This window comes from Terrabacter sp. FW104-15G4B (genome assembly GCF_058790095.1).
In genome coordinates, this window is the sequence record NZ_JBYTCI010000002.1 from 56,256 (window position 1) to 113,218 (window position 56,963).

Consider the following 56,963-nt stretch of genomic DNA (forward strand, 5'->3'; position numbering starts at 1 on the left):
GATCTTCGCGACGTAGACGACCTCAGAGCCCTCGAGCACACCGAGGTGGACCGTCTCGTGCGTGCGCTCCCGCAGGTCCTCCATGAAGGGCGTCGCGACCTCGAGCAGGCCCCGCTCGAGTGAGGCCCGCATGCCGAGCTCGAAGACGAGGCCCGTCAGGCGGTAGCCGTGGGTCGTGCGCTCGAGGAGCCGTGCTGCCGCCAGGTCGTTCACGACCCGATGCAGCGTCCCCTTGGCGAGGCCGGTGCGCCGACCCAGCTCGGCGAGCGACAGCCCGTAGTCGTCGGCGGAGAAAGCGAAGAGCACCGCGACGACCTTGCCGAGCACGGTGTCAGTGCCGATCGCCGGCGGCGACTGCCTCGGGGGCTCGGGACTGCCCATGGGCCAACGGAACCCGACGGCGGGCTGGTCGTCAACTCCAGCCGAGCCCAGGTCACGCCTGCTGGCGCGTGCGGGCGGCCGTTCGTAAGGCGGCGTCCCGAGTCCCCTCCCGCAACCCGCCGTTGCAGCGCCGCTCAAGCTCCCTGAGCGCGCCTGGGTTACCGTCGTTTGGATGCTGCGAGCTCTCAAAGTCCGGGGTCTGCCCGTTGGAGCCGACGATGAGTGGAGACGGTTCCGGAAGGAAGATGCTTGGACCACCCAGAGGCGCAAGCCAGCGTGCACGAAAGGGCGATGACCGCGAGACCGGTCAACATGCTCGGGTAGCTGAACCAATGCCCTAGAGCAGCGAGCGCAGCCGGAACGAGAAAGCCGACGTATGCCAGTGCGTAGTAGGCGCCTGTGAGCCGCGCAACGTCGTCCGGTGGTGCAATTCGCTGGACTTCGAGTAATCCCGAGACGACGGCTATGCCGTAGGCCGCGCCTAGGAGGATTGCGACGGGAATAGCGATGTAGGGCGAGCCGACGAACGAGGTGACGGCAGCCAGAGCGACTCCTGCGGTCATCAGCCCCATGGACACCACGACGGCTCGTGCGCTCGACAGGTCGTCCAGACGACGGGCCACTGGCTGGACCGCGACCCCGGTGCCGAGTGTGGCCACCGTCAGCACGGCTGTGTAGACGAGCGCGTTGTCGCCCAGCGCACCGCTGACCTGTTGGGGCACGATCGCGTAGGCGATTCCCGCCGAGCCGAAGATCCACGGCGCCATGGGAACGACGACGCGGAGAAAGCGCCCATGTCTTGCGGTCGGGGTTGTGACCCGAAGCATTCGAGACTCTCTGCGCTGCCCCGGTCGCCGTGTCTCCACTCCCTTCGCACCCACAAGCAGCCAGAGGGCCGGTAGACATAGGGCCGCGTGTGTCAGATACGGCCAGAGCAGTGGTGGTTCGAGGACCTCGGCGAGAAGAGCGGCGGAGGCCGGACCGACTGCGAAGCCTCCGGTCAGTGCCATTGTCGAGCGGCGAGCGCCACCCCCGGCTGGAAAGAGCTCAGAGATCCAAGAAGTGCCGACTGACATTGCGACACCGACAGCCACACCGCTGAAGCTGCGACCGAGGAAGATCCCGGAGAATCCCAGCTCTTCTCCGAGCGCCAGCAAGAAAGCTCCCAAGAGCGACGCACCGAGACCGAGGAGCAGCATCGGACGTCGTCCCATCGACTCGGACAGTGCTGCCGCGAGCAGAAGTCCAGGGATCAGGCCGACGACGTACGCGCCGAGCAACACGTCCACGGCGAGCTGCGAGTATCCCAACTCATGTCGATAAACCAGAAGCAGCGGGGTGAACTGGTTCCCTCCCCACGCCATCACGAACATCGCGACAGCAATCCTCATCCATGCCCCACTGGCCCATGCGGGCTCGTCGCGGCGAGCAGCGGGCGCTGCAAAATCCGGGGTTGTCGCCTGCTTCCGCACTCCGATCGGAGGATCGATGGGCACGGCGCCGCTCATGAGGACCCCTCGAGGTCGCGGTGATCCGTGGCGCTGACGGACCAGAGCAACCACGCCGCAAGGAGGGCCGGGCTCTGCGGACAGCGCAACGGCCTGGAGGGATCGGTCACGGCGCAACCGCCGCTGTCAGAGCCCGGGAGGCTCCGACCGTTTCCCAGAGGTCCCGCGTCCCGAGCAAGGAGGGAGTCGCGAGGGCGACACCGCTCAGCAGGTACGCACGCGTCTTCTCCCGGTCGCCAGCCACCTCCCGGAACCTCGCGAGTCGCTCCTCCGTCGGCTCGAAGACCAACCGCTTGCTGTCGCTGGAGATCGGTGTTGTGTAGTCCCAGAAGACGCGTCTGCGCTCTTGCGAGTATCGGTCGAGCAGCTGCTCGTCCGCGGCCTCGAGGAGGACGGCCGTGAGGGCCTCAGTCAGGGTGAAGGCGTCGAACATCCCGCCCACGAGCCCGAACCCGCGCGTCGGGTTGGTCACGTGCGCCGCGTCGCCGGCCAGGAGGACCCTGCCGACGCGATAGGACTCGGCCGAGCGCTGGTGCATCCGGTAATGGCGCCATAGACGCATCTCGTGGCCGAACCCCTCCTGCGGGATCACCGCCCGGAAGTGGCGCGCCATCCGCGTCTCGATCCCCTCTTCCGGCAGGCTGAGCGACTCCGAGTAGGTGTGGCGCCACAGGCCGTCCGGGGTGATCTGGTGGATAACCGCACCGTGCTGCGCGTCGATCAGATACCCCGAAACGAAGTGGTCGGCGTACGCCCCCCGACAGTTCGTCGCCACGAAGCGTTCCCCCCAGGTCATGCCCTCGAAGCTGAGGCCGAGTTCGCGTCGCACGATGCTGCGGGCGCCGTCAGCACCGATGAGCCACGGGACCCGCAGGGCCTGCGATCCCTCGCTGGACTCCACGGACACCGTGACGCCTGTGCGGTCCTGCTCCAGGCCTGCGACGGTGTGGCCCCAGAGGATTCGGACGTTTGGCAACCTGTCGAGGTGCCTCTTGACGACGCCACCCAGTGCGTCCTGTCCTAGGACCAGGCTGTAGGGGTGGCGAACGTCGCCTTCGAGGATCCCGATGTCCATCGAGATGCGCTCTCCGGTCCTGAAGACCTGGGCACTCCAGTCGTCTTTGAGATATCCGAGCTCCATCGCATCCGCGAGGACCCCAAGCCGCTCGAGCCCCGCAAGTACGGCCCAGTGATAGGTCATGCCGCGAGGCTCATCAAGGATGTCGTCCGCTGCGTCGAGCACGGTCACGCCAATTCCACTCTGGGCCAGACCGAGTGCAGCAATGAGCCCTACCGGCCCCGCCCCGACGATGATGACGTCGCAGTCGCTCATGTTGCTTCTACCTCTCGCACAATGCAACCTCAGTGGCCGCGGAGCCATCCTCTGGGTTGCCGTGCCCGCGCTCCACCATTCATTCCGCTCCTCGGAACCTTTGGTCGCAGGGCGGTCCGTGGGCATCAGTTGGCCTCTTCAGCCTCCCCGGCCCCGGAATTCGCTGCAGCCCAGAAGGATCGCGCCGGGTAATCCGCGCGGCATCGACACGAGGTGATCGAGCCCGCGTGACCCAGCACCTCAGCTCATCAGGTCAGCTCGGGAAGTCGTCGTCCCGCCACTCCAGCTCCGGCCGGTTGCCCCCTTCGGCCAGTTCATCCTCGCGGCTTCGCAGCTCGACCCGGCGGATCTTGCCGGAGATCGTTTTGGGCAGCTCAGCGAACTCGATCCGCCGCAACCGTTGCCAAGGCGCGAGCCGCGCACGGGCGTGCGCGAGAACGTCTTTGGCGACCTCAGGGGTCGGCTCGTACCCCGGTGCGAGCGCGATGTACGCCTTGGGCACCGCAAGGCGCACCGCGTCCGGTGCCGGCACGACGGCCGCCTCGGCTACTGCGGGATGCTCGATGAGCGCCGACTCGAGCTCGAAGGGCGAGATCTTGTAGTCGCTCGCCTTGAAGACGTCATCGGTGCGGCCGACATAGGTGATGTAGCCGTCTCGGTCGACGGACGCGACATCACCAGTCCGGTACCAACGATTCTGGTCGTTTGGTCCGTCGACGAGGCCTCCGTCGACGGTGAGGTAGCCAGACATGAGGGACAGCGGGTGGGCACGACGGTCGAGGCAGAGTTCACCTTCCCCGGGACCCGTGACGACCTCATCGGTCAGGGGGTCGACGATCGCCACCGGGACGCCGGGTAGCGGCCGGCCCATGGACCCGGGCTTGAGCGGTGAGCCTGGGGTGTTGCCGACCGATGCGGTGGTTTCGGTCTGGCCGTATCCATCGCGGATCGTGAGGCCCCATGCCCGCTCGATCTGGGCGATCACCTCCGGGTTCAGGGGTTCCCCGGCGCCGACGACTTCACGCAACGCCCCGGGACGAACAGACAGATCGCCGTTGATCAGCATCCGCCACACAGTCGGTGGCGCGCACATCGAGGTCACCTGGTGTGTCCGCAGAACCGTGAGCAGGGAGGTGGCGTCGAAGCGCACGTAGTTCAGCACCACGATCGTCGCCTCGGCGATCCAAGGCGCAAAGATCGAGGCCCACGCGTGCTTAGCCCATCCCGGGCTGGAGATGTTGAGGTGCACGTCGCCCGGCCGCAGGCCCAGCCAGTACGTCGTCGACAGATGTCCCACCGGGTAGGAGACCTGGCTGTGCTGGACGAGCTTGGGGCGAGAGGTCGTGCCTGAGGTGAAGTAGTAGAGCAGCGGATCCTGTGGTGCGGTGCCGGGATGCGGCAGCGGACCCGTCTCTGCTCTCGCAGCGTCCGCGAAGTCGTGCCAAGCACCGTCGCCGCTCCCGCCGACGGCGATCCTCACCATTGAGTCCTCGACCTGGTGGAACGCGCCGGTGTCGGCCCGATTGGTGATCACAGCGACCGCGCTCCCCCGCTGGATCCGGTCGGCCAACTCCTCCGGGCCGACTGCTGTCGCGGTCGGCATGATGACCGCTCCGAGCTTCATCACCCCCAGCACCGCCTCCCACATCTCGATCTGGTTGCCGAGCATGACGAGCACCGCCTGTCCACGCCTGATCCCGAGACCGGACAGCCACGCCGCGACACGGTCGGAGCGGCGTGCCATCTCGTCGAAGGTGACCGTCTCGGTGCTGCCGTCCTCTGCGACAACCCTGAGTGCGGGCTTGTGGTTTCCCCGGGCGATCGCGTCGAACCAGTCGACGCCCCAGCAGAAGCGGTCCCCGACGTCGGGATAGCTGAACTCCCTGGCCGCCCGCCCGTAGTCCTCTCGTAGGTCGAGCAGCAGGTCGCGGGCCGCACGGTAGGCCCTCGTAGCGGGAGATTCTGCGCCGCCGGACGGGTTCACGAGCGGTCCTCTCGGTTGATGAATGCACGGCCGTTGGATCGTGCGATGCCGTCGATCTGGGTCTCGGTCAATCCGTGGTCCAGGCCACCCGCCAGGAAGCGGGCCAAGCCCGTCAGCTGTCCGGGAATGAAGGGCGCGTCCGTCCCGACCATCACGTGGTCCGGGCCGAAGCGGTGGGTGAGCAGGGGCAGGTGCGCCGGATCAAGCACCAAGGTGTCCACCCACAGATGTCTGAGCAGATCGTCGAAGGCGGCGCTCCGCCCCTCCTCGCCCCAGATGGACAGGGCGAGCCCGATGCGCGGCGCCGCCCAGGCGAGCGTGCCGCAACCGTGCGCGAAGCCGATGCGGAGGTCGGGGTGATCGTCCAGAACCCCTCCGGTCAGGAGGGCCGTTGCGGCGAGCGCGGTGTCGGTGAGCATGCCCAGGCCGAAGTCGTAAGGCTGCCCGGTACGGCGTACGGAGCCCGCGCCACCGTCCATCGGGTGCACGAAGATCCTCGCGTCGAGGTCCGCAGCCGCGGCGAAGAAGGGGGCCAGAGCAGGGTCGTCGAGCTCACGGTGCTCGACCCGAGTACCGATCTCGACCCCCGCCAGACCGAGCTCGCCCACCGCCCGCTGGAGCTCGCTGATGGCGGCGTCGACGTTCTGCAGCGGGACACCGCCCAGACCGGCGAGCCGACCGTCCGACGCCTCTACCGCGGCAGCGATGCCGTCGTTGACCTCTCGGGCAAAGGCCGCGGCCGGTCCGGGGTCCGCCCAGGTCGTGAGCATGACCGGGACCGGTGAGATGAGCTGTTGCTCGATGGCGAAGTCATCCATGGATGCCAGGCGCTGGGGAACGTCCCACAGCGGACCCTCGACAGCTCGGAAGAGCCGGTCCCCCTGGTGGATCGCGCTCCGGCCGGGCGTTTCCGGGTCCAGACGCAGGACCGGCCACCGCGGATCGGCTCCGACCGGCGGCTCAGTGATGCCGGGCGGGAAGAAGTGGGCGTGGGTATCGACGACACCCCCCGCCCATCTGTCCAGAGTCATCGTGTGGCTCCTGTCCATCGGGAGTTGCGGTGGGCGGAACTCCCCTTCGTCGGGGTCCTGGAGCGCACTAGAGTCGAAACGTCGCACCATGGCTTCACGGGACGAGGAGGTCCGACATCGACGCTCCGCACAACCGCGCTCCGGGGGCCGATTCGCCTTCCATCCTCGCGAAGGCGTTCGACATTCTCCGTGCCTTTGACACGACGAGCCGAGTCATGACCCTGACCGAGCTTGCCCGCGCTGCCGACCTGCCCAAGTCGACAGTCCACCGTCTGCTGATCCGGCTGGTCGAGCTCGACGTCGTCGAGCACATCGGCGAGGGCTACCGCGTGAGCGTGAGCCTGATCCGGCTCGCCTCCCTCTCGCCGGCCAACCTCATGCGCGACGTCGCCATGCCACATATGGCCCGCCTCCACAACTGGTCTGGGCACACGGTGTCGTTGGGGGTGCTGCGCGACTTCGACACGGTGATCCTCGAGCAGGTGGGATCGGCTACCTGGCACTTCGACCCCCATCGCGTCGGCGCTCGCATCCCTGCCCACAGCTCGGCGCTGGGCAAGGCCCTGCTCGCGTGGGACCCGCGCGAGGCACTTGAGTCGCTGCTCCCCAACCCGCTGCAAGCGGTCACCGTCGCGACGATCACGGACCGAGACGTGCTCATGGCCGAGCTGCGCGAGATCCGGTCGACGAACCTGGCGCGCCAGGTCGACGAGAGCCGCGAGGGGATCTCGGGGATCGGCTCCGCGATCATCATCAAGGGCGAGGCCGTCGGGGCTTTGGCGATCGTTCACCCGTCGTCGGTGAACCTGCCGGGCGAGGCCGCACACGCGCTGCGTGCCACGGCCGCACGCCTCGCCACGGAGATCACCGACCGACTCACTGCCCTCGGGCAGCAGAAGCGTTGGATGCCGGGGCGAGAGGTCACTGGACCTCTCGCCCTCGACGAGAGTGATCAGCACAAGATCACCTGAAGAAGGCAAAAGCCTTGTTGGAGTTGAAGATCTCGGTCTCGACGAGCTCGCTCCACTCCAGTTCGAGCCCAAGCTCTCGCGCCGCCCCCAGCAGGCAGTGCCAGTTGAGGATCTCGTGCTGTCCTGAGTGGACGACCTCTTGGCTGGTCCGGCTGACCCACGGCTCGTGGTCGTCCGCCACCATCGCCGCGTACAGGGCTCGGTCGCTTTCTGTGTCGGGGCGCAAGTGCCAGCCCTCGTCGTACAGGAATGCGTGCGACCAGCTCGACGACGCGACGAGCGCCACCCGCAGGTCGCTTTCGCGTGCCATGCGCCCCACGGCGCGGCCGAGCTCGTAGCAGCGGGCCGGCGTCGGGCCGGGGGGGTCGAGGTCCTCCCCCGCTTGGATCTCCGCGAACCGCGCGATGCCGCCGCGCCGGGCGATGACGTGCTCGCCGTAGCAGTTCACCGCGATCGGGACGATCGGGTACGGGAACTCTTTGCCGACGTTGTCGTAGTCGAGGAAGATCTGCGTGTTGGCGAAGGCGTGCGGGAAGTTGGTCCCGGGCCGCGGCATGTACGAGTACGCGATGTCTACACCGGAATTGAGCACTGCGGTCGCGACCTCCTTCCCGACGTCGGGCGCCCCCTTCATGGTGAAGACCTGGTCGTTCGGCAGCCCCCACGCGTTCGGCAGGCCGAGCTTCGTGATGACGCCGAACGGGTCGACCTCGGTGTCGTCGTAGGCGAGGACGCAGAAGCTCGGAATCACCTCCTCGCGGAAGTTCTCGTACTGGTCATCGCCCCACACGAGGACGACGTCGGGTTTGAAGGCGTCGAGCTCGGCGCGCACCCGTTCCAGGTGGGTTCGCAGCGCCTTCCGATGTGCGGCTGCGGCGGCGGTGCCTCCGTCGTCCGACCATTCCTTTTGAGCCAGCCGCGACCAGTTCGCCGGGTCCTTCTCCGCCTCGGGGATGTCGGGGTCCTTGAGCGTCGAGTGCAACAGCGCGGCCATCGTCTCGTCCGGCCCCAGCAGCAGCGGGTAGTGGGTCATGCCCAGTCCGATGACGTCACCCATGATCGTTCCTCCTATCGGTTCGGACGGTCAGGACGCAGGGACGGGTGAGTCCGCCGCGAGCTCGCGCCGCGGGGCGGTCCAGTAGTCCGGCAGTGCGTCGTACTCCTCGGCGGGCAGCACCTCCCCGGTGATGCACTCGTTCCACTGCCGCCAGAAGGTGCGCATCTGGTACTCGTCGGACTGCACGGGGACGGACTCGTGCATGCCCCGTGAGATGTCCGACCACTGCAGCTCCTTGACCGAGCCGTAGGCAGTCTGGGCGCTCTCGAGCATCTCCACGTCGTCGGGGGAGGCGAGCCCGCCCGGCCCCCAGAAGGTGAGGAAGTTGTCGAGGCGCTGCCGCTTGAGCTCCGCACCCTCCTCCGGAGGGGCCAGCTCCCAAGCGGTGACCTCCATGTAGTCGTGCGAGACCGGGTCGATCTTGCGGATGACCACGCCCATGACGAGGTCGATGATCACGAGGTTGGGGAAGATCACCATGTTGCGGATGCCGTTGAGTCGCTCCACCCAGCCTGCACCGTACTTCTCGCGCAGCCGCTCGTAGCGAGCCTCCTTCTCGGCGCGGGCCTCGTCGGACAGGGCTCGGCCGAAGATGTCGCCACTGCCGGACGCGCCCACCGTCACCGCGTGGCCGTTCCCCAGGTTGATCGAGCGCGAGTCCTTGAGCGATTTGCCGGCATCGATCGGGCCGCGGGCCGCGACGATCATCTCGAAGTAACGCTGGTGGGTGGACATGGCGTGGTAGCCGTCGTAGCTGTTCTCCACGAGCAGCTTCCAGTTGGCCTTCACCGAGTAGTGGTGGGTGCCCTCGAGCACTTCCATCCCCTCCTCCGACATGTCCGACACGAGGTCGAGGTACTCGGCTGCGCCCGCCAGATGTGTCCTCAGGTCGACCACATCGGGGTTGAAGGAGACGAAGACGAATCCCCGGTAGGTCTCGACCCTCGGCGGGGTCGCGAGGCCAGGCCGCTCGAAGTCCGGACCGTAGGCCGAGTCACCCGGCACGGAGACCAGGTCACCACGCGTGCTGAAGCTCCAGCCGTGGTAGGCACAGGTCATGAAGCGGGCGTTGCCAGAGCCCTCGCGGCACAGCATCGCGCCGCGGTGCGGGCAGGAGTTGACCCACACGCGGACCTGTCCCGTCTTGTCCTTGACGAAGATCAGCGGACGACCGGCGACCGAGCGGGTCTTGAAGTCGTTCGGCTTCTTCAGCTCGGACTCGTGGCCGAGGTAGAGCCAGGTCTTGTCGAAGATCTCCTCCTTCTCGCGGGCAAAGATCTCTGCGTCGGTCATCACACGTCGGTTGACCCGGAAGCGTGGCATCTGACGGTCATCGTCGATGTACTCGGACATGGGGGCGCACCTTCTTCTTCTGACAGGGGAAAGGGATTCAGCTGGAGAACGACTGCGCGGCCTGCTGGCGGTCCAACCAGGCCTCGGCGGACGGGGTGGAGCGGGGGACGACGTGCAGGTTGAGCCACTCCGCGGTTCGCTGCCACGAGTCGAAGACCGCGGCGTGCGCCAAAGCATCGGTGGAGTCACGGAGGCAGTGCTCGACCCCCCGATACCCGACGAGGTCGGCGTGCTCGGCGGCCGCCGTCCTGACCTTCTCGCGGCAGGAAGCGATCTCATCGTTCAGCTCGTCCTTGAGGCCGCGACCGACGAGGCCGAGCCATGGGCTGAGCAGTCGGAAGGCCGTAGCGGTCCCCAGGATCTCTCGGGCAGCACGAGGGACGCTGACGACGGCACCGAAGGTCGACTGTGTGCCCACGAGCATTGCTGCGCGAGAACCCTGCCCATAACCGATGACCGCGGTTTGCTCCTGCGTCCATCCACGGGCAGCCAGGAGGCGGACCAGGTGGTGGACGACCGCGAGGTTGGCGTTGTCGTCGACATCAGTCGCCGGCAGTGCGAGTACCGACTCGTAACCGTGCTGCGCAAGCCGGTTCATGATGTCGACGGCCCCCATCTCGTCCATGCCCTCGGGGCCGGCGAGAACCACCGCGGCCCCTCGCGGGACACCCCCGAGGCGCAGCTCGAGGAGGCGGACCTCGGCGTCCGCGACGGTAGCCGTCGACACCTGGGGATCAATGCGTACGTCCATGGTCACCTACAACTCCTCTGTTGTGGACCGTTGGGATGAGCGGGAGTCAATCCGGGCCCGGCCACGAAGGGAATGCGCCGTCCCGGCCGTCGGAACCTCTCCGGGAAGGACCTCCGGAAGGAGCCTTTCTCCGATCGCCTCAGCGGCCCTCGAAACCATCTGGCCCAGGCGAGAGATCTGTCTGGGACCGCTTCGCCCGATGGTCAGGGTCGGAATCACGATGGACACTGCGGCCACTGGGCGCCCTTGGGACACAATGGGGGCCGCGATGCATACGAAGCCATGGCAGGCCTCCTCGGACTCGACCACGAAGCCCGCCTCCCGTGCTCGATGGAGCTGAACGAGCAGCTGCGCGTGCGCCGTGACGGAGAAGGGGGTGGCTCGGGGAAGGGGATGCGCCAGCAATGACTGGAGGGCCTCCGGGGGTCCGGCGGAGAGCAGCGCCTTGCCCAAGCCGGTGCAGGCTGCCGGAAAGCGGCCTCCCACCCGGGTCGGGAGCCGGACACCCTCGGCCCGCATGACCTTGTCGACGTACTGGATCGACCGACCACGCAGCACAGCCAGGTGGACAGCGACTGCCTCAGACTCTTCGAAGAGCCGGGCGAGTGAGGGATACGCGACATCCCTGAGGTCTGCGTTGCGGGACCGCCGCGCGGTGTCGGCGATGTCGAGGAAGGCATCACCCAGGCGGTACAGGTTTCCTGCCCGGTCGACGAACCCCTGGTTGTCCAGCTCCTTCAGGAGGCGGTGGGTCGTGCTCTTCGGCTGTCCGACCGCGAGCGCGATCTCGGTCAGGCCCACCGCCGCTTGGCCGCTCTGGAGCATCGCCGTCAGCACGGCGAGCACCTTGGACACTGAGGACGGCTGTTCCCGCACGAGAGCCTGTGTCATCGGCTGCGCGGTCATCAAACCTCCATGTCGGTCCCGGTCACGTCGGCGGCGGCGTGACAGGCCCACTCTCGGAGGGGCTCGGGCCCCGCGATAGAGGAGGTTCCGGCCGTCGGAACCACCTCAGGCGGACAGCTCGCCGCCGGGGGTCACGACGAGGGGAGACAGCGGAGCCCCGCCGTGCACTGCCTCCGTGAGGAGGTCGGCGGACGCGTTCAGGCCACCGGCCAAGTGTGCGGGCGCGGCCAGGCGCAAGCGCCCCAAGTGCGCAAGCCGTGCCAGCAGCGGCAGCGACTCGGGGTGCACGCGTGGGGGCCCGGACAGCGTGCGGCCGTCCCAGCGGTTGCTCTCAGGGCTCACGGTGAAGGGGCCGGCGAGAGCCCCCCTCCCTTCCGGGCCGAGAACTGCGACGGCCTGCCGCCCCGCGTCGGCATCGGGTGCGGTGTGGAGGACGACGTCGAGCCCGTGTCCACGGGTGATGTCCAACAGGCGTTCCGGGAACATGGCGTCCGCGGGGTCGAGAGTGGCGTCGGCCCCCTGATCCAGCGCCGTCTCCCTCGCGGCCGCACTGGGATCGACGACGACGAGCGGTACGGCCCCCAGGAGTCTGGCGATCGGCACTGCCACCCCGCCGAGGGACCCGGCACCCCAGATCCCCACAGAGGCACCGATCGTCACACCGGCGTGTACGAGCATCGAATGGGCACGTGCGGCCAATGGCAGCACCGCCCCGACCGCGATCGGCAGCTCCTGCGGGATCGGCACCAGGCCCTCGACGGGAGCGACGACGTAGTCGGACAGACCCCCGTCCTGCTCGGTGCCCGGGACGAACCAGGCCCGCCCGACTCGGACCTCCGGCTGCAGCGCCACGCGCCGGCCGAGTGGCCATCCGTCGGCACCCGCGCCCGGCGCGGCCACCGTGCCTGCGACGTGGCGACCAAGGACCCGCAGGCCGTGCGCATCGCCGCGTAACGGCCGCGGGCCAACCGCCGGTTCGCCGTCCCGGCGGTCCAACGCAACTGCGCCGACCCGGACGAGCACCTGACCCGCTGCCGGGCGCACACGGCGTACCTCGTGGAGGTGCACCCCGTCGGCGTCGTGGCGCACGGCGCGCATGGTCGGAATTCTCACGACTCCTCCAGGGGGCTCGGGCCGGGACTGGGGCCGGCTGGCCGCGACCCTACGCAGCCGACCGGCCGGGCGCGCCGTGTGGTTCCAGTGACTGAAACGCGCTCTGGTTGGGGCGGATGGGCGACCCCAGACTCGACGACGGACAGCACCTGGGACATCCGGTCCCGTGCCCCTCACCGCCGAGGAATGACACAGATGGAGCGCATCTTCGCCTGCCGGACCGACGAGCTCGAGCCCGGGAGCACCATGACCGTCGACGGGGAGACCCCCGTCGCCCTTTACCGCACCGAGGACGGTGAGTGGTTCGCGAGCGACGACTCCTGCTCCCACGAGCAGTTCTCGCTCGGCAGCGAGAGCGACCTGGAGGACGACGAGGTCGTGTGCCCGCTCCACATGGCTCGCTTCGACCTGCGCACGGGCAAGGCCCTGTGCTTCCCCGCGACCATCGCGCTGCGTATGCACGAGGTCGTCGTCGAGGACGCCGACGTCTACATCGTCCTCGCCGATGGCTTGGCCGACAGGCCCGCGGTCGAGGCCTCGGCCGGCGCCACAGCCGACTGCGCGGTGGCCTGACCATGTCCCGCGTCGTCATCGTCGGTGCCTCCGTGGCTGGGATCCGCACCGCGCAGGCCCTGCGCATGCGAGGGTTCACGGGCACGATCACGCTCATCGGCGAGGAGGTGCACCACCCCTACGACAAGCCCCCGCTGTCCAAGGAGTCCCTCGCCGCGGGGGCGGGCGAAACACCCCCACCGCTGCTCACTGCCGAGGAGTTGGGCGCGCTCGAGGTCGACCTGCGCCTCGGCGTGCGGGCCACGGGCCTGAACCCGGATGCGCACCTGGTCCGCACCGACGCCGGGGATCACGCGTACGACCACCTGGTCATCGCGACCGGCGTCACCCCGCGCATCCTCCCCGGCTCTGACCTCGAGGGGGTGCGGACCGTGCGCACGGCCGATGACGCCAGCTACCTGCGCAGGCACTTGGCCACGACGCCCCGGGTCGTGGTCGTCGGGGCCGGTTTCGTCGGCGCCGAGTTTGCCGCCGCCGCCCGCGCGCATGGGTGCGAGGTGACGATCATCGAGGCACAGCAGACACCGCTGGCGCACTTGCTCGGCCAGCGGGTCGGCGGGCGGCTGGCCGAGCTGCACGCCCGCAACGGCGTCACCGTGCGTACGTCCGCGCGCTTCGACCACTTCGTCGGGGACACCGCGGTCGAGGGAGTGGCCCTCGCCGATGGGGAGGTGCTGCCCGCCGACCTCGTCGTCGTCGGGATCGGCGCCAGCCCCGCCACGGACTGGCTCGACGGGTCCGGGCTCCCGACCGACAACGGAGTCGAGTGTGGCGCCGACCTGCGCGTCGTCGGCCACCCCGAGATCTTCGCCGCCGGTGACGTCGCCCGATGGCCGCACGTCCACTACGGCGAGGCGGTCCGCATCGAGCACTGGACCAATGCCAACGAGCACGGCGCGGCGGTCGCCGCCGCGATCACCGATGGTGACGCTCCGCGGGCGACCGCACCCTACGTCTGGTCAGACCAGTACGGCCACCGCATCCAGATCGTCGGACTGCCCTCTCGCGGCGAGCTGGTCCACCTCGCTGGCGAGGGACCGCAGGACCTCGTCGCCGTCTACGCGGACGCCGCGGGCAGGGTCGTCGGCGGCGTCATCGTCGATGACTCCCGTGCCTTCATGAGGTTGCGCAAGGCGGTCACCAAGCAGGTCCCGGTCGAGAGCCTCGAGCAACCCTTGGCATCCACCGCGGCCCCCGCCTGAGGTCACGACGAAGGGGCCCGCCACCGGTGTTCCGGTGGCGGGCCCCTTCGTAATCCCAGCGGGCTCACTCCCCCTGCGGCCGCCAGGGCCAGTACTTGGCGGTGGCGCCGCCGTCGACGGTGATGTTGGTCCCGGTGACCATCGCCGAGTCGTCGCTCGCGAGGAAGACGACGGCACCGACGTAGTCGTCCGGCGTGGGCAGTCGCGACATCGGGAATTGGGCGGCGAAGTCCATCGTGAACTCCCCCTCCATGCGCCCAATCCGACCGACCCGCTCGACGAGCTGCGGGTCCTGTGGCTGGGTGGCTGTCGGCGTGAAACCGTTGACCCGGATGCCGTGCCGGGCCAGCTCCATAGCGGCCGAGCGGGTGAAGTTGATCATCCCGCTCTTGGCGGTGGAGTACCCGATGTTGCCGGGTTGCCCCTGCCACGCAGCCGTGGAGAGCACATTGATGATGCTGCCGCCGTGGCCGCCGTCGATCATCGCCCGCGCTGCGGCCCGGGTGAAGAGGAAGGACCCACCCAGGATGATGTCCATCTGCCGTCGGTAGGCCTCGATCGGCATGTCGAGCAGGCCTCGCTGGTCGAACTTCACGGCGTTGTTGACGAGCACGTCGACCCTCCCCCACCGCTCGAGCGCGAGCTGCACGACGTCGTCCGAGTGCCAGGGGTCGGTGACGTCACCGACTACCGCGACGGCCTCGCCACCGCCAGCCGTGATCCGCTCGACCGCGCGGTGCGCGGTGGCCTCGGAGATGTCGGCGCACACGACGCGGGCGCCCTCCCGGGCCAGCCCGGCGGCCAAGGCACCTCCGATGTTCGGGCTGGCACCCGTGACGATGGCGACGCGGTTCTCGAGCCTGCTCACAGGATGATGCTGACCTTGCCGTGCGGGCGTAGCGCGTCCAGGTCGAGGACCGCCTTCCGGGTGAGGTAGCGCAGGCCGTGGTCGCCGCCTCGCTCGAGCACGTGGACGTAGCGCCCGAAGTAGGTGTCGACGGCCCCGTTGCGAGCGCGAAAGACCGCGAAGTTGGCGCGGACCTCAACCACTCCCGCCTCGGCCTCCGACGCCTTGACGTTCGTGACGAGGTGACGGGTGCGTGAGTGCGGGTACTCGGCGTGTGCCGCACGGGTGAGCAACGAGTTGACCCGCTGCTCGAGCAGGAAGCGGTCGTCCTGGACCAGGAAGAGGTCCTTCGTCGGGTCGCCGTCCGGCTTGTCCGTCGAGGGCACGAGGTAGCGGCCGGCGTCCGCGAAGAGGGCGAGCCACTCGTGCAGGCGCCACTCGTCGAGGAGGTCAGCCTCCAGGTAGAGAAAGTGCTCTACCTCGCGCACGAGGTCGGAGTCGAGGCGGGCTTGCGTAGCAAGGGTCATGACAGGTCTCCCACTCAGTTGTTCTGGATGAAGTCGCGGACCACGCGGTTGAACTCGGATGCATGCTCGATCTGGGCCCAGTGCCCGCACTGGTTGAGCAGCAGCAGCCGCGAGTTGGCCACTGCGCTCACCAGACGCAGGCTCTGCTCGTAGCTGACGACCCGGTCGTCCCTGCCGTGGATGGCCAGGGTAGGCGCGCTGATCTCGGTCAGGCGCGGACCGTAGGTGAAGTACTCCGTGCTCAGCGGGTTGCCGCCAGGCGCGTTGTTCCAGCTGGCGAGATGCTCGGGGTGCGAGAGCGCTGCGTCGAGGCGCAGCGCGGCGAGGTCGCCGGAGGTGACGGCCGGATCGAAGGCCATGACCCGCGTGACTTCCCTCATGTTCTCGATCGTGGGGTCCTGGTAGGTGCGGAAGAGCACCTTGAGCCCTTCGCTCAGGCCGTTCGCCCCCCAGGTGTTCTGACCCGGCACGGGTGCCCCCATCGAGACGAGGTGGCTCACGCGCTCGGGGTGGAGGATGGCGGTCGAGATCGACGTGATCCCGCCCATCGAGTTGCCGACGAGAGCCGCGCTGTCGATGTCGAGGGCATCCATAAACGCGATGAGGGCGGCGACGTGGTCGTAGCCGGTCTCCGGGGTCTGGGTGTCGCTCTCGCCCCATCCGGGCATGTCCACGGCGTAGACGTGGAAGTCGTCGGCGAGGGCGGCGATGTTGGTCCGGAAGTTGCTCCAACCTGTCGAGCCAGGACCGCTGCCGTGAAGGAGGATCACCGGGTGTCCGGAGCCTGCCTCGTTGTAGTGGATCCTGTGGAGTGAGGTCTGGACGAACCGACCCGACGACTCGTCGGTTATCTCGGCGCTGATCGGCTCGGCGGTGAGTGATGCGCTCATAGGTGCCTCCTGGGCGTGCTGTGACCGGATGTGGTGGCGACGGTAACCACGCGAGCACGCCGTGTGCAGAGCCGGTTCCGGCTCCCGGAACACCCCGCCGGCGAGGGAGCACCGAACCCGACCGGGCACGAAAGGGGGTGTCCCGGGCAACGCCGGGACACCCCTTCTGCGGAGCTGGTGCAGGACCGGTCATCCGGTCAGGCAGGCCTCCGGGAGAACGTCGCTTCGGAAACGACCTCGTCGTGATGCGCCTCGTACAGCGACCTGCTCCTCGTCTCGCGCATGAAGGCCACCGAGCAGAAGGCGACCGTCGCGAGCACCGCGAGCATGACCGACAGCCCCATGCTGCCGAACCCACTGAGCAGCGGTGCAGCGATGATCGGCGGGATCGCGCCTGCCACGACACTGCCGATGTTGAAGGACACCCCGGTCCCGGTGCTGCGATACGAGGTGCGGAACGTCTCTGGCAGGAAGACGGTGGTCGCAGCGTTGGACAGACCGACGACGAAAAGGGTGACGGTCAGCGCGCCGCCGATGATGACCGGTTGCCTCGTGTCCACCAGAGGGAAGAGGACGAAAGCCCACACCACGGCGGCGCCGTTGCCCACGAAGAGGATCCAGCGGCGACCGACCTTGTCCGACAAGCGCGCCCCGATGATCTGCCCGAGAATGCAGCCGGCAATCGCGACGAACTGAATGAGCAACATCGTGTTCTTCGGGATCCCCAGCAACTTAGTGCCGTAGTTCGTGAGGTACACAGCTCCCATGTAGAAGAAGGAGAGCCACATCAGCACAGACCCGGAGGCGAGGAAGACCTCCCGCCTCTGGTTGGCGAAGAGCTCGCGCACGGGTGATTTTGCCGTCTTGGCTTGTGCGGCCTGGGTCATGGCTGCTTTGAAGACTGGCGTGTCAGTGACACCCAGACGCACCCACATACCTACGGCGACGAGTACCGCGCTGAGGATGAACGGCACGCGCCAGCCCCATGACGCGAACGACGCCTCAGACATCGTCAGGCCGGTGACGAGGAAGGTGAGCGTCGCCAGGAGCAGCCCGAAGGTGGTGCCGAGAGTCTGTGCGAGCGAGTAGACACCGCGTTTGCCCTCCGGTGCGTGCTCGACCACGAAGAGGGCCGCGCTACTCCACTCGCCACCGACCGCAAAGCCCTGCAGAAAGCGCAGGACGATGAGGAGGATCGGGGCTGCCAGCCCGATGCTGCTGCCTGACGGCAGGAGACCAATGAGCACGGTCGAGGCGCCCATCAGGATCATCGTCGTGATGAGGGTGGCCTTGCGACCTATCCGGTCGCCCATCTGACCGAAAACCAGACCGCCGACTGGGCGGGCCAAGAAAGCGACTCCGAAGGTCGCGAAAGAGGCGGCGGTGGCGGCGGCACCACCCAGCGCCGGAAAGAAGACCTTCGGGAAGACAAGTGCCGCGGCTGTCCCGTAGATGAAGAAGTCGTAGTACTCGATCGTCGTGCCCATGAAGCCGGCCGCGACAACGCGTTTCAGCCCCTTGGGTTCGGTGGTGGACGCAGACATGGAGAGAACCTCTCGCCGGCCACGGGGCCTCGATGCCCCGGTGGTGATGTAGCGCGAAGGTATGGAGCCGCGCGCCGGTCACCAAGGAAAAGTTCCGACCCGTGGAACGCAGGCGCTGCCCCTATCGCGAGGATCGAGCCTGTCCCATCCGGGTCGAGCGAATGCCTGGAAACCCAGCGCGACAACTGGTGCCGGTCAGCGTGGTCCTCGTACCGGATCAGCGGTTGAGCGCGATCTCGCCGGGAAGGCGCCTGCGGATCTACCAGTCGATGAACTCCGTGACCGCGGTCTCAAGGCCATCGATGCAGCCCCGTGGGCCGCACGCGCGGATGAGCTCGGCCTCGAAGCGCGAGTTGAACCCCACCGCAAGGGCATCGTCGTAAGAGCTCCCGGACGGGCCGAGCGAGGCGACTCCGCGCCGGCGTGTGTCAGGCGTCTAGGTGTGGCGCCGCCAGGTGCTGGACTCCCTTGTCGGAGTGGAGGACCGGCCAGTGGCGTCCCGTCTGCCACGAGTCCGTCTATCAGAGGCCCTGACCAAACTTGCGAGGAAGGTCAGTGTGTAGGCTTTTCACGGCTGCCAGCCCGTGACCCGTCGGAGGATGACGTCGGCGACAAACGCGGCGTGCACCAACCGAGAATCTCTGGCATCGGTGATGCATCGACGCCGGGTTGGTCGGGGGCGCCGTCGCGGAGTCGCGGGCTACGACCAGATCCGGGCACGGGTCGACTCCACTGCGCGGGATCCTCGTCCGGACGCCATTGGCGCGGCTGACTTCGAGCAGCCCCGACTAGCGCATCAACGGCTGCGGGGCGCGCCGGGTCAACGCATGGCTCTGACGGTGCAGCGCGGCAGGCACCTATCATCGGCGGTGGCTCCGGGTCAGTTGCAGCGGCCCAAATGCGGAGAAGCCATCCCGGAACAACGACGGAGCGGTCGTCCGTCGCGATTGCATACCCCTGCCCCCGGCATCGGCGCAGGTCAGGCCTGCAACCGCAACGGACCGACCCTGCGCGCACCCCTGATTTCCCCACGATTTCCCCACAGCGCTGAGATCCCGCCACGTTTGCGCAGGTCAGAGGCCTTCTCCTTCCACCTTCGGAATCCGCGCTGCCGCATACCCCGCCCCCGTACATGCAAGAGGCCCTGGCCGGCGTCTCCGCTGGTCAGGGCCTCTCGGGGCACTGGGTGGCAGGTGAAGGATTCGAACCTTCGTAGCTCTCGCGACGGATTTTTACAGTCCGGACAACGGGATCCGCTGACCAGCGCAAACTCAGCGCAATGCGAAACTTCCCCACGGATTCCCCACAGACACTCGACACAAATCGCTCACACTGAGCGTCAGTCGCCCGCCGGCGTCAGGGTCACGCAGGGAGCGTGGGCACTGAGCCGACGCTTACGCGCCATCGCGCGGGCGGCTGCGCCTGGAGCGATCGCTGCCGGTCCCGACTCTATGCAGCCCCAATGCTTTGACCATTTGTCGCTGTAACCCGAGGCCATCGATGTCGAGCTCCATCACATCGCCCACCGAAGGAAGACGGCGGTTTCGGTCCACCCCTACTCCCGGAGGCGTGGGTCATCTGACAGCGAAGGTAGAGGTTCGGGGGTGACTGCTGCTCTGCGCTCCGACTGCGGACGCGTGCGATGTGACACCGAGGCGCGAAGCCAGCCGGAATCTGTAGTCCCTTGGGTCGGCACCGCGAGAATGCCAAGCCCGCTTGCGCGGTGACACGCCGTCACCTTCGCCGCGCGTAGGTTGCGTCGGTTGTTACGACGCCGTGCTCGCAAGCTGTCTCACTGCGGCCCGAACGGCGAGGATGCGGGCAGCGTGTGTCTGGACTCCGGTGGCGGCGACGACCGACGCGTGTTGCCGGGTGTAGCCGATGCAGTCGAGGAAGATGTGATCGACGTTGGCGCGGGCCAAGGTCTGGCCGGCTCTCGCATGGGCAGCCGGGAGCGCGGTGTACGGGTCGACGGACGCTGTGCTGACGGGTCGACCGAGCCGCGTAGACCATCGTGCCTGGATGTCTGCAAGCTGCGCCGGCAACGGACACACGACGCCTAATGACCCCTGCCCCAGGATTCGTGTCATTTCCGCGTGCGCGAGATTCTCGGCATGGAGTACTGGCACGGTGGCTGCACCATGCTCCACGCGCCCGGTGCAGAGCACCAGCACCACACCGCAGCCGTCGGAGGCGCAGTCCTGGATGGCGCGGTCGAGGTGCCCGGCGATGGAGGCGGCGCCCAGGCGCGCACTCGTGCCATCGCGCAGTCTAGACACCAGCTCGCGCTCCTCGCCCTGGGGCGCAAGCCCAGCGATCTCCTCCGGTGAGAGTGGGTCGAGAGCGCCGTGCTCGACCCACTCCACGCCGGCCAACACATCAGCCACGTCGGGGATCAGGTCGCTGCGCGGGGCCTGCCCGATCGTCACTAGGCCGAGGCGACCCCCGGTGACTGCCACTGCGTCGCTCATGCCACCGCCTCGTCGCTGTCGCCGACGGGCGCGACGTCGTTCGAGGCTGCGAGGCCCTGTTCGACGATCCTGCGTCGCGCCGCCCGATCGACTCGGGTTCCGGGGTCAGCGACGGGGATGGCTGCCAACAGCGCACGCGTGTACGGATGTTGGGGCGAGCGGAAGATCTGGTCGACGGTTCCCTGCTCGACGACGCGCCCTTGGCTCATCACGACGATCTCGTCGGCCATCATCTTGACGACCGACAGGTCGTGGGAGATGAAGACGTAGGTGAGCCCTAGGTCGGTCTGTAGTTGCTTCATGAGGTCGAGCACCTGCGCCTGCACGGAGACGTCCAGCGCGGACACCGGTTCGTCGCAGACAACCAGTCTCGGGTTGAGTATGAGAGCTCGGGCGATGCCGATTCGCTGGCGCTGGCCCCCCGAGAACTCGTGGGGGAATCGGTCGATGTGCTCCTCCCCGAGCCCGACCGTCTCGAGCACCTCCACGATCCTCGCCCGGATGCCGTTTTCGTCGAGGTCGGTGTGCAGGCGGAGCGGTTCGGCGAGTGTGCGGTGGATCGTCCACCGTGGGTCCAAGGAGGCGTAGGTGTCTTGGAAGACGATCTGCATCTGTGCTCGTAAGGCCCGCAACCGCTCGTCGTCCACGGCCAGCAGGTCCGTTCCGTCGAAGGTGACGGCTCCGGAGGTCGGCTCGTGCAGCCGGAGCAAGGACCGCCCGGTAGTGGACTTCCCAGATCCAGACTCCCCCACGATGGCGAGCGTCTTACCACGGCGGACCTGGAAGGACACGCCATCGACCGCCTTGACGGTCGCGGCAGGCTTGCCCAGTCGCCGCCGTCCGATGAACACCTTCGTCAGGTTCTTCACATCGAGCAGCACTGGCGCCTCAAGGGTTCCGGCGCTGGCCGTGGCGACAGACGCAGTTTCACGCGGGGCCGGGCCGGCATGTGCGAGGGCCTCCACCGCTTCGACCACCTGTTCGTTGGCCGATGGGATGAAGCTCAGCAGTCGCTTCGTGTAATCGACTTGCGGGGCCGAGAACAACTGCTGCGTCGCCGCGGTTTCCTGCAGCTCGCCGTCGCACATCACGGCGACCCGGGCGCACGTCTGGGCGACGACACCCAGGTCATGCGTGATGAGCAGAACTGCGGTGTCGTGCTGCGCTTGCAGGTCCACGATGAGCTCGAGAATCTGCAGCTGCGTCGTCACGTCGAGGGCCGTGGTCGGCTCATCGGCGATGAGCAGCTTCGGCTCACAGGCCATCGCCATGGCGATCATGACGCGCTGCCGCATGCCGCCGGACAGTTCGTGTGGATAGCCAGCAAGCACTCGTGCGGTGTCGCGGATCCCCACCATGTCGAGCAGTTCGCGCGCGCGATCGGCGGCCTGCCGGCGCCCCATGCGCAGGTGCTGACGCAACGGCTCGGTCATCTGGTTTCGGATGGTGAAGACCGGGTTGAGCGCTGTCATAGGTTCTTGGAAGATCGTCGCGATGTCCTTGCCGCGGACCTCACGCATCTTCCGGTCGGACATGGTTGCCAGGTCGCGGCCGTCGAAGCGGATATGTCCACCGGTGACGCGAGCCTGACGCGCCGGGAGTAGCCCTGTGATCGACATGGCGGTGACGCTCTTGCCGGATCCAGACTCCCCAACGAGCCCGACCATCTCGCCTCGCCCGATGGTCAGGTCGAGGTGGCGGACCGGCTCGATCGGACCGCGGGAGGTGTCGATGCGGACGCAGAGGTCCTCGATCGAGAGCAGCGTGTCGTCCATGTCGATCTCCTTGGAGGGGAAGCGATTGCTTATGACGCTGGCTTGGCTCAGGCGGGCACGGGGGCCGCACCGAGGGTCTGCAGGTGAGTGGCGGCGCCGTACAGCTGTTCGATGAGCGCCGCCTCGTCGGCGTCGAAGAACGAGACCAGACCGGCGGTGAAGCCCTTGGCCACCTCGATGGTGAATCGGGCCGCTAGGGCGATGTCTCCCTCATGGCTGGCGCCAGTGGCACATCCGGCCACCGGAGTCACCGTGGTGATGGCCACCCCGACGACGGGTGCACCCGTGGCGACGGCAGGCTGGAGGATCGAGTTGAGATGGTGCAAGCCGTTGCCGTACGGGGTGATGTCTTGTGTCGCCAGGGGGAAGACGACCGCGGGCTCACCTGACACCGTCTCAAGGACGGCGACGAGGTCGTCGCTCGGCGGGAGGATGTAGCCGGCCCTGACGGTCGGGGAGATCGCGATGCCGCGGTGGTTGATGAGGCGGTTGCCCTTGGTCGTGTCGATCGACAGGACGGCGTCCATGGTCGACGTCACCTCGTGCTCGTTCATCGCGGTGATGTCCACGGGCGAGTCCATGAAGGGCACCGGCTTGTGCGGGCGTGTGGGCGCGTTCGGGCAGATGTGCGTGGAGACCACGACGTCGCCGGGGAGGACGTCGCCACGCTCGTGCATGCTGAGCAGCTTGGCGGCGGCGGCCACCGCTGCGGTGGCGCCGTCACCGTCGGACACGTAGCCGATGAGCTCCGGCCGGGCCCCGATCCCGCCGAGGCGACCGATGATTCCGAGGGTTGGGGCATCCCCGCCGACGGTGCGGCCGTGGCTGCCCGGGATCGTGATCGAGATGAAGTCGGTGGTGCCGAGGTGGCCGGTCACCGGCTCGACGGTGATGGTACATGCGTCGTCGCTGAACGCTCGGAGGTGCTGGGCGACGAGCTCGCCGGTCGCGTCTGGGCGGTCGAGAAGGTCGAGGACCTGGAGAACGTGAGACAGCACTGTCATTCGCTTTCGTTCTGGGACTCGGTGACGCCGAGGTACCGGAGGGCGGTGAGGGCATAGGTCTTGGCCGCGAGTACGACGTCGGCGACCGGCGCCTTCTCGTCGAAGCCGTGGATGGTGGCCAGCTCGGCGGGCCCGTACTGGAGCACGGGGATGCCGTGGCTGCGGAAGGTGCGCGCGTCGGAGGAGGCCCACTGCAGGACCCCTTCGGCGGTCGGCTCGCCGGTGAGTTCACGAAGCGCCTCGACGAGGTCCTGGACGATCGGGTCGGTCGCCAGCGTCCAGTTCGGCTCGCTGCGGAAGCCGATCGGCTCGATCGAGGCCTCGACGCCGGCCGCGGCAAGCAGCTCGTCGACGCGTGCTAGCACTTCGGCTCGGGTGAGGCCGATCGGGACGCGGGTGTCGACGTCGACCACGCACCGGTCGGCGACAACGTTGGAGGAGGTGCCGCCGTTGACTGTGCCGATGTTCACGGTTACGTGCTCGAAGACGGCCCCGATGCCGGGTGCGTAGCCTTCCCGCTCCTCGGCGAACGTCTTCGACCGTTCGATGAGCTCACGCACGTCGTCGGGAGGCGACGGCGTCATCTCCCACAGCTTCTGCAGGGCGACGATCGCCTTGGCTGCGAGGAGGTTCGCGCTGACGCCGTTGAGCGGCTGGAGGCTGCCGTGACCCGGCTTGCCCTCGATCGTCATCCGGAACCAGTTGCTGCCCTTCTGCCCGATCGTCGGGTGGGTGCGCTCGGCCGGCTCGGCGATGATCGCGCCGGTGGCGCCGTCGAGTACCCCTTGGTCGAGGAGCCAGTCGGCGCCGCGCGGGCCTCCCTGCTCCTCGTCCGGCACGGCCGCGAGCGAGAGGCGACCCGCGAGCGGGACCCCGAGTCGGTGCAGCACGACGAGCGTGTGGATCAGGCCAGCGAGCCCCGCTTTCATGTCACTTGCGCCGCGGCCGCGCAGGTGGCCGTCGACGACGTCGCCGGCGAAAGGTGGGAAACTCCAACGGGACAGGTCACCGACCGGCACGACGTCAGTGTGCCCGGCCAGGACGAGGTGCCGTCCTCGTATCGCGGAGTCGTCACCCGCCGTTGCAGTGGAGGCGGCACGGTGGACGACGATGTTGAGGCGACCTTCACCCGCGTCGAGAGTTTCTGGCTCTAGACCGTTGGTGCGCAGGTGGTCGGCGATGAAGTTCCCGACCTCGGTGCAGTCACCGGGCGGGTTTTCGCTCGGAATCCGGATGAGGTCACCGGCGAGCCTGATGAGCTCGTCACGGGTGCGCTCGATCTCCTCGAGGACCCGTGCTTCCCACTCGATTGACGTCAAGGTGGGCGAGGTGGGCGACGGTGCGGTCAAGTCATGCTCCAAGGTACGTATTCGACTGAGCGGGCGATTTGCGTGCGTTAGGAAGGGAGGCCGCCGAGCCGCTCTGATGGTGGGAGCAGGCTCGACGGCATACCTCGTTGACGCTCAGGCCTTGTGGCTGAGCTGGAAGAACCGGATGATCCCGTCCGGGTATGACGTGTAACCCTGCACGCCCTCGCGCTCGGCCACGACGATGTTGTACTCGTAGAGGTATGCCCAGGGCGCGTCGGCGTTGATGAGGCCTTGGGCCTTGCCGTAGAGCTCGTTGCGCTTGCCCTGGTCAGGTTCGGTGGCCGCTTGCGTCCACAGGCTGTCGACCTGGGCGTTGTGGTAGTTCATGTAGTTGCTGGAGCCGGAGCTCGTCATGAGCAGTCCCAGGTGGTAGCCGGGGTCGTTGACGAAGGAGGTCCAGCGGCTGATGTAGCTCTGCACCTTCTTCGTCGCGAGCGCCTCGAGGAACTGCGGACGTGCCATCTTGCGAATGTTCATCGTCACGCCGATCTTCGCGAGCTCGGCCTGGATGAGGACGGCGTCGTCCGACCAGTCGTCGAACCCGCTGCCCAAGGTGAAGTCGAAGCTGAAGCCGCTGGGATAGCCGGCCTCGGCCAGAAGAGCCTTGGCCTTCTCGAGGTCGTACTTCGCGTCGTAGCTGGCGTCGGTGAAGCCGGGGGTGGAGCTGGCGACGGCCGACCGCATCGGAGAGGCCTGTCCCTTCATGACGTCCGAGACCAGCTTCTCGTACGGGATCGCGTAGGTGATCGCCTGGCGAACCTTCGCGTTGTCGAAGGGCTTGATGGCGTTGTTCATCGCGAAGAAGAGGATCTTGTTGCTCGCGCGCGAGTCGATGACGACACCCTGCTGCTTGGAGAGCGCGTCGACATCCTTGGCGGGCGCTTCGAGTGCCAGGTCGACCTCTCCCTTGGAGAGAAGCTGTACGCGGTTGCTTGCCTCTCCGATGAACTTCGTGTTCACCTGGCGCAGGGCAGGCTTGTCACCCCAGTAGGCGTCGTTGCGCTGCAGGACCGCTTCGGTCGCGGGGTCCCACTTCGTCACTCGGTAGGGCCCAGAGCCGGCGGTGTGGGTGTCGAGCCACTTCGCGCCGCCGTTCTTCTCAACCGCGTCGATGTTGATGATCGAGAAGGAGTACATCGGCAGGATCTGCAAGAACAGGTGGTTCGGCGCGGTCAGGGAGATCTGCACCGTCTGCGGGTCGAGGGCCTTGACTGAAGAGATGCCGGCCATGCCGTAGAGGAAGCTCGCCGACTGCGACTTCTTGATGAAGTCAAACGACTTCACGACGTCATCGGAGTCGAGCGGCGACCCGTCCTCGAACTTGATGTTCTTGCGGAGGCTGAAGGTGTAGGTCTTGTCGTCGCCGGTCGCCTTCCAGGATTCGGCCAGCATCGGCACGATCTGGTCGGTCTTGGCCGTCGGTTTGCCGCCGGTTGTGGTGCGGCCGTAGGTGACAAGCTGGTCGTAGGCCGCGACGACGAAGGTGTCGGAGGTGACGTCGTTGGCCTCGGCCGGGTTGAGCGTCTTCCCGCCCTCCGAGTAGGCGGCGACGAGGGTGTCCTTGGCGCCTGTTGCGCCGCTCGCTGTGGAGCCGCCCTGGTTGGCGTTGGCTCCGCAGCCTGCGGCGGCGAAGGTGAGGGCGACGGCAGCGGCGGCTGTGACGGTGCGCTTCACGCGAATCTCCTTGAGGGTTGCAATGGTTCGATGGGGTCGTTCAGTGAGCACGTGTGATGCTCAGGTCCGTTGAGTGGAGTTCACCGGCTGGTACGAAGGCGCGGGTCGAGCACGTCCCGTAGCCCGTCTCCGAGCAGGTTGAAGCCGAGGATGGACGTGGCGATCGCGATCCCGGGGAAGACGGTCATCCACCACTCGCCGCTGATGATGTAGCCGCGCCCGTCACTGATCATGACGCCCCATTCGGGTGTCGGCGGCTGCGCGCCGAGGCCGATGAAGCTGAGGGAGGCGGCCGTCAGGATCGCGTAGCCCATGCCGAGGGTGGACCTGACGAGGATCGGCGCGACGGTGTTGGGGATGATGTGTCGGACGAGGATGGTGCGATCGCGCAGTCCTAGGGCTCGCCCCGCCTCGACGAAGTCTCGTTCTCGCAGGGATCGGGTCTGGCCGTACACGATGCGGGCGAACTCGGGGATGCCGACGATGCCGACGGCGATCATGGCGCTGGTCATGCCTGGCCCGAGGGCCGCCGCGATGGCCATCGCGAGGACGAGGGACGGGAACGCGAGCAGCACGTCCATGACGCGCATGAGCACGGAGCCGACCTTGCCGCCGACGAAGCCTGAGATGGCGCCGATCGGCACCCCGACGAGGAGCGAGATGCCCACGGCGATGAGGCCCGTCCACAGGGACACCTGACCGCCGGCGAGGACTCGGGCGAGAATGTCCCGCCCGAAGTTGTCGGTGCCGAAGGGGTGCGCGCCAGACGGCGGTTCGAGCAGCCCGCCGACGCCGGTTGCCGTGGGCGAGTTGGGGAGGAACATGACGACCACGGCACCGAACGTCCACACGGCGATGAAGGCCAGCCCCACCATGGCGAGCGGGTTGCGCAGCAGCAGGCGCCAGGCGGTCGTGGGCCGTCCGGGAGCTGCCGGACGGGCCGCCCGTCGGGGCCCGGGCGCCGAGGCGTGTCCCGACTGGGCGGGTGTACCGGTGGTGGCGGGCGGTGCCGTAGATACCGTTGCCTCAGGCATGCTCGATCCTCGGGTCCAGTCGGGCGTTGACCAGGTCGACACAGAGGTTGACGGTCAAGTAGATGATGGCGGCGATCAGCGTGAACGCCTGCACGGGCGCATAGTCGGTGGCGAGCACTGACTGCACGACGTACGAGCCGACGCCGGGCCAGCTGAAGACGGTCTCGGTGATGACGGCGCCGCCGAGGAGCATGCCGAACTGGAGGCCGACGACGGTGACGACGACGGGGGACGCGTTCTTGAGGGCGTGCTTGAGGATGACCTTCGCCGGCGGGAGACCCTTGGAGCGGGCTGTGCGGACGTAGTCCTGGTTGATGACCTCGAGCATCTCCGAACGGGTCATCCGGGCGATGATCGCGGTGCTGCCCGTGGCCAGGCACAACGCCGGCCAGATGATGTGCGCCAGCGAGGACTGGAGGGCCACGACGTCGCCGGTGATCAGAGAGTCCACGACGTAGAGTCCGGTGATCCCGGTCGGCGGGTGGACGTCCTGGGCGATGCGTCCCAGCGGGGCTGGCTCCCAGCCGAGCTTGTTGTAGAAGACGAAGATGACCATGAGGGCGAGCCAGAACAGAGGCATCGACGCGCCGAGGAGGGAGAAGACCCGGCTCGCGTGATCCACCGGTCGGTCACGGCGCGTTGCGCTGATGACGCCCATCGGTACGCCGATGAGCAGCGAGATGACCACGGCGACGATGGCGAGTTCGATCGTCGCGGGCAGGCGCGACGCGAAGTCGGTCAGAACCGGCTGGCCGGTGTGCCACGCGAAGCCGAGGTCGCCGCCCGCGAGATCCCGAAGGTAGCGCAGGAACTGGACGACCAGGGGCTGGTCCAGGCCCATCTGGCTTCTGATCTTGTCGACGGTGGCCGGGTCGGCCTGCTCGCCCGCAAGGGTCCGGGCAGGATCGCCGGGCAGCACTCGAGTCAGCAGGAAGATGCAGACGACGACACCCACCAAGGCCGGGATCATCGCGAGAGCACGACGTAGCACGTGGTTCACGGCTCACCTCCAATCTGCGCATCGTTGGTCTGGCTGCGGCCAAGGATTCGCCCGACGCGATCGGGCGCGCAACGCTTTCTCTTTATTTGAGATTGCGTCTCAGGCGACAAAGTGACGCGGTACCGTTCGGACGTCCCTGCAACACAGGAGAATCCCGCGCATGACAGCCAACGGCAGCACCACCAGGCCCCCGCTCCAGACCGTCGATCGCGCTCTGGAAGTGCTCCTGTCGTACTCCGAGCGCCGCAGGGACTGGGGTGTGCTCGAGCTGGCCGGCGCCTTCGACATCGACAAGTCCACGGCTCAGCGCATTCTCGCGTCGCTAGCCGCTCGGGGCTTTCTCCATGCCGATCCGGTCACCCGGCGCTACAGCCTCGGCCCGACGATGTGGCGCATGGCCGCACTGTGGGAGCGCACGGGCGGGCTCGCCGCGTTGGCCCAGCAGGTCCTTGAACCGCTCGCCATGCAGACCGACCGGACAGCCCTGTTCGCCGTCCCTGACGGCCTGCACGTGCGGTGCGTGGCTGCGGTCGACGGCGGCGGCCCGCTACGCAGCCACCCGCTCGTCGGTGAGCTGTACCCCGCCAACACCGGCGCCACGTCTCGCGGCTACTTCGCCTTCCTCGACAGCAACGAGCGCCGGGCCCTGATCTCAGGGCGCGTTTTCGCCAAGTTCACCGAGCTGTCCACCGTCGACGAGGGCGAGTTGGAGCGGCTCTTCGTGGAGACGGTGGGCCAGGGGTACGCGTACTCCGAGGGCGAGTACGACTACGGCACAAGGGCCCTGGCGATGCCGATCATCCTGCGTGGCCGCCCGGTCGGCTCGCTCAGCCTCGGAGAGAGCAAGTACCCAGAGCGCGCAGACGACATCCGCGACCATCTCCCCGCCCTCAAGGCCTCGGCCGAGCAACTCACCGCCCTGCTCGACAGCAGGACGGCTCCACCGGCGAACCGCCGTAGAGACACGCGCACCGCCGGTTGACCTCTGGCGCCATGAGTACCCCATTTCACGGAGATCCGATGAACTTGCTCTTGCTGTCCAACTCGACCGCGCCCGGCCGCGGCTACCTCGAGCACGCCTTGGAGGCAATCCAAGAGGTTCTCGCTGGCCGGACTTCGTTGGTCTTCGTCCCCTTCGCGCTGGGCGACCACGCCGCGTACACCAGCCTCGTTCGACGGGCGCTGGAGCCCCTCGGGATCGAGGTCATGGGTGCGCATCAGGGGAAGTCGCGCGAGGTGATCGACCGCGCCGAGGCCGTCTTCATCGGCGGCGGCAACACGTTCCGTCTCGTCGACGCCCTGCACCGGTCCGGCCTGATCGACGTCCTCCGCGCCAAGGCGCGCGAAGGCATGCCCTACATCGGATCCAGCGCAGGAACCAACGTCGCTGCCCCGTCTCTGCGCACCACCAACGACATGCCGATCGTGCAGCCGCCGTCTTTCGAGACGCTGGGCCTGGTGCCTTTCCAGATCAACCCGCACTACCTCGATCCTGATCCGCACTCCACGCACCAAGGAGAGACGCGGGAAGAGCGGCTGATCCAGTTTCTTGAGGAGAACGACGTTCCCGTCCTCGGTCTGCGCGAGGGGACGTGGCTGCGCGTCACGGTGGAGGGAGTTGCGCAGCTCGGCGGCGGAACGGCAGGGGCCAGGCTCTTCCGGCGAGGCGCCGCCCCGCTTGAGCTGTGCGCGGGAACGGACCTGACGTGGCTGACAGGGGAGGGCGGCATCTTCGATGTTCCTCTCGTAGGCGCCTGACGGAGTGCCATCACGGCCCGTTTTTGGGCTACCGCGCGGTGACGTGCCGCGTCAGCGTGCGACCCGGCAGGCCAGCTGGAGAGCCAGCCGGGTTTCGGGATCGCCGAGGTCGGTGCCGAGAGCGGCTTGGATGCGTTGGATGCGAGCCGAGACGGTGTTGCGGTGCAGTCCCAGGCGATGCGCCGTCGCGAGGACCGACGACTCCTCGTCGAGGTAGGCGGACAGCGTGTGGCGGTCCGTCTCGCTCAGCGGGCCGAGCAGGGACTGGGCGGCGGGGGCGAACGTGTCACTGCTGGTCCATGAAAGCAGCAACTGCTCCAGACCGAGGCTGTCGATGGGGACGAACCAGCCGGCTCGTGCGCGGTCCGCGGCCAGCCGCGCCGCGTCTCGAGCCTCACCGAGGGTCGTGGCCAGCCCTTCGCTTCCCGAACCCAACGAGCCGACGCCGGTGGCTATGGGGAAGGTGGACAGCGCCGAGGAGTGCAGCTCGTGCAGCTCTCGCACGTGGTGCGCAACCTGTGAGGGCGTCGGGGCGTGAGGGACCGTCAGCCAGCCGGTGACGCCGGCGCCCCGGGTGGTGGCGTGGGAGTCGACCGGCAGCAGAGCCAGCTTGGACGTCAGGAAGCGAAGCAGCTCCAGCGGGTCGACACGGCCGCGGCCCACCATTCGGAAACCCAGGTGGTAGCCGCTGACGCGCCAGCCTCGTGCCAGCATCCGCTGTTCCACCTCGGGGTTGAGGTTGCCGCGGCTCTCGAGGAAGTCACCCAGAAGCCCTGACGATCGGGACACCTCGCTCACGGACTCGACCTCGTCGACCAGGAGTCTGGCCGCCACGATCGGCATCAGCACCTCGACGGCAGCCGCCAGCGCGTTGCGATGTGCGACGCCGGCGTTCCTGCCGTGCAGGACGATTCGAAGACCGTGCCTGCTCCGGCTCTCGACCGGCACGGAGGCGGCGAACCCCTCGCTCGTTTCCGCGATGTCGAGCCAGTGGCCGAAGTCGATCCGATGAAGCAGGGAGGCGGGGACGGGCTGACCAGCGCTCTGGAGGACCCCTTCTCGGTCGATCAACGCGATGCCCTGTCCCACGTTGGCGGCGACGTGGTTGAGCAGGTCACCGAGGTCGTGCGCCTGGTACTCGATGGAACGCGCGATCTTCTGGACGATGGAGAGCGTCAGCGCGTCACGGGCCTCCAGTAGCTGCCAGCAGGCTCGTGCCAACCGGGTCGGGTGGTCGACGTGGAGCACGAGGACACCGAGTCGCTCCGCGAGGGCTCGGCTGCCTGCGCCGATCGGGTCGCCGGTCAGCGCGATCCCCGTGAAGCCTCGGTCTCGGACCCGCCGAATCAGCGCGTCGGCCTGCCAGGACACGGCGGGAGCCGGCGTGGTGAGCACTGCCAGTCCGTCTCTGACGGAATCTGGCAGGTCCTGCTCCGTGATCTCGACCGCGACCGTGGCCCAGCTGCGTTCGGTTCCAATCAGGAGGGCTAGGCCTCCCGCGTCCTGATGCTCGAGCAGGGCCTGAAGCGTGAGCCCCGCGTTCAGCACACCTCCTCCAACCCTGCGATGCCCCAACGGCTGGGGCGAGCGCGCGCGAGCCTCCTCGCATCGGCGGCCCACCACGCGGCGGGCGGAAGACCAAGGATGATGACGTCCTTACCGACGGCAAGCTCGTCCACCTGCAGCGCGGCACGGCTGAGGGTGTCGAACACGGTGATGATGGTCGGGCTGGAGGCGGCGACAACTCCGTTGCGCACCAACGCGATGAACTCCGAACGTGCCACGAGGCGGAGCACGTCCCCGCCGTCGGTGCGCACGTCGTAGGAGTGCACGCCGGCTGCGCCGGGCTCCTGCGTGCTGGCGACGACGCGTCCGGCTCCGAGCAGCGTCCCGCCCAGAGCTGCCGCAAGCTCCGTCGGCCGTAGCCCATCGGCCGCGGCCATGGCCTTCCCCAGAGTCCGTGCTCGCTTGATGCCGTCGGCTATGGCATGGTCGGCAAGATCGCCTACCTGGAACCCGCCCAGTGCGAAACCAGCCCACCCCCCGTTGCACAACGTGGCGGTTCGGAGCACGCGCTCGACGTCCTCGGGGCGGGCTCCATCGACAAGGGCCACACCGCCGGCTCCCGTCGGCGTGGCCGCAACCAGTCCCGGCAGCGCATCGACGAGGAGCGAGATCTGGTCGAGGTCCGGCAGTGCTCGTCCCATGCAGTCGGCGTCCACGATGGTGCGGCGACCCGCGAGCTGGAGCGTCGACAGACCATTGAGGCCGGCCCCCTCGATCGAGCACACCGCGGAGGACTCGACACCGAGCCACCGCTCGATCGCTGCGATGGCAGGAGTGAACGGGTCGGCATCCGGTAGCCGCTCCTCGAGCAGGAGCGTCGAGCCGATGTATCCGACGGCGACGCACGGCGTTGCCGGGGCGAGCTCATCGATGCCGTGCACGGTGATGGGCCACGGGTCCGACTGGGTCAGGATGAGCTGAGCCACGTGCGGGGACCCGCCACCACCCGAGCTGAGCAGTGCGAATCCGCGGGAGAGCATCGGCAGGTCCGCGGCCTGGAGTGTCAGCGGCACCTGACCAGCGTAGAGGGACCACGGTCAGGTGCCGCTGCAGGAGCGGCGGAGTCCGGATCAGGGGACGAGGGTGGCCGCTGAGGCCGGCTGTCCTTCCTCACCCGCAAGGCACTCCACCGGGCTGAACCGCTCTGTCAGGCCGAAGGCGTCCGGCCCGAACGCGGCCAGGGCGGCTGGCGTGCGCATCATCTCCGGAGTGGAGATGCCCAGGACGCGCACCCGCTGCCCATAGCGCAGCCCCTCGGTCGTGATGGGCTCTGCTGACTCGCTGTCCACGACGCAGATGAGGTCCGGGACGATGGCGGCCATCTCGCCGTTGCACAGGGCGATGAGGTTCTCGTTCTGGAACCGGATCTCGAGCTCGTCATCGCCTCCGTCTGCCGGGGCGATCCGGGCGACGCCCTTGGCGAAGCCTTCTGTCGTTCGCCGGTCAACGTCGGTGACCTTGCCTTCGAAGAGGGTTCGGACGTGCTGGTAGAGCGTGGACGCGAGCGTATCCCGGATGGCGTGGAATGGTGAACGCTTCTCCTCGCGGGCGAGCCGGATCGCGCGACCGAGCGCCAGCGCCATGGACAACGTGCGGGGCACTGCGGTGCGCTTCACGTCGGCGCCGCTCATGGCGTACTCGGCGATGTGCCCCACGCCGCCGAGGCGGATTGTGACGGCTCGGGCCAGCCACTCCATCTGCTTGTCGTCGTCGCCGGTGTCGATGATGACCCGCTCGCCGCGCTCCCCCGCCAGGGCTAGCGGGGATCCATGCACGCCGTAGACAGCGAAGGTCTCCATCGACAGCTCGGGGAAGGCTCGTCCCATGCCGTCTGCGTCGACGACCGGCAGCCCCGTCTCGGCTGCCACGATCAGGGGGATCATCGAGTTGATACCGCCACACTCGATCGGCATGGTGGCGTCCGCAGACCGGCCGAGGTGCTCTTCGAGGATGCGCAGCGACAGGGTGGGCTCCGTGCCCGCCGGGATCTTCTCGATCATGACGGTCGGTGCGCCCATCTGCGCGGTGGGGATGACGAAGAGGTCGTCGGCGATCTCGTCGGGGTCCAAGATGGTGATGCTCCCCTCGCCGAGAACGCGCTGGACCAGCATCATCCCGATGTACGGGTCCCCTCCGCCGCCGGTGCCGAGGAGGGTCGCGCCGCGCGCCAGGTCCGCGAGGTCGTCCCTGGTGATCTGCCAGCTCATCAGGCGACCTCCCGTGCCCCGTCGAAGCGATGTGCCTCCATGTCGTAGCCGAAGTAGCGCGGTCCGACCAGCGCCAGTGCTTCTGCGCTGTGCCATCGTTCGTCGGAGGGTGCGGCGATGACTCGGACACGCTGGCCGTAGCGCAGGCCCTCGGTGGTGATGGGCTCTCCGGAGTCGTGCTCGAGCACGATGATCAGGTCTGGGGTGGTGGCAAGGACCACCCCGTCCGCCTGCGCGAGAAGGTGCTCGTTCTGGAAGAAGAGCTCGAGGGCGCCGCCGTCGCCTTCGATGCGGGCGCGGCCACGCGCGAAGCCCGTCGTGGTCGCCCGCTCGATGTCGATCACCTTTCCCGCGAAGAGCTCCCGACCGGCCAGCTCCGCGACGGCACGCGCGACCGGGTCCTCGTTGGCACTGCGTGCGGCAACGATCGCCTGGCCGATCGCCGCGGCCTTGCTCAGCGAGCCGGCCACCATCGTCTGGCTCAGCTGCGCGCCGGACTGCGGGAAGATCGAGATCATCACCGAGCAGCCCATCTCCACGCAGGCGACTCGGGCGATCCGCTCGGCCCACGCGTTGTCAATAGTGGTCAGCACGCCGGTGTTGCCCTTGTCGTCGGCGAAGGCCATGGGGGTGGCGTCGACACCCGCCAGCGTGGGCAAAACCATCTGCAGCTCGGGAAAGGCACGTCCCATGGCGTCCCCGTCGACGAGTGGCAGGCCCAGCGCGGCCGCCGCGACGATCGGGATGGTGGAGTTGACGCCACCGACCTCGGCGCAGGCGATGTGGGTGATGGGCCCGTCCAGGAACGGCTCCAACGCCCGTACCGGGGTTACGACCTCGTCGAGCGAGGGAAGCTTCTCGACCATGACCGTCGGCGCGCCCATCATCGCCACCATGACGACGCGGGCGTCAGCCGGCACCTCGTCGACGCTGACGACCTCGACGTCTCCGTGCATCGTGAGGGCTTGAGTGGCCAGCAGCGCCCCGATGTGCGGGTCTCCCCCGCCGCCCGTACCGAGCACAGCAGCACCCCTGGCCAAGGCCGGGATCTGACCGGCATCCAACGTCCAGGCCATCCTCACGCCCCCATGTCGAGGTCGCCGACCGCCTTGGCCCGGATCCGGGTGGCGTTGCCGGGCAGGTACGGGATCGGCACCTGGTCGAAGTCGACGATCTTCACGGTCGCTGGGCTGGCACCTGCGGCGATGGCCTTGTCGACCGCCTCTTGGCGCACCTCGTCGAGGATCGCGTCGCGGCGCCCGGGGTCGACCGCGAAGACCTTGTCGATCTCGCCGCCGACCTGGGCGATGGAGGCGCCGATGGCGTTGGCCACCGCGTAGTTGTCGGGCCGGTGCACCGCTCCGAAGATGGGGATCTCCTCTGGCAGCAGGATCGATCCACCACCGACGGCCACGACAGGGATCGGCTCGGCCGAGGTGCGCATGCGGTCGACGGCTTCGGCAATGCGGTCCGCGACGCGATCGAGTGCCCGGTTGACCAGAGCGCGGTCTAGATGCGCCACGAGTGAGGCGTCCCCGACGTCGGCGCGTCCCGCGGCCACGGCCAGGTCGGTGGCCGTGACCTGAGACCCGCCGAACACGAGGGCCTCGGAGGTGAGCTTGTAGCCGACGGAGTGCGGCCCGACCTCGGCGGTGGTGGCGTCCGCGTGGCTGCCGCCCCCGATGCCGAGGGACAGCACGTCCGGCATACGGAAGTTCGTCCGAACGCCAGCCACCTTGACCTCTGTCGTGGTCTCGCGAGGAAAGCCGTTGACCAGCAGGCCAATGTCCGAGGTGGTGCCGCCGATGTCGACGACTGCGCACGTCTCCAACCCGCTCGTGGCTGCAGCCCCGCGCATCGAGTTGGTCGGGCCGGAGGCGAAGGTGGCCACGGGGTAGCGGCGGACGAAGTCCTCGTCCATGAGCGTGCCGTCGTTCTGGCTGAGGAAGATCGGCGCCTCGATACCGTGCGCGCGTACGGCGGCGGTCAAGCCATCGACGATCGAGACCGCCATCTCGCGAAGGGCGGCGTTGATGATCGTCGCGTTCTCCCGCTCCAGCAAGCCGATGCGACCGATCTCGTGCGACAACGAGATGGCGACGTCGGGTCCGAGCTCTTCGGCCACCACCGCAGCCGCCTCGACCTCGAGGTCGTGGTTCACGGGGCTGAACACCGATGAGATCGCGACGGAGCGTATGCCGTGGGCTGCCATGTCGGCGGCGTGCCGTTTGAGCTCGTCGTGGTCGATCGGAGAGATGGGGCGTCCGTCGAACTCGTAGCCGCCGTGCGCCAGGTATGCCCGCCCCGAGATGGCCGCGCGCAGCCCCTCCGGCCAGTCGACGAGAGGCGGCAGGGCACGGGTTGCGGGTAGGCCAAGGCGAAGGGCCGCGGTCGGCGCCAGACGCCGCGCCTCGACGAGCCCGTTGATGAAGTGCGTCGTCCCGATCATGACGGCTTGGATGGTGGCGCCCTCGAACTCGTGCTGGGCGCGAATCTGCTCGATGGCGCTGACGATGCCGCTGGTGACGTCCTCGCTCGTCGACTCCTTGACCGCGGCGAGGACCTGAGTGCCCTCCATGAGGACGGCGTCCGTGTTCGTACCGCCGACGTCGATTCCGATGTGCATGACTCTCCTTGCGTGTTGTAAGCGGTACGTCAGTGGACCGGCTGCGACTCGGGCAGTGCCTCGACGGTCCTCGTGTGCGCGACCCCGACGGTGCGGACGAGGCCGAGCTTGCCGGCGATGACGTACAGGACGACCGACAGCACCAGCGACGTGATGCTCGGGATACCCCACGTGGCGAAGTAGCCCACGGCAGCGGAGATCGCCCAGACCACGAGGGTGGCGGGTACGAGTCGCGGCGCCGTAGCGGGAAGAGCTCCGAGCGCCCGGGTCGCGTCGAGCTCGCCGCGCCACTGCTTGACGATGAAGTACTCGGCGATCATGATGCCCGCGATCGGAGGGAACGCCACACCGAGGACGATCAGGAAGTCGGTGAAGTGGGCGAGGATGCCGGCGGCCGCGAGGACTGACCCGACGACGCCGAGGACGATCGTGGTGGTCACCCGGTGCAGGTCACGGCGGAAGGCGGTGGAGACGAAGTTCACCAGGCCGAGCGAGGACGAGTACAGGTTCCAGTCGTTGATCTTGAGGGTGCCGGTCAGGACGATGAACAGTCCGATGAGGCCGACGGACGAGGTGACGATCGCGACGATGTTGCCGGTGCCCGCGGCATGGGCAAGGAGCACCCCGGCCAGACCGATAACGAACTCTCCCAGGGTGACTCCCACGACGGTCTGCTTGACGACATCCTTCCCCGTGCGGTTGAAGCGCGTCATGTCCGCCGTGATGATGGCGCCGACGATGAGGCCTCCCGCGACAATCGCAGTCCCCTGTCCGACCGTGATCGCCGGACCAGGTGGGGGCGACGCGATCAGGTCGCCGATGGAGTGACGGCTCAGCTCAGAGATGATGGACCAGCCGACAAGGGCGAGGAACAACGGCACAGTGACGTTGGCCAGCCACTGCATTCCGCCGAACCCCACCGCCACGATCGCCGTGACGATTAGACCGAAGATCATGCACCAGGCCCACGCCGGCAAGGCTCCCGGCATGAGTGCGTCGAGCGACTCCGCAGAGATCGCCGACTGGATACCGAACCAGCCGATCAGGCTGATCCCGATGGCGAGACCGACAAGGGAGGCACCGACCTCTCCGAAACCCGTCCAGCGCGCGAGGAGTGCCGTGTTCAGCCCTTCACGTTGCCCGACGATCCCGACGACGCACATGATCACCTCGAGGATGATCGAGCCGAAGAGGAAGGCGAGCACCGCGCTTCCGAAGGTCATGCTGTAGCCGAGCGTCGCGCCGAGCAGGAATTGTGAGAGAGCGCTGACCTGGCCGAATCGCTGCACAGCGATACCGAACCAGTGCCGCCGCGCCGACGGGGCGACCCGCGAGAGCGCAAAGTCATCTGCGTGAGCCATGGCTGATGTCCTTCCAAGGGGATGTAAGTGCGGCAAAACTAGAGCGGGCGCTGGACTCGGACAATGGGCAGTCGGCCCAATTTCGTCGCACAGTCGTGCCCTTTGCACAAGGGGCGACCATGGGCAAGCTTGACCGCATGGACGGTTGGGTGCTGACCGCGAGCCGTCAGGAGAGGCGCCGAACCATTGGCGACGGTGCGTGAGTCCGCTGTGTTGGCATACCCCCTCCCCCACATCGCTGCAGGTCAAGGGAGTGGACGCCCACGACGGACGTCCCGCAGGGCGCAACTTCCCCACGCATTCCCCACAGGGCGATGCGCCCGCCGCAACTTCGCAGGTCAGCGGCTTGCGTGAATTGCTTCGGAATCCGAGGCGGCACATACCCTGGCGGGATACATGCGAAAGGCCCTGGCCAGCGTTTCCGCTGGTCAGGGCCTTTCGGGGCACTGGGTGGCAGGTGAAGGATTCGAACCTTCGTAGCTCTCGCGACGGATTTACAGTCCGTTTCCATTGGCCGCTCGGACAACCTGCCTTGGTGCGTCTGGAAGGATAGCAAGAGATCGGGCAGGGTCCGAAATCGGCTCCGCGGCGTCGTCCTCGGCGTGGCCACACACCCCGCGAACCCCCGCTCGACGGACCACATCACAGCATTCGGAAGGACCCTCCCAATGGCCGACTCCTCGTTCGACATCGTCAGCAAGTTCGACAAGCAGGAGATCGCGAACGCGGTCAACAGCGCCAGCAAGGAGCTCGCGACCCGCTACGACTTCAAGAACGTCGGCGCGTCCGTGGAGCTCGCCGGCGACGCCATCAAGATGAAGGCGAACACCGAGGAGCGTTGCCTTGCCGTGCTCGACGTCGTGCAGACGCACCTTGTGAAGCGCAAGGTCAGCCTCAAGCACCTCGACGTCCCCGAGGCCGGCCCGCGCCTCTCGGGCAAGGAGTACCACCTCGACGCGCCCCTCAAGGAGGGCATCTCGCAGGAGAACGCGAAGAAGATCAACAAGCTCATCCGCGACGAGGGTCCCAAGGGCGTCAAGAGCCAGATCCAGGGTGACGAGCTGCGCGTCTCGAGCAAGTCGCGCGACGACCTGCAGGCCGTCCAGCGGATGCTGCGCGAGGCCGACCTCGACGTCGCGCTCAACTTCACCAACCAGCGCTGACCTGAGCGGGTTCGCAGGCGCTTCGGGTGGCCCCCGCGAGAGCCGACGTATGCCGTCCACCAGGGTGGGCGGCATACGTGCGTCTCAGAGCGGGCGGGCGAGACCGCGGAGGTCCGGGAAGACCTCGACGGCGAGCGGCCACCAGAAGAGGTGACCGCACAGCGCGGCGTATTCCTGCGGCGTGACCCAGCGCGTCTCGTGGATGCCGTCGTCGCCGTCGGTCAGCTCGGGCCGCACGTCATCGAGCCGGGTGCGAAAAACCTGCAGGAACGGCTTCTGGCGACCGAAGAGGTTGTCGTCGGTCAAAGGCGTGAAACGCTCGTAGCCGCAGGGCAGCACGTCGGGGTGGCGCAGCCTGAGGCCGGTCTCCTCGAACGTCTCGCGCACGGCGTTCTCGACCGGCGTCTCGTCGTCCTCGCGCCACCCGCCGGGAGAGCCCCACTCGCCGCGACGGACGCTGTGCACGACGACGAAGTCACCGCGGCGGTCGCGGACGAAGACCATCGCCGCCAGCACGCGCACCGGGTCGAGCGGGTCGTCGGAGGCGATGAGGTCGACGTCGCCTGCCCCGTTGGGGAAGGGGACGTCGAGGATCCGACGCACCCCGCGGTCACGCTTGCGCTTGCGCAGCCGCAGCCCGGACGCGTTGAGCCGGCGCACGAGCTCGGTGCCCGTCGTCGGCGTGGCGCCCGCGTCGACGACGTCCTGCCAGCGCGCCTGTGGCACGTCGTAGTGGTCGCCATCGAACGACCGCGGGTGCAGTCGAGCGGCTCGGGCGAGCTCGTGCAGCTCGTCGTAGGAGACGTCGCTGACGAGGTGCGCGAATAGCCGACCGTGGGCGGGCCAGATGGGCTGGTCGATCCACACGGTCATGGCTCAGCAGCCTAGGCCAGCCGATGGCGTATGCCGTCCCCTCCGCCTGTGGATGACGCCGGCTGCCGCTCCCCCACCCCACCTAGCCTCGAGAGCACGCGGCCACCGTCCGGTCGGCCCACCGATCGAGGAGTAGACACATGTCCCGTTCCGTCGTTGACACCGAACGCATAGCGGCTGCGGCCGGCGACATCAACCGGCTCGCCGACACCATCACCTCGAGCACCGCCGAGCTGCGCAGCCGCCTGGCGGGCATGGGCGCCGACTGGCAGGGGCCGGCCAAGGTGGAGTTCGAGCGCGTGATGCACGACTACCAGCGCATCCAGGCGCAGATGACGGAGGCGCTCGCCGACGTCGGCCGTCTCACGCTCAAGGCATCGTCCGCCTACGCCGAGCACGAGAACGCCACGCGCGCGCTCTTCTCCCGCTGACCGGCTCCACGAGCCACCCCTCAGGACCGGCCCCGGCGCCTCCCTCCCTGTCAGGGCGTCGGGGCCCCGACCTGCCGCGGCCGACGCCGGTGCAACGCCCACCCGGCGAGCACGAGCAGTCCGGACACGACGAGGAAGCCGACGTCCCAGGCGAGGGGCCCGCCGAGGTCGTCGCGCACGTGGTGGATGCCGAGCAGCTGGTGGTCGACGATGCCCTCCACGAGGTTGAACAGCCCCCAACCGACGAGCACCATCCCGACGTGGAAGGTCCAGCTCGGCGGGCGCGCACCAGACCGCCACTCGCTGACGGCGCGCAGGGAGCCGGCGAGCACCACGATCCAGGCGCCCACGTGGAAGAGGCCGTCCGCCAGCGTGTTCGCCTCCAGGCCGGCCACCGTGGTGACGGGATAGGCCGCCACGTCGCTGACCATGTGGTGCCACTGCAGGATCTGGTGCAGGACGATGCCGTCGACGAAGCCACCGAGCCCTATCCCGAGGAGCAGTCCCGTGACCCGCGAGGCCGGGCGGGCCGGGGCAACGTCACGTGCGGGGGCAGCCATGCGAGCCGCGTACCCCGCCGCGGGCCGGGCACGCGAGCACCTCCCGACGACGGCGAAGGGCGGCTCCCCCAGAGGAGGAGCCGCCCTTCGGACGTGCTGCGGTGTTGCTCGAGCGGGTGGGCTCAGAAGCCCATGCCGCCCATGCCACCCATGTCGTCGCCACCGGGCATGGCCGGCGCGTTCTTCTCGGGCTTGTCGGCGATGACGGCCTCGGTCGTGAGGAAGAGCGCCGCGATCGAGGCTGCGTTCTGCAGCGCCGAGCGCGTCACCTTGACCGGGTCGATGATGCCGGCGGCCAGCAGGTCGCCGTACTCACCGGTGGCGGCGTTGAGGCCGTGACCGGCTTCCAGGCCGCGCACCTTCTCCGCGACGACTCCACCCTCGAGACCGGCGTTGATCGCGATCTGCTTGAGCGGGGCCTCCGTCGCGACGCGCACGATGTTGGCACCGGTCGCCTCGTCACCCTCGAGCGTGAGCTCGTCGAGCGCCTTGGCGGCCTGGATGAGGGCCACGCCACCGCCGGCGACGATGCCCTCCTCGACGGCAGCCTTCGCGTTGCGGACGGCGTCCTCGATGCGGTGCTTGCGCTCCTTGAGCTCGACCTCGGTGGCCGCGCCCGCCTTGATGACGGCGACGCCGCCGGCGAGCTTGGCGAGGCGCTCCTGGAGCTTCTCGCGGTCGTAGTCGGAGTCCGACTTCTCGATCTCGGCCTTGATCTGGGCGATGCGGCCCTCGATCTGGCTGCGGTCCTCGGCGTCCTCGACGATGGTCGTCTCGTCCTTGGTGACGACGACCTTGCGAGCCTTGCCGAGCAGGTCGAGGGTGGCGTTCTCGAGCTTGAGACCGACCTCCTCGGAGATGACCTGGCCGCCGGTGAGGATGGCGATGTCGGTGAGCATGGCCTTGCGGCGGTCGCCGAAGCCGGGGGCCTTGACGGCGACCGACTTGAACGTGCCCTTGATCTTGTTGACGACCAGGGTCGCGAGGGCCTCACCCTCGATGTCCTCGGCGATGATCAGCAGCGGCTTGCCCGACTGCATGACCTTCTCCAGGAGCGGGATGAGGTCCTTGATGCTGCCGATCTTGCTGTTGGCCACGAGCACGTAGGCGTCGTCGAGGACGGCCTCCATGCGCTCGGTGTCGGTGACGAAGTAGGCGGAGATGTAGCCCTTGTCGAAGCGCATACCCTCCGTCATCTCCAGCTCGAGGCCCATGGTGTTGGAGTCCTCGACGGTGATGACGCCTTCCTTGCCGACCTTGTCCATCGCCTCGGCGATGAGAGCACCGATCTCCTCGTCGGCCGCCGAGATGCTGGCGGTCGAGGCGATCTGCTCCTTGGTCTCGATCTCCTTGGCCTGCTCGAGCAGGCGGGCGGAGACGGCCTCGACGGCCTGCTCGATGCCGCGCTTGAGCGCCATCGGGTTGGCGCCGGCGGCCACGTTGCGCAGGCCTTCCTTCACCATGGCCTGGGCGAGCACGGTCGCCGTCGTCGTGCCGTCACCGGCGACGTCGTCGGTCTTCTTGGCAACTTCCTTGACGAGCTCCGCGCCGATCTTCTCGTACGGGTCGTCGAGCTCGATCTCCTTGGCGATCGAGACGCCGTCGTTGGTGATCGTGGGGGCGCCCCACTTCTTCTCCAGGACGACGTTGCGGCCCTTCGGGCCGAGGGTCACGCGGACGGCGTCGGCAAGGATGTTCATGCCCCGCTCGAGACCGCGGCGTGCCTCTTCGTCAAAAGCAATGGTCTTGGCCATTCGGGTGGTTCCTCCCACACGAAACGTTGGTGGTGGCCCGTATGACGCCCGCGACGGACGGGACCGGTCTTCCCAGCTTCATGTAGCTGCGAACCCAGCCCCTCGGCATACGGCCCATTTCTGTCACTCACACGAGGAGAGTGCTAACGCCATTATTGGCACTCTCCGGGTGAGAGTGCAAACGGTTCCGAGCGGACGGCCCGCGCCGCGGCTCTCCCGGTCACGCGTGCTTGCGTATGCCGTCCGGTCGGCTCACGCCGCGGGCGCGAGCGCGGCGGCCAGGCGGGCGGCATACTCGGACGACTCCTGCTCGGACGCGTATTTCGTCCGGGGCCAGAAGAAGCCGCGCAGGCCGTCGCCCTTGGTGCGGGGCACGACGTGGATGTGCAGGTGCGGCACCGACTGGCTGACGACGTTGTTGGTGGCGACGAAGCTGCCCTGTGCGCCCAGTCCCTCGACCACGGCTGCGGCGAGCCGCTGGGTGGCGCCGAGGAGTCCGGCGTGCAGCTGCACCGGCAGGTCGAGGAGAGTGTCGACGTGCTGTCGCGGCACGAGCAGCACGTGTCCCTTGAAGACGGGCCTGCGGTCGAGGAAGCCGAGGAAGTCCGGCTCGTCGAGCACGACGTCGGAGGGAAGGCTCCCGGCCACGATCGAGCAGAAGATGCACTCCATGGCGACAGGTTGCCACGTCGGTCGACGGGTCGCGCACGCCGCCTAGCGGCAGATGAACAGCAGGAAGCAGTCGCTGACGGTGGTGGGTGTGCTCGTGGGCTCCGGCTCCTCCGTCTGGCTCGGCTCTGTCGTGTGGCTCGGCTTCGGCTTCGCATTGCCATGCGTCGGCGTCGGGGTCGGAGTCGACGCCGGTGGAGGCGTCGACGTGGTGCCCCGGCTGCGGGCGGGCGTCGGCACGCTGCTCGGCCGGCTCACGGAGGTGGTGCCCGACGAGGCCGGCGCGGATGAGCTCGCGCCCGAGGGGGTCGCGCCCGAGGGGGTCGCGCCCGAGGAGGCCGGGTCGGACAAGCCCGGGTCGGACGAGGCGTGGTCCGAGGGCGGCTGGCGAACCCCCGTGGGGCTCGGACGCTCGGGAGCGGTCGCGGTCGGGCTCGAAGGCTCCGTCTGAGCGGTCGCCGACGTCGCGTCCTCCGAGTCCGAGCCGCCGTCCGACGGCGTGCTCGTCATCTCCCCGCCGGGCTGCACCGCGAGGGCACCGGCAGCACGGGCTTCGACCCTCCCGCCACCACTGGGCCAGAGGGCCACCGCACCGGTGGCAAGCAGCGCGATCGCGGCCAGACAAGCTGCGACGACGAGCATGCGCCGAGGCTGGCGGCGCGGCGTGCCACGGTGTCTGCCGTGGCGCCGGGAGCTGCGGGTCTCGATCGACATGGCTCAACAACGTAGGGGAAGTGGCGGGCCAGCGCCTATTCGAGCGGACGTCGCTACGGTGGGTCGCATGCTCGGCGAGGCGCACATCACAGCAGGACGGACGCAGTGACACCGGCGACCGCGTCGGGTGGTGCGGCCGGTGGCACGAGCGGCTTCGTCGAGGTCGCAGACCGGGTCTTCGTGGCCCGCTACCGGCAGTGGGACGTCAACGTCGGCCTGGTCCTCGGGCGCGACGGCGCCGTGGTCGTCGACACCCGGGCGAGCGATGTCCAGGGCGCGCAGGTGCTCGACGACGTGCGCCGGCTCGGACGGGGCATCACCGTGCGGCACGTCGTCAACACCCACGTCCACTTCGACCACACCTTCGGCAACCTCGCCTTCGAGTCGGCGACGGTGCACGCGCACGACAACGTCGGGCGCACCTTCACCGCGAGCGCCGAGGCGATCAAGGGCCTCTTCCGCGCCGACCCGGGAGCCGCACCGGAGTACGGCTACACCGAGCGGGACGCCGCCGAGGTCATGGCGACCGTCACGCGCGGGCCCGACCGGACCTTCGGCAGTAGTGGTTGCATAGACTTGGGCGACCGCGCCGTCACAATGGCGTATGCCGGCCGCGGCCACACCGACGGAGACGTCGCCGTGCTCGTGCCCGACACCGACGCGATGTTCCTCGGGGACCTCGTCGAGGAGAGCGGGCACCCGTCGTTCGGCGACGACTGCTGGCCGCTCGAGTGGCCCGACACCCTGACCTCGCACCTGCTGTCCGCCGATGACCGGACCGTCGTCGTCCCCGGTCACGGCCGGCCCGTCGATGGGGCTTTCGTGGTCCACCAGCGGGACGCCGTCGCTGCGGTGGCCGCCGTGATCCGCGAGCGCCGGCTCGGCGGCGGCACGCTGGAGGAAGCCCTCCACGATCCGGACCCGCGTCTGCCCTACCCGCTCGAGCACCTGCAGAACGCCATCCGCCGCGGCTGGTCACACCTCGCCCCACCCACCCACTGACCGACTCGGGGCAACGATCGAGAGTGGATCTGCTGACCACGGAGCCACGGTTCCCAACGACGTTGCGCCGGTCAGGATGCGCGCCCCAACCCGTGCGGTGGATCGCCGTCGCCAGGTGCCAGTGATCCACCGCGTCGTGTGGACTCGCCTGCCGTCTCGCGCACCGGGCAGGCAGGAGAGCAGGACATCGCCTCCCGGGTCCAACCTCGACTGCTGAGCAGCCGGCCAAGTGCAGCCGCCGTCCGGCACGGGTCGGCGACGTGCAACCAGCCGAGTCTCACCGTGACGTCACCCGCGATGGCGGAGTCGATGCCTCGCTCGACGTCGGTCCAGCGGGCGTCAGCCGACGTATGGACGAGCCGCCCGTCCACATCCGCGTCCCGGACCCGCCGTCTGCCACGTCGACGAGCGCGTCCTCGAGTCGCAGCCGCGGCGGCGACAGGTGGCTCTGCGCCTGCCTCGAAAGATCCGCTCGCCGGATCAGGACGATCACCGGCACCAGACGCCGCCGATCCGCCGCGCTAGCAGACCGTCGCTGATGGAAAACCAAACCTATGCGGCCGAGCTCCCCATATCTGGTGGGCGTGGCCGTAGCATCCGGGCATCTCGCTCGTCGCCGAAGGACCAACACCGTGCCCGACCTGTCCACGTCCACTGCTGCTCCGAACGGGCTGTCGTGGTTCGCCCGCCGCCGTCGGGCCGCCACCGACGCCGCCGCCCGCCGCACCCACGACCACCTCGTCGCGGGAGGGCTCTCCACCGCACAAGCACACGGCTCGCGGATCCTCACGGCCTTTTCCGTCGTCATCCTCGGGATCGCAGCGGCAGCCGTCGGCCTGCTCCTGTGGGCAACCCTCCTGCCCAAGGGGATGTGGGGCTGGGTCGGCGTGGCGGCCGGCTGGCTGCTCGTTGCAGCCGTCGCGCCGCGGCCCGTCCGGGTGGAGGACGCGACAGAGCTCGAGCCGACCCAGTTCCCGGCCACGCACCGGCTCCTCCACGAGCTCGCCGGCCAGGTCGGCGTGCGACCGCCCACCACGGTCCGCGTCGACACCGAGTTCAACGCCGGCGTGGTCAGCACCGGATGGACCCTGGGCCCGACGATCGTCGTCGGGCTGCCCCTGTGGACGTGCCTCACCGACGACGAGCGCATCGCCCTGTTCTGCCACGAGCTCGGCCACCTCCAGGGCCGCGACAGCGGGCACGCCGCACTTGTCAGCCACGCGCACGGGCTGCTCGAGCGGCTCTCGACGCTGCTGACCCCGCTGCCTCGTGACGCCGTCTCCGACTTCGAGGACTACCGCGTCGAGGTCGCCCACTCCACCGCGACGATGAACGGCGTGGGCCGCGCGGTTCTGACCGTCGTGTCGCTGCCCGCGGTCCTGCTGCTCCTGGCGTTCGAGCGCGCGGCCTCCCGCGAGAGCCAGGTGCGCGAGTACGCCGCCGACCTGCGAGCCGCCGAGGTCGCCGGCACGTCCGCGGTGGTCCGGCTGCTGCTGACGACGATGGGCATCCCCGGCCTGCACACCGTCGCCGGGGCTGCGGCGCGTCGACGCGAGGACCCCTTCGAGGCGCTCGCACAGGTCCGCGATCGGGCACCGCTCACCGCAGCCCAGCTCGCCCAGGCACGCATCCGAGCCCGGGAGCAGGACCTGCGCTGGGACGCGACGCATCCGCGCGACGACCTGCGCCTCAGCCTCGTCGAGGCCCACCCCGCGAGTCCGGATGCCGGTGCGGTGGCTGCCCGGCGAACCCTCGTGGGCGCAGCCGACGTCGAGCTCGTCGCTCTGAGGCCGTCCCTCGGGCGCGCCTTCCGTGACGACCTGCTCGAGAGCTGGATGTGACGCGCGGGCTCAGTCCGGCAGCGCGGACGGGAACGCGGCGGACCACGACCGCAGGGTGATGCCGCCCTCGTCCGAGCGGTCGACCGACGTCGCGGCGAGCAGCGCGTGGGCGATGGCCCGTGCGACGCAGTCGGCGCCCGCCTCCATGAGGATCGCCTGCTCGACCGGGTCGGGGGCGGGGCGCTCGCCGGTCGCGAGCCCGAAGAGGGTGTCGCCGTCGAAGAGCGTGTGCACCGGCTTCAGCGCCCGGGCCAGCCCGTCGTGTCCGATGCCGGCCGCCTTCTGGCACTGCGCCTTCGTCAGCGTGGCGTCGGTCGCGATGACCCCGATCGTCGTGGCCACGCCCGGCACCCCGGCGTTCATGGGCAGCGCCTCAGCCCGGCTGCGCGCCTCCTCGAGCTCGGCGGCACTCGGCCGACCGACGCGGGCCAGCTCGTCGCCGAGACCGAGACGCACGGCATACGGAATCCCGGTGGCCGGGTCGACCGCCGAGCCGGCGGCGTTGACGGCCACGAGCGCGGCGACGGTGGTGCCGGACGCCAGCACGACGCTCGCCGAGCCGATCCCGCCCTTGAGGCCCCCCACCGTCGCTCCCGTCCCCGCTCCCAGGCAGCCCTGCGCCACGGCGGAGGACGAGGCGCTTGCGTATGCCGCCCTCCCGTCCTCCGCGCCCGGACGGTTGCCCCAGGCGCCGCCGCGTCCCAGGTCGAAGAGGATCGCAGCCGGCACGATCGGCACGACGTGACCCGGGTCGCCCACCGGCCAGCCGATCCCGTCGTCCGCGAGCCCCTGCATGACGCCGTCGACCGCGGCCAGCCCGAACGCCGACCCGCCGCCGAGGACGATCGCGTCGACCCGATCCACGAGGTTGCGCGGGTCGAGCAGGTCGGTCTCGCGGGTGCCGGGGCCGCCGCCACGCACGTCGACGCCGGCGACCGCACCGCCGTCAGGAGCGAGGACCACGGTGACGCCGGTGAGCCAGCCGGGCTCGTCGCGGGTGCAGTGGCCGACGCGCAGGCCCGCGACGTCGACGAGCGAGTTCGTGGGCCCGGGAGCCGGGCTCGGAACCGGCGCGACAGCCGGCTCGGTCACCGCGGGTCTCTCAGGTCGAACTCCATGAGCCGCCCCGGCGAGCTGAAGCCGAGCCGCTCGTAGAACTCCTGCGCGCGGTCGTCCGGCGCGTTGAGTCTGATCCACTTGACGTCGGTCGTGCGCGACCACTCGATCATCGCCTCGGTCAGCGCCCGGCCGACCCCGCGGTCGCGGCACCCGGGAGTCACGAAGAGCCCGCCGACCTGCAGCCACGAGACGTCCCTGCGACCCGGCCACGGCAGCGCCCGGATGCGGCGGGTCTCGAGGATGCCCGCGTGTTCGCCGCGGCTCTCGGCGATCCACGTCGGGCGGTCGGGCCGCTCGGCCAGCCACGCGTCGACGAAACGGTCGAGGTAGCCGGCCTCGGACGGCATACCCAGCTCGCGGGCGAACTGCAGGTGCAGGGCGGCGACGACGAGGGCGTCGTCAGCCGATGCGCGACGGATGGTCACCTCGGCCATGAGGGAAGTGAACCACGCGGGCCCGAGGCCGCGCCGTAACCGGGGAACTGCGCCGGGTCGCCGGCACCAGGCGATGCCAGCAGGCGGAGGGTCAGACGTTGATGCCGAGGCGGCGGGTCGTGCGCGCCCGCTGGCGGCTCGTGCGCATCCGGCGCAGGCGCTTGATCAGCATCGGGTCGGCCTCGAGGGCCGCCGGGCTGTCGAGGAGCGCGTTGAGCACCTGGTAGTAGCGGGTCGAGCTCATGTCGAAGAGCTCCTTGATGGCCTGCTCCTTCGACCCGGCGTACTTCCACCACTGGCGCTCGAACGCCAGGATCTCGAGGTCGCGCGCACTGAGGCCGTCCTCGGACTCGTGGCGGTGCGGCTGCGCCGCGGCGTGATCTGTGCTCATGTCCCCGTCTCACTGCGGTGGTGTCGCGGTCGTGCGGTGCTGCGTTGGCTCCGCCCATACCCTAGACCCAAATGACAGGGGTGTCATTCAGCCCGGGTCGGCGCGGCGCGAGCGGTCTCAGGCCATCGTGTCGAGGATGGCGTTGACGTCCTGCTTCGTCGTGTGGGGGTTGACGATCGCGAACCGCGTCAGCGTCTCCCCGCGGAAGGTCGTCGGCACGACGAACGCGAACTCCTCGGCCAGCAGCCGGTCCGTCCACGCCTGGTAGTCGTCGGACGACCAGCCGAGGCGCCGGAAGACGACAACCGACAGGTCCGGTTCGCGCACCGCCTCGAGGTAGTCACGGCGCCCGATCTCGTCGGCGGCGAAGCGCGTCACCTCGAGCGTCTTCTCGATGGCCTCGACGTAGGCGTCGGTGCCGTGCACGGCCAGGGAGTACCAGAGCGGCAGGCCGCGGGCCCGGCGCGTCAGGCCGATCGAGTAGTCGGTCGGGTTCCACTCGGCCGACTTGGTGATGACGTCGAGGTAGCCGGCCTCCTGCGTGTGCGCCATGCGGGCGAGCTCCGGCTCGCGGTAGATCAGGGCGCAGCAGTCGAACGGCGCGAAGAGCCACTTGTGCGGGTCGACGATGAACGAGTCGGCGTGCTCGATGCCGCTGAAGAGGTGCCGCACCGAGGGCGCCGCGAGACCGGCGCCGCCGTAGGCGCCGTCGACGTGCAGCCACAGGCCGAACTCGCGGCACACCTCGGCCACCGAGGCTAGGTCGTCCACGACGCCGAAGTTCGTCGTGCCGCTCGTCGCGACGACGGCGAAGAACGTCTCGGGACCGTTCTCCTGCAAAGTCTTTCGCAGTTCGGCGCCGGTCAGGCGCAGCTTCTCGTCGACGTGGACCCCGCAGACCTCGGCGTCCATGACCGCGGCCATCGAGACGACCGACGAGTGCGCGTTGTCGGTGGCGGCGATGCGCCAGGGGCGTGCACCGGTGCCCGCCTCCGTCGCCCGCGCCCGGGCCGTATGCCGTGCCACGACGAGTGCGGACAGGTTGCCCACCGTGCCGCCCGGGACGAAGACACCGCCGGCCGACTCGGGCAGCCCGGCGAGGTCGCTGATCCAGCGCAGGGCCTGGTTCTCGGCGTAGACGGCCCCGGCGCCCTCCATCCACGAGCCGCCGTAGATCGACGAGGCGCCGACGACGACGTCGAAGGCCGCGGCCTCCTGCGTCGGTGCGCACGGGATGAAGGAGAGGTAGCGGGGGTGGTCGGTCGACAGGCACGCCGGCGCGAGGGTGTGCTCGAAGAGCTCCATCGCCCGGGTGGAGCCGAGGCCCTGCGGCGTGATGGTCTGGCCGGCGGCCGCCCGGAGGTAGTCCCCGGTCTGCGCACCGTCGAGCGGGATCGGGTGCATGAGCAGACGCTCGCGGGCGTAGCTGAGGACCTTGTCGACGGCGACGTGGTCGGCGTCCTTGTCGAAGCTGTGCACGCACAGATGCTAGGCCCTGTACGGGCCTCCCTCCGACTCCCGGAACCGGGCCCGCCTCAGCCCAGCAGGGCGGTGCGCAGGTCGTCGGCCCTCGCGACGACGGCGGTGGGGCGCACCTCGTGCAAGGCCTCCGGCGTCCCGGCGCCCCAGGTGACGGCGACGGTGTCCATGCCGGCCGCCTTGCCGGCAAGCACGTCGACGACGGCGTCCCCGACGTAGACGGCGTCGTTCGAGCCGCTGCCCAGGCGGTCGAGGGCGAGCAGCAGGGGCGTGGGGTCGGGCTTGTGCCGGTCGGTGTCCTCCATCGCGACCAGCACCTCGACGTGCTCGCTGAGGCCCAGGATGTCCATCGCCTGCTCCGCCGACTCACGCCGCTTGGAGGTCGCGACCCCGACGCGCAAGCCGGCGCTGCGCAGGTCGGCGAGGACCTCGCGGACGCCGTCGTAGCCGCGGATCAGCCGCTCGGTGTTGTCGGCGTTCCACTGGAGGTAGGTCGCGTACAGCTCGTCGGCGCGCTCGGGTGTGTGGTCGCGGAAGGCGCCGATGAGGGGCCGGCCGATCCACGAGCGGATCACGGCCGGGTCCTCCTCGTGACCCAGGATCGTGCGGAACGCGTGCTGGTAGGACTCGACGATGAGGTTGATCGTGTCGGCCAGCGTGCCGTCGAGGTCGAAGACGGCGGTGGACCAGCGCGGAGAAGTCACCGGCCGAGCCTAGGACAGCCCCGCGTCCAGCCACCGTCCACGTCTCATCACGCGAGTCGGGCGCGCCTCCGCGTCCAGGACCACCACGTCCGCGCGTTGTCCGGGGGCGATCGACCCGCGGTCGGCCAGCCCGACCGCGCGGGCAGGGGTGCGCGTGGCGGGGCGGACGGCATACGCCAGCGGTGTGCCGCCAGCCACCGCTCGCGCGACGATGTCGGCGACGTGGCTGGTGCCGCCGGCGATCGAGCCAGGGCCCGCGCCTGCGCCGGCAGGCGCCAGACGGGCCACACCCCGGTCGACGACGACGGAGAGCCCGCCGAGGACGTACGCGCCGTCGCCGACGCCGGCCGCGGCCATCGCGTCGGACACGAACGCGACGTGGTCGGCGCCCACGAGGTCGAGGACGGTGCGCACGGTGTCGTCTGCCAGGTGCACGCCGTCGGCGATGAGCTCGACCGTGACGCGGCCCCGGGCGGCCGAGCGCAGCAGTGCCGCAACGGCGCCCGGCTGTCGGTGGTGCCACGGGTCCATCCCGTTGAAGAGGTGGGTGCCCAGGTCGGCCCCCGCAGCGACGGCCTCCTCGACCTGGGCGTAGGTCGCCGTCGTGTGGCCCACCGCGGCATGGATGCCGGCCGACGTGAGCCACCGGACGAGGTCGATGCCGTGGTCGCGCTCGGGGGCCAGCGTCACCTGGCGGAGGTGCCCGCGACCGAGCGCGATGAGGCGCTCGACCTCCGCCAGCGACGGGTCACGCAGCAGCGTGGCGTCATGGGCGCCGCAGCGAGCCGCAGCGAGCCACGGGCCCTCGAGGTGGATGCCGTCGACGATCCCGTCGTCGGCGAGCTCGGCCAGCATCGCGACGCCACGCTCGAGGTCTCGCGGCGTCATGGTGACCAGACTCGCGAGCAGGCTCGTCGACCCGTGGGCGTGGTGGTGCTCGGCGGCCGCTGCCGCCGCGTCGTCGCGCAGGTCGGTGAACGCCGCTCCCCCGCCGCCGTGGCAGTGGATGTCGACGTAGGCCGGCACCATCGTCCCGCTCACCCGCTCGGCCGCATCGGCGCCGGGCGGCGGCTCGGTGCCGGCGACCAGGGGGGTGACTGCCGCGATCCGCTGGTCGACGACGTGGACGAGCACGTCGGGGAGCACGGTTTCGTCGACCAGGGCGGGGCCGCGCAGTGTGAGGTTCATCGAGCCCGATTCTGTCGTATGCCGCGCCTGCCGGGTCGAGGTGATCGCGGGAGCGGCGTCGATGGCGGGATCACCTCGAACCGGCTGGGCGCCCGGGGGTAGCGTGTGGCCGTGCCAGCCCGACCCCTCGCCGACCTCGTGCACCCGACGTGGGTCCCGGCGCTCGAGCCGGTGGCCGACACCGTCACCGCGATGGGCGAGTTCCTGCGTGCCGAGGTCGCGGCCGGCCGTGGCTACCTCCCGGCCGGCGACCACGTGCTACGAGCCTTCTCCCTGCCGCTGCCCGATGTCCGGGTGCTGGTCGTCGGGCAGGACCCCTACCCGACGCCCGGCCATCCCGTCGGCCTGAGCTTCAGCGTGGCGCCGGACGTGCGGCCGGTCCCGCGGTCGCTCCAGAACATCTACCAGGAGCTCGGTACCGACCTGAGCCTGCCGACGCCCGGGCACGGAGACCTGACGCCGTGGTTCGAGCGCGGCGTCATGCTGCTCAACCGGGTGCTGACCGTGCGCCCCGGCGCGTCGGCCAGCCATCAGGGTAAGGGTTGGGAAACCATTACGGCCCAAGCGATCTCGGCCCTCGCGCACCGCGGCGGTCCGCTCGTCGCGATCCTCTGGGGACGCCAGGCGCAGTCGCTCGGCCCGATGCTCGGCGACGTCCCGCGCATCGAGTCGGCGCACCCGTCGCCGCTGTCGGCCCGCTCCGGCTTCTTCGGCTCGCGGCCCTTCAGCCGCACCAACGACCTCCTCGCCCAGCAGGGCGCCCCACCCATCGACTGGAGGCTGACATGACCCAGCCCAACCCCGACGGCTCCGGCCCCACGGTCTGGACCCGCTTCGTCGCGATCGGTGACTCGTTCACCGAGGGCATGTGCGACGACGACCCGGCCTTCGGCCACGACGGTGAGTTCGCCGGCTGGGCCGACCGGCTGGCTTCACACCTGTCCGAGATCGCGCACGCCGAGGGTCTCGACTTCGGCTATGCCAACCTCGCCGTCCGTGGGCGCAAGCTCGCCGACGTCGTCGGCCCGCAGCTCGAGGACGCCCTCTCGCTGCAGCCGGACCTCGTCAGCATCGTCGGCGGCGGCAACGACATCCTGCGCCCCAAGGCCGACCTCGACGGCCTCGCCGCCCGTCTCGAGGCTGCCGTCGCCCGCATCCGCGCGACCGGCGCCGACGTGCTCATGGCGACACCCGTCGACCCGGCCGACGCGCCGCTCGTCAAGGCCACCCGCGGTCGGGCCGCGATCCACACGGCCAACATCTGGAGCATCGCCCGCCGCAACGGTGCGCACGTCATCGACCAGTGGGGCCTGCCCGCCCTCCGCGACTGGCGGATGTGGTCCGAGGACCGCATCCACATGACCACCGAGGGCCACCGCCGCGTCTCGCTCGCCGCGCTCGAGGCGCTCGGGCACACACCGGCCGAGACCGACTGGGCCACACCCCTGGAGCCCGCCCCGCCGATCGGGCGCCGTGAGGCCCTGCAGGCCAACGCGCAGTGGGCCAAGGAGTACGTCGGCCCGTGGGTCCACCGCCGCCTCACCGGCCGCTCGTCGGGCGACCACCGCCAGGCCAAGCGCCCCGACGTGACCCCGCTCGACCCGACCTGACCCACCCCGAGCTGTGGTACGCCGTCACGCTGGGTCAGCGACACGGCATACGCCCGCTCGGGACAGATGACGGGACGTTTGGGAGCGCTCCTCGCTCACACCGCCTCGGCCATCCGTGTTCGTCCCGTCATCCGTCCCCGGTCGCGGGCACGTCCACGGCGGCGGAGCTCGACGGCTGCAGCCAGCATGCCGCGCACCCAGTCGGCGTCGAACATCACCTGCTCCCACGTGAAGCGCAGGACGATCCAGTCACGCACCGTGAGCTCGTCGTAGCGTCGGCAGTCGCGCGCGAAGGCGCTTCGCTCGGTGTGGAACTCGTGACTGTCGGCCTCGGCGACGATCTGCAGCGACTCGTCCGCCAGGTCGACCCGCGCGTACACGCCGTCGTAGCGCAGTCGCACCTGCGGCTCGACCGACAGGCCGGGCACGTCGAGCGCGATGGCGCGAAGCACCGACTCGAAGGGGTTGGCCGCTCGAGAGTCCGCGTGCCGGGCGACTTTGAGCACGCGTGCCCGCTGGCGCGGACCCAGCGCCATCGCGAGCCCGGTGACCTCGCGCCTCCGCAGTCCCGAGCGCAACGCCGAGTCGAAGACGGAGAGCGCCTCGTCGAACGGCAGGTCGAGACAGCAGTCGATGACGGTGCGCGGTCGCGACGTCACACCGTCGGCCACGTCGGACGCCGGCAGGGAGCGCCAGTGGAGCGTCGCCAGCCCCCGCTGGCTCTCTCGCAGCTTGCGGTTGGACGGGATCGTGATGTCGGGATGTGCCGGCACCGCCTTGACCTTCCACCCCCAGTGCAGGGCGGCACTGCGGTGCGACACCACGGCATGGAGCCGCAGCGCCACCACTTCAGCAGCCGCAGCGTTCGGAAGCGCATAGACGCCGTGCCCGTGCCGCAGCACCTGCCCAGCCGCCACGGCGGGTCCGATGGCGCGCCACGGGACCGACCGACGCAGCTCGCGCCACGTGCACACACCCCCCAGCCTCTCCACGGCAACGGCCACCGAACGTTCCTCCCGCACGGCTCCAGAGTCGCCGCCTCCAGCCGTTCGCCGAGCGCGTCATCCACAGGACCGCACCTGGCGCAGGCGGGACGACCGACGGGATGCAGGGCGCGGAGGCGGCCATCCCCCGTGAGAGACCCCGAACCGTCCCGTCATCCGTCCCGGCCGGAGCGGGCGTATGCCGTCCCGCGGGCGGCGCGGGACGGCATACGTGATCGGGTCGGTCGGGTCTCAGACGGAGGCGGCGAACGCCTTCTCGAAGATGTCGAGGCCCTCCGAGAGCAGGTCGTCACCCGCGACCAGGGGCGGCAGGAAGCGGAAGACGTTGCCGTAGGTGCCGCACGTCAGGGTCACGAGGCCCTCGGCGTGGCAGGCCTGGTTGACGGCCCCGGTCAGGGCAGCGTTCGGGGTGAGATCGCCCGGGCCGTTGACGAGCTCGACGGCCAGCATGGCGCCGCGGCCGCGGATGTCGCCGATCTGCGGATACCTCTCGGCGAGCGCCTTGAGGCGCGGGACGAAGAGGGCCTCGACCTGCTTCGCGCGGCCGCAGAGGTCCTCCTCCTTCATCGTCTCGATGGCGCCGAGCGCAGAGGCGCAGGCGACGGGGTTGCCGCCGTAGGTGCCGCCGAGGCCACCGCCGTGCACGGCGTCCATCATCTCCGCGCGGCCGGTGACTCCGGCGAGCGGCAGCCCGCCGGCCATGCCCTTGGCCGTCGTGATGAGATCGGGCACGACGTCCTCGTGCTCGCTGGCGAACCAGTCGCCGGTGCGGCAGAAGCCGCTCTGCACCTCGTCGGCGATGAAGACGATGCCGTTCTCGCGGCACCACTCGGCCACCTGCTTGACGAATCCCGGTGCGGGCACGATGAATCCACCCTCGCCCTGGATCGGCTCGAGGATGACGGCGGCGAGGTTGGCCTCACCGACCTGTGCGTGCACCTGCTGCACGAAGACGTCGAACGACTCCTTCGCACAGTCGGCGGGGCCGCCCGGCCAGCGGAAGGGGTAGCTCATCGGCGCGCGGTAGACCTCGCCGGCGAACGGCCCGAACTTGTGCTTGTAGGGCATGTTCTTGGCGGTCAGCGCCATGGTCAGGTTGGTGCGGCCGTGGTAGGCATGGTCGAAGGCGACGACGGCGTTGCGGCCGGTGTAGTGGCGCGCGACCTTGACGGCGTTCTCGACGGCCTCGGCACCGGAGTTGAAGAGCGCGGTGCGCTTCTCGTGGTCGCCGGGCGTCAGGTCGTTGAGCGCCTCGGCCACCTCGAGGTACTCCTCGTAGGGGGTCACCATGAAGCAGGTGTGGGTGAAGTCCTGCACCTGGGCGGTGACGCGGTCGACGACGCGCGGGGCGGCGTTGCCGACGGTCGTCACGGCGATGCCGGAGCCGAAGTCGATGAGCTGGTTGCCGTCGACGTCGACGAGGATCCCGCCACCCGCGCGTTCCACGTAGACCGGCAGGCCGGTTGAGACACCGGCGGACACTGCGGCCGTCTTGCGCGCGTGCAGCGCGGTGGATTTCGGGCCGGGGATCGCGGTCTGGAGGAGCCGCTGTTGTGGGACGTTGCTCATGGCGGTCAGTATGCCGCGCCGTCGGCCAGAGGACGAGCCCAACCCCTTCGCCCACGACGCATTCCGTCCTTTGCGGCTTACAGCAGCACGCATACCGTCGTGCGGTGCCGCTCTAGGCACTGATTGCATGCCCCGAACTGCCGGCTTCAGCGCAGGGCGAGCGATGCCGTTCCTGACAGCAACCTGTGAATGTGCACCGAATTCCGACGACGAGCGGCGGTCTCAGTGCGTCAGCGGTTCGCTGTGGGGTGACTGTCGACGCAGTACTCCTGCTGCCGGTCAGCCGAAGGATTCGATCCGCAGATCACATCCACTCGGGGAGCTTGGAGCAACCATGATCCACAAACAACCGAGGGCCGTGGCGGCCATCAGCGCCCTGGCGCTCGCCACCCTCGGCGCCGCCACGAGCGGCGCAGTCGCATCGGTCAGCGCCGCACCGGCGTCGACCGGCGGGACGGCCACCTCTGCGCAGGGCCTGCATCCGACCGTGTCGGACTACTTCCAGGTCTCGACTTCGACGACTCCGCCGACGGAGGCCCAGTGCTACTCCGCAGGACGGCGGTGCTTCACGCCGACGTCGACCCGCGCGGCCTACAACGTGCAGGGCCTCATCGACCGACACCTCGACGGCCGCGGCATGA

General features: G+C 69.0%; 52 protein-coding genes and 1 tRNA gene (2 of these 53 cut by a window edge). 13 read left to right on the forward strand and 40 right to left on the reverse strand.

All coding sequences use genetic code 11. The features are described 5' to 3' along the window. The 5 genes from AC3WRT_RS02100 to AC3WRT_RS02120 all read right to left on the reverse strand — a co-directional run. On the reverse strand, positions 1–381 hold the start of the coding sequence (locus AC3WRT_RS02100; RefSeq protein WP_492718563.1) for an IclR family transcriptional regulator. It extends 426 nt beyond the left edge of the window; 381 of the gene's 807 nt are visible here — the first part of the coding sequence; it begins with the start codon at positions 379–381; the stop codon falls past the left edge of the window. 185 nt (positions 382–566) lie between these two features. Then, the gene (locus AC3WRT_RS02105; protein WP_492718565.1) at positions 567–1,772 is read right to left on the reverse strand and encodes an MFS transporter; all 1,206 of its coding nucleotides are present in this window, start codon (positions 1,770–1,772) and stop codon (positions 567–569) included. A 223-nt stretch (positions 1,773–1,995) separates the two neighbouring features. Continuing rightward, the gene (locus tag AC3WRT_RS02110) at positions 1,996–3,222 is read right to left on the reverse strand and encodes an FAD-dependent oxidoreductase (protein WP_492718568.1); all 1,227 of its coding nucleotides are present in this window, start codon (positions 3,220–3,222) and stop codon (positions 1,996–1,998) included. 253 nt (positions 3,223–3,475) lie between these two features. Then, positions 3,476–5,206, reverse strand: a complete 1,731-nt coding sequence (locus AC3WRT_RS02115; RefSeq protein WP_492718571.1) for an AMP-binding protein — start codon at positions 5,204–5,206, stop codon at positions 3,476–3,478. Next, a complete protein-coding gene (locus AC3WRT_RS02120; RefSeq protein ID WP_492718573.1) occupies positions 5,203–6,237 on the reverse strand; it encodes an amidohydrolase family protein in 1,035 nt (344 codons plus the stop codon). Before AC3WRT_RS02120 ends, AC3WRT_RS02115 begins: the two co-directional genes overlap by 4 nt. A gap of 161 nt (positions 6,238–6,398) precedes the next feature. On the opposite strand from AC3WRT_RS02120, the gene AC3WRT_RS02125 reads away from it, so the two are divergent. Then, complete coding sequence (locus AC3WRT_RS02125; RefSeq protein ID WP_492719119.1) at positions 6,399–7,208, forward strand: IclR family transcriptional regulator; 810 nt, start codon at positions 6,399–6,401, stop codon at positions 7,206–7,208. On the opposite strand, the gene AC3WRT_RS02130 is transcribed toward AC3WRT_RS02125, so the two are convergent. The 5 genes from AC3WRT_RS02130 to AC3WRT_RS02150 all read right to left on the reverse strand — a co-directional run bounded on the left by AC3WRT_RS02130 (position 7,201) and on the right by AC3WRT_RS02150 (position 12,373). Continuing rightward, positions 7,201–8,265 carry a DODA-type extradiol aromatic ring-opening family dioxygenase gene (locus tag AC3WRT_RS02130; RefSeq protein WP_492718575.1) on the reverse strand — a complete coding sequence of 355 codons (1,065 nt, stop codon included), beginning with the start codon at positions 8,263–8,265 and terminating at the stop codon, positions 7,201–7,203. The genes AC3WRT_RS02125 and AC3WRT_RS02130 overlap by 8 nt on opposite strands. A 27-nt stretch (positions 8,266–8,292) precedes the next feature. Further along, positions 8,293–9,618 carry an aromatic ring-hydroxylating oxygenase subunit alpha gene (locus AC3WRT_RS02135; protein WP_492718577.1) on the reverse strand — a complete coding sequence of 442 codons (1,326 nt, stop codon included), beginning with the start codon at positions 9,616–9,618 and terminating at the stop codon, positions 8,293–8,295. A gap of 37 nt (positions 9,619–9,655) precedes the next feature. Continuing rightward, positions 9,656–10,375 (reverse strand): dienelactone hydrolase family protein, encoded by a 720-nt coding sequence (locus tag AC3WRT_RS02140; RefSeq protein WP_492718579.1) that lies wholly within the window; start codon positions 10,373–10,375, stop codon positions 9,656–9,658. Continuing rightward, positions 10,376–11,275: an IclR family transcriptional regulator gene (locus AC3WRT_RS02145; RefSeq protein ID WP_492718583.1), complete on the reverse strand. Its 900-nt coding sequence runs from the start codon at positions 11,273–11,275 to the stop codon at positions 10,376–10,378. Positions 11,276–11,380: 105 nt separating this feature from the next. Further along, the gene (locus AC3WRT_RS02150) at positions 11,381–12,373 is read right to left on the reverse strand and encodes a zinc-binding dehydrogenase (protein WP_492718585.1); all 993 of its coding nucleotides are present in this window, start codon (positions 12,371–12,373) and stop codon (positions 11,381–11,383) included. A gap of 210 nt (positions 12,374–12,583) precedes the next feature. On the opposite strand from AC3WRT_RS02150, the gene AC3WRT_RS02155 reads away from it, so the two are divergent. Continuing rightward, entirely contained in the window at positions 12,584–12,961 is a 378-nt protein-coding gene (locus AC3WRT_RS02155; protein ID WP_492718587.1) for a non-heme iron oxygenase ferredoxin subunit, read from the forward strand. A gap of 2 nt (positions 12,962–12,963) precedes the next feature. Further along, positions 12,964–14,163: an NAD(P)/FAD-dependent oxidoreductase gene (locus AC3WRT_RS02160; RefSeq protein ID WP_492718589.1), complete on the forward strand. Its 1,200-nt coding sequence runs from the start codon at positions 12,964–12,966 to the stop codon at positions 14,161–14,163. 64 nt (positions 14,164–14,227) lie between these two features. Here the strand turns inward: AC3WRT_RS02160 and AC3WRT_RS02165 are convergent, their stop codons facing one another. From AC3WRT_RS02165 to AC3WRT_RS02215, 11 genes are all read right to left on the reverse strand, one after another. Continuing rightward, positions 14,228–15,031, reverse strand: coding sequence for an SDR family NAD(P)-dependent oxidoreductase (locus tag AC3WRT_RS02165; protein ID WP_492718591.1), 804 nt, complete (start codon positions 15,029–15,031; stop codon positions 14,228–14,230). Then, the gene (locus AC3WRT_RS02170) at positions 15,028–15,537 is read right to left on the reverse strand and encodes an aromatic-ring-hydroxylating dioxygenase subunit beta (protein ID WP_492718593.1); all 510 of its coding nucleotides are present in this window, start codon (positions 15,535–15,537) and stop codon (positions 15,028–15,030) included. Before AC3WRT_RS02170 ends, AC3WRT_RS02165 begins: the two co-directional genes overlap by 4 nt. A gap of 14 nt (positions 15,538–15,551) precedes the next feature. Next, positions 15,552–16,427, reverse strand: coding sequence for an alpha/beta fold hydrolase (locus AC3WRT_RS02175; protein WP_492718597.1), 876 nt, complete (start codon positions 16,425–16,427; stop codon positions 15,552–15,554). 197 nt (positions 16,428–16,624) lie between these two features. Next, the gene (locus AC3WRT_RS02180) at positions 16,625–17,971 is read right to left on the reverse strand and encodes an MFS transporter (protein ID WP_492718600.1); all 1,347 of its coding nucleotides are present in this window, start codon (positions 17,969–17,971) and stop codon (positions 16,625–16,627) included. 1,766 nt (positions 17,972–19,737) lie between these two features. Continuing rightward, the gene (locus AC3WRT_RS02185) at positions 19,738–20,442 is read right to left on the reverse strand and encodes an AroM family protein (protein ID WP_492718603.1); all 705 of its coding nucleotides are present in this window, start codon (positions 20,440–20,442) and stop codon (positions 19,738–19,740) included. After that, positions 20,439–22,217, reverse strand: a complete 1,779-nt coding sequence (locus tag AC3WRT_RS02190; RefSeq protein ID WP_492718605.1) for an ABC transporter ATP-binding protein — start codon at positions 22,215–22,217, stop codon at positions 20,439–20,441. The genes AC3WRT_RS02185 and AC3WRT_RS02190 overlap by 4 nt, the downstream gene beginning before the upstream one ends. Positions 22,218–22,264: 47 nt before the next feature. After that, a complete protein-coding gene (locus AC3WRT_RS02195; RefSeq protein WP_492718607.1) occupies positions 22,265–23,221 on the reverse strand; it encodes a DUF1177 domain-containing protein in 957 nt (318 codons plus the stop codon). Further along, a complete protein-coding gene (locus AC3WRT_RS02200; RefSeq protein WP_492718609.1) occupies positions 23,218–24,540 on the reverse strand; it encodes a M20 family metallopeptidase in 1,323 nt (440 codons plus the stop codon). The genes AC3WRT_RS02195 and AC3WRT_RS02200 overlap by 4 nt, the downstream gene beginning before the upstream one ends. A 144-nt stretch (positions 24,541–24,684) precedes the next feature. After that, positions 24,685–26,265 carry an ABC transporter substrate-binding protein gene (locus AC3WRT_RS02205; RefSeq protein ID WP_492718611.1) on the reverse strand — a complete coding sequence of 527 codons (1,581 nt, stop codon included), beginning with the start codon at positions 26,263–26,265 and terminating at the stop codon, positions 24,685–24,687. A gap of 80 nt (positions 26,266–26,345) precedes the next feature. Next, complete coding sequence (locus tag AC3WRT_RS02210) at positions 26,346–27,299, reverse strand: ABC transporter permease (RefSeq protein ID WP_492718613.1); 954 nt, start codon at positions 27,297–27,299, stop codon at positions 26,346–26,348. After that, on the reverse strand, positions 27,292–28,299 hold the full coding sequence (locus AC3WRT_RS02215; RefSeq protein ID WP_492718615.1) for an ABC transporter permease: 1,008 nt from the start codon (positions 28,297–28,299) through the stop codon (positions 27,292–27,294). The genes AC3WRT_RS02210 and AC3WRT_RS02215 overlap by 8 nt, the downstream gene beginning before the upstream one ends. Before the next feature lie 160 nt (positions 28,300–28,459). Between AC3WRT_RS02215 and AC3WRT_RS02220 the strand changes: the two genes are divergently transcribed. Both AC3WRT_RS02220 and pepE read left to right on the forward strand, forming a co-directional pair. Next, positions 28,460–29,281, forward strand: coding sequence for an IclR family transcriptional regulator (locus tag AC3WRT_RS02220; RefSeq protein WP_492718617.1), 822 nt, complete (start codon positions 28,460–28,462; stop codon positions 29,279–29,281). Positions 29,282–29,319: 38 nt separating this feature from the next. Further along, on the forward strand, positions 29,320–30,057 hold the full coding sequence (gene pepE / locus AC3WRT_RS02225) for a dipeptidase PepE (protein WP_492718619.1): 738 nt from the start codon (positions 29,320–29,322) through the stop codon (positions 30,055–30,057). A gap of 51 nt (positions 30,058–30,108) precedes the next feature. On the opposite strand, the gene AC3WRT_RS02230 is transcribed toward pepE, so the two are convergent. The 7 genes from AC3WRT_RS02230 to AC3WRT_RS02260 all read right to left on the reverse strand — a co-directional run bounded on the left by AC3WRT_RS02230 (position 30,109) and on the right by AC3WRT_RS02260 (position 38,349). After that, positions 30,109–31,605 carry a PucR family transcriptional regulator gene (locus AC3WRT_RS02230; RefSeq protein ID WP_492718621.1) on the reverse strand — a complete coding sequence of 499 codons (1,497 nt, stop codon included), beginning with the start codon at positions 31,603–31,605 and terminating at the stop codon, positions 30,109–30,111. After that, positions 31,599–32,636 (reverse strand): S-methyl thiohydantoin desulfurase domain-containing protein, encoded by a 1,038-nt coding sequence (locus tag AC3WRT_RS02235; protein ID WP_492718623.1) that lies wholly within the window; start codon positions 32,634–32,636, stop codon positions 31,599–31,601. Before AC3WRT_RS02235 ends, AC3WRT_RS02230 begins: the two co-directional genes overlap by 7 nt. Positions 32,637–32,693: 57 nt before the next feature. Continuing rightward, positions 32,694–33,830 carry an S-methyl thiohydantoin desulfurase family protein gene (locus AC3WRT_RS02240; RefSeq protein ID WP_492718625.1) on the reverse strand — a complete coding sequence of 379 codons (1,137 nt, stop codon included), beginning with the start codon at positions 33,828–33,830 and terminating at the stop codon, positions 32,694–32,696. Beyond that, a complete protein-coding gene (locus AC3WRT_RS02245; RefSeq protein WP_492718627.1) occupies positions 33,830–34,906 on the reverse strand; it encodes an S-methyl thiohydantoin desulfurase family protein in 1,077 nt (358 codons plus the stop codon). Before AC3WRT_RS02245 ends, AC3WRT_RS02240 begins: the two co-directional genes overlap by 1 nt. Before the next feature lie 2 nt (positions 34,907–34,908). Next, positions 34,909–36,456: a hydantoinase/oxoprolinase N-terminal domain-containing protein gene (locus AC3WRT_RS02250; RefSeq protein ID WP_492718629.1), complete on the reverse strand. Its 1,548-nt coding sequence runs from the start codon at positions 36,454–36,456 to the stop codon at positions 34,909–34,911. Between the two features lie 29 nt (positions 36,457–36,485). Beyond that, entirely contained in the window at positions 36,486–37,817 is a 1,332-nt protein-coding gene (locus AC3WRT_RS02255; RefSeq protein ID WP_492718631.1) for a purine-cytosine permease family protein, read from the reverse strand. Positions 37,818–38,268: 451 nt separating this feature from the next. Next, positions 38,269–38,349, reverse strand: a tRNA-Tyr gene (locus AC3WRT_RS02260). Positions 38,350–38,485: 136 nt separating this feature from the next. On the opposite strand from AC3WRT_RS02260, the gene AC3WRT_RS02265 reads away from it, so the two are divergent. Beyond that, positions 38,486–38,980, forward strand: a complete 495-nt coding sequence (locus AC3WRT_RS02265; protein WP_492718633.1) for a YajQ family cyclic di-GMP-binding protein — start codon at positions 38,486–38,488, stop codon at positions 38,978–38,980. Positions 38,981–39,064: 84 nt separating this feature from the next. Here AC3WRT_RS02265 and AC3WRT_RS02270 read toward each other — a convergent pair whose 3' ends face one another. Next, positions 39,065–39,853, reverse strand: a complete 789-nt coding sequence (locus AC3WRT_RS02270; RefSeq protein ID WP_492718635.1) for a DUF4031 domain-containing protein — start codon at positions 39,851–39,853, stop codon at positions 39,065–39,067. Positions 39,854–39,993: 140 nt separating this feature from the next. Here AC3WRT_RS02270 and AC3WRT_RS02275 point away from each other — a divergent pair, with 140 nt between their 5' ends. Then, a complete protein-coding gene (locus AC3WRT_RS02275; RefSeq protein ID WP_492718637.1) occupies positions 39,994–40,284 on the forward strand; it encodes a WXG100 family type VII secretion target in 291 nt (96 codons plus the stop codon). A 50-nt stretch (positions 40,285–40,334) separates the two neighbouring features. Here AC3WRT_RS02275 and AC3WRT_RS02280 read toward each other — a convergent pair whose 3' ends face one another. The 3 genes from AC3WRT_RS02280 to AC3WRT_RS02290 form a co-directional block, all read right to left on the reverse strand. Continuing rightward, positions 40,335–40,844 carry a DUF2243 domain-containing protein gene (locus AC3WRT_RS02280; RefSeq protein ID WP_492718639.1) on the reverse strand — a complete coding sequence of 170 codons (510 nt, stop codon included), beginning with the start codon at positions 40,842–40,844 and terminating at the stop codon, positions 40,335–40,337. Between the two features lie 122 nt (positions 40,845–40,966). Further along, complete coding sequence (groL, locus tag AC3WRT_RS02285) at positions 40,967–42,598, reverse strand: chaperonin GroEL (RefSeq protein ID WP_492718641.1); 1,632 nt, start codon at positions 42,596–42,598, stop codon at positions 40,967–40,969. A gap of 252 nt (positions 42,599–42,850) precedes the next feature. Next, positions 42,851–43,270 (reverse strand): HIT family protein, encoded by a 420-nt coding sequence (locus tag AC3WRT_RS02290; RefSeq protein WP_492718643.1) that lies wholly within the window; start codon positions 43,268–43,270, stop codon positions 42,851–42,853. A gap of 52 nt (positions 43,271–43,322) precedes the next feature. Between AC3WRT_RS02290 and AC3WRT_RS02295 the strand changes: the two genes are divergently transcribed. The 3 genes from AC3WRT_RS02295 (at position 43,323) to AC3WRT_RS02305 (ending at position 46,824) form a co-directional block, all read left to right on the forward strand. Further along, a complete protein-coding gene (locus tag AC3WRT_RS02295) occupies positions 43,323–43,718 on the forward strand; it encodes a hypothetical protein (protein WP_492718645.1) in 396 nt (131 codons plus the stop codon). Between the two features lie 368 nt (positions 43,719–44,086). Next, positions 44,087–44,983 carry an MBL fold metallo-hydrolase gene (locus tag AC3WRT_RS02300; RefSeq protein WP_492718647.1) on the forward strand — a complete coding sequence of 299 codons (897 nt, stop codon included), beginning with the start codon at positions 44,087–44,089 and terminating at the stop codon, positions 44,981–44,983. Between the two features lie 632 nt (positions 44,984–45,615). Next, a complete protein-coding gene (locus tag AC3WRT_RS02305) occupies positions 45,616–46,824 on the forward strand; it encodes a M48 family metallopeptidase (RefSeq protein ID WP_492718649.1) in 1,209 nt (402 codons plus the stop codon). A 9-nt stretch (positions 46,825–46,833) separates the two neighbouring features. On the opposite strand, the gene AC3WRT_RS02310 is transcribed toward AC3WRT_RS02305, so the two are convergent. The 6 genes from AC3WRT_RS02310 to AC3WRT_RS02335 form a co-directional block, all read right to left on the reverse strand. Next, entirely contained in the window at positions 46,834–47,916 is a 1,083-nt protein-coding gene (locus tag AC3WRT_RS02310) for a P1 family peptidase (protein WP_492718651.1), read from the reverse strand. Then, the gene (locus tag AC3WRT_RS02315; RefSeq protein ID WP_492718653.1) at positions 47,913–48,377 is read right to left on the reverse strand and encodes a GNAT family N-acetyltransferase; all 465 of its coding nucleotides are present in this window, start codon (positions 48,375–48,377) and stop codon (positions 47,913–47,915) included. Before AC3WRT_RS02315 ends, AC3WRT_RS02310 begins: the two co-directional genes overlap by 4 nt. A 91-nt stretch (positions 48,378–48,468) precedes the next feature. After that, complete coding sequence (gene napA, locus AC3WRT_RS02320; protein ID WP_492718655.1) at positions 48,469–48,768, reverse strand: nucleoid-associated protein NapA; 300 nt, start codon at positions 48,766–48,768, stop codon at positions 48,469–48,471. Between the two features lie 117 nt (positions 48,769–48,885). Further along, positions 48,886–50,247 (reverse strand): pyridoxal phosphate-dependent decarboxylase family protein, encoded by a 1,362-nt coding sequence (locus AC3WRT_RS02325; protein WP_492718658.1) that lies wholly within the window; start codon positions 50,245–50,247, stop codon positions 48,886–48,888. Positions 50,248–50,303: 56 nt separating this feature from the next. Continuing rightward, on the reverse strand, positions 50,304–50,951 hold the full coding sequence (locus AC3WRT_RS02330; protein ID WP_492718663.1) for an HAD family hydrolase: 648 nt from the start codon (positions 50,949–50,951) through the stop codon (positions 50,304–50,306). Positions 50,952–50,960: 9 nt separating this feature from the next. Further along, positions 50,961–52,139 (reverse strand): N-acetylglucosamine-6-phosphate deacetylase, encoded by a 1,179-nt coding sequence (locus AC3WRT_RS02335; protein WP_492718666.1) that lies wholly within the window; start codon positions 52,137–52,139, stop codon positions 50,961–50,963. A 111-nt stretch (positions 52,140–52,250) separates the two neighbouring features. Here AC3WRT_RS02335 and AC3WRT_RS02340 point away from each other — a divergent pair, with 111 nt between their 5' ends. Then, a complete protein-coding gene (locus AC3WRT_RS02340; RefSeq protein WP_492718668.1) occupies positions 52,251–52,928 on the forward strand; it encodes a uracil-DNA glycosylase in 678 nt (225 codons plus the stop codon). Then, positions 52,925–53,749, forward strand: a complete 825-nt coding sequence (locus AC3WRT_RS02345) for an SGNH/GDSL hydrolase family protein (RefSeq protein ID WP_492718670.1) — start codon at positions 52,925–52,927, stop codon at positions 53,747–53,749. Before AC3WRT_RS02340 ends, AC3WRT_RS02345 begins: the two co-directional genes overlap by 4 nt. Positions 53,750–53,844: 95 nt before the next feature. On the opposite strand, the gene AC3WRT_RS02350 is transcribed toward AC3WRT_RS02345, so the two are convergent. After that, a complete protein-coding gene (locus AC3WRT_RS02350) occupies positions 53,845–54,753 on the reverse strand; it encodes a type IV toxin-antitoxin system AbiEi family antitoxin domain-containing protein (RefSeq protein ID WP_492718673.1) in 909 nt (302 codons plus the stop codon). 231 nt (positions 54,754–54,984) lie between these two features. After that, a complete protein-coding gene (gene gabT / locus AC3WRT_RS02355) occupies positions 54,985–56,322 on the reverse strand; it encodes a 4-aminobutyrate--2-oxoglutarate transaminase (RefSeq protein ID WP_492718675.1) in 1,338 nt (445 codons plus the stop codon). Between the two features lie 334 nt (positions 56,323–56,656). Between gabT and AC3WRT_RS02360 the strand changes: the two genes are divergently transcribed. Further along, a protein-coding gene (locus AC3WRT_RS02360; protein ID WP_492718678.1) for a S53 family peptidase crosses the window boundary here: on the forward strand, positions 56,657–56,963 show its 5' portion. Its footprint extends 1,226 nt past the window's final position; only the first 307 of its 1,533 coding nucleotides appear in the window; its start codon is at positions 56,657–56,659; the stop codon falls past the right edge of the window.

Bases quoted from the DNA above. Each gene is read 5' to 3' on its own strand.
- AC3WRT_RS02105 (WP_492718565.1), bottom strand. From the start codon at position 1,772: ATGAGGATTGCTGTCGCGATGTTCGTGATGGCGTGGGGAGGGAACCAG.
- AC3WRT_RS02110 (WP_492718568.1), bottom strand. From the start codon at position 3,222: ATGAGCGACTGCGACGTCATCATCGTCGGGGCGGGGCCGGTAGGGCTC.
- AC3WRT_RS02120 (WP_492718573.1), bottom strand. From the start codon at position 6,237: ATGACTCTGGACAGATGGGCGGGGGGTGTCGTCGATACCCACGCCCAC.
- AC3WRT_RS02130 (WP_492718575.1), bottom strand. From the start codon at position 8,265: ATGGGTGACGTCATCGGACTGGGCATGACCCACTACCCGCTGCTGCTG.
- AC3WRT_RS02135 (WP_492718577.1), bottom strand. From the start codon at position 9,618: ATGTCCGAGTACATCGACGATGACCGTCAGATGCCACGCTTCCGGGTC.
- AC3WRT_RS02145 (WP_492718583.1), bottom strand. From the start codon at position 11,275: ATGACCGCGCAGCCGATGACACAGGCTCTCGTGCGGGAACAGCCGTCC.
- AC3WRT_RS02150 (WP_492718585.1), bottom strand. From the start codon at position 12,373: ATGCGCGCCGTGCGCCACGACGCCGACGGGGTGCACCTCCACGAGGTA.
- AC3WRT_RS02155 (WP_492718587.1), top strand. From the start codon at position 12,584: ATGGAGCGCATCTTCGCCTGCCGGACCGACGAGCTCGAGCCCGGGAGC.
- AC3WRT_RS02160 (WP_492718589.1), top strand. From the start codon at position 12,964: ATGTCCCGCGTCGTCATCGTCGGTGCCTCCGTGGCTGGGATCCGCACC.
- AC3WRT_RS02170 (WP_492718593.1), bottom strand. From the start codon at position 15,537: ATGACCCTTGCTACGCAAGCCCGCCTCGACTCCGACCTCGTGCGCGAG.
- AC3WRT_RS02175 (WP_492718597.1), bottom strand. From the start codon at position 16,427: ATGAGCGCATCACTCACCGCCGAGCCGATCAGCGCCGAGATAACCGAC.
- AC3WRT_RS02180 (WP_492718600.1), bottom strand. From the start codon at position 17,971: ATGTCTGCGTCCACCACCGAACCCAAGGGGCTGAAACGCGTTGTCGCG.
- AC3WRT_RS02185 (WP_492718603.1), bottom strand. From the start codon at position 20,442: ATGAGCGACGCAGTGGCAGTCACCGGGGGTCGCCTCGGCCTAGTGACG.
- AC3WRT_RS02190 (WP_492718605.1), bottom strand. From the start codon at position 22,217: ATGGACGACACGCTGCTCTCGATCGAGGACCTCTGCGTCCGCATCGAC.
- AC3WRT_RS02195 (WP_492718607.1), bottom strand. From the start codon at position 23,221: ATGACAGTGCTGTCTCACGTTCTCCAGGTCCTCGACCTTCTCGACCGC.
- AC3WRT_RS02210 (WP_492718613.1), bottom strand. From the start codon at position 27,299: ATGCCTGAGGCAACGGTATCTACGGCACCGCCCGCCACCACCGGTACA.
- AC3WRT_RS02220 (WP_492718617.1), top strand. From the start codon at position 28,460: ATGACAGCCAACGGCAGCACCACCAGGCCCCCGCTCCAGACCGTCGAT.
- pepE (WP_492718619.1), top strand. From the start codon at position 29,320: ATGAACTTGCTCTTGCTGTCCAACTCGACCGCGCCCGGCCGCGGCTAC.
- AC3WRT_RS02240 (WP_492718625.1), bottom strand. From the start codon at position 33,830: ATGAGCTGGCAGATCACCAGGGACGACCTCGCGGACCTGGCGCGCGGC.
- AC3WRT_RS02245 (WP_492718627.1), bottom strand. From the start codon at position 34,906: ATGGCCTGGACGTTGGATGCCGGTCAGATCCCGGCCTTGGCCAGGGGT.
- AC3WRT_RS02250 (WP_492718629.1), bottom strand. From the start codon at position 36,456: ATGCACATCGGAATCGACGTCGGCGGTACGAACACGGACGCCGTCCTC.
- AC3WRT_RS02255 (WP_492718631.1), bottom strand. From the start codon at position 37,817: ATGGCTCACGCAGATGACTTTGCGCTCTCGCGGGTCGCCCCGTCGGCG.
- AC3WRT_RS02265 (WP_492718633.1), top strand. From the start codon at position 38,486: ATGGCCGACTCCTCGTTCGACATCGTCAGCAAGTTCGACAAGCAGGAG.
- AC3WRT_RS02270 (WP_492718635.1), bottom strand. From the start codon at position 39,853: ATGACCGTGTGGATCGACCAGCCCATCTGGCCCGCCCACGGTCGGCTA.
- AC3WRT_RS02275 (WP_492718637.1), top strand. From the start codon at position 39,994: ATGTCCCGTTCCGTCGTTGACACCGAACGCATAGCGGCTGCGGCCGGC.
- AC3WRT_RS02280 (WP_492718639.1), bottom strand. From the start codon at position 40,844: ATGGCTGCCCCCGCACGTGACGTTGCCCCGGCCCGCCCGGCCTCGCGG.
- groL (WP_492718641.1), bottom strand. From the start codon at position 42,598: ATGGCCAAGACCATTGCTTTTGACGAAGAGGCACGCCGCGGTCTCGAG.
- AC3WRT_RS02290 (WP_492718643.1), bottom strand. From the start codon at position 43,270: ATGGAGTGCATCTTCTGCTCGATCGTGGCCGGGAGCCTTCCCTCCGAC.
- AC3WRT_RS02295 (WP_492718645.1), top strand. From the start codon at position 43,323: ATGAACAGCAGGAAGCAGTCGCTGACGGTGGTGGGTGTGCTCGTGGGC.
- AC3WRT_RS02315 (WP_492718653.1), bottom strand. From the start codon at position 48,377: ATGGCCGAGGTGACCATCCGTCGCGCATCGGCTGACGACGCCCTCGTC.
- napA (WP_492718655.1), bottom strand. From the start codon at position 48,768: ATGAGCACAGATCACGCCGCGGCGCAGCCGCACCGCCACGAGTCCGAG.
- AC3WRT_RS02335 (WP_492718666.1), bottom strand. From the start codon at position 52,139: ATGAACCTCACACTGCGCGGCCCCGCCCTGGTCGACGAAACCGTGCTC.
- AC3WRT_RS02345 (WP_492718670.1), top strand. From the start codon at position 52,925: ATGACCCAGCCCAACCCCGACGGCTCCGGCCCCACGGTCTGGACCCGC.
- gabT (WP_492718675.1), bottom strand. From the start codon at position 56,322: ATGAGCAACGTCCCACAACAGCGGCTCCTCCAGACCGCGATCCCCGGC.